Source organism: Corynebacterium casei LMG S-19264 (genome assembly GCF_000550785.1).
GTDB lineage: Bacteria > Actinomycetota > Actinomycetes > Mycobacteriales > Mycobacteriaceae > Corynebacterium > Corynebacterium casei.
This window is the reverse complement of sequence record NZ_CP004350.1, coordinates 1149513-1207183: the sequence shown is the minus strand read 5'-3', so window position 1 is coordinate 1207183 and position 57671 is coordinate 1149513. Positions and strand designations below refer to the sequence as shown.

Annotated in this window: 50 protein-coding genes (1 of these 50 only partly in view); 7 read left to right on the top strand and 43 right to left on the bottom strand. The window is 55.3% G+C overall.

Annotation, left to right across the window (positions count from 1 at the left end; genetic code table 11):
* Together xylB and CCASEI_RS05545 are read right to left on the bottom strand one after the other, a co-directional pair.
* Nucleotides 1-682, bottom strand: the 5' end (the start) of a protein-coding gene (gene xylB, locus CCASEI_RS05550) for a xylulokinase (RefSeq protein ID WP_006823525.1). 689 nt of this gene lie to the left of the window's left edge; 682 of the gene's 1371 nt are visible here — the first part of the coding sequence; it begins with the start codon at nucleotides 680-682; its stop codon lies off the left edge, out of view.
* A 19-nt stretch (nucleotides 683-701) separates the two neighbouring features.
* On the bottom strand, nucleotides 702-1517 hold the full coding sequence (locus CCASEI_RS05545; protein ID WP_006823524.1) for a DeoR/GlpR family DNA-binding transcription regulator: 816 nt from the start codon (nucleotides 1515-1517) through the stop codon (nucleotides 702-704).
* A gap of 141 nt (nucleotides 1518-1658) precedes the next feature.
* Here CCASEI_RS05545 and CCASEI_RS05540 point away from each other — a divergent pair, with 141 nt between their 5' ends.
* On the top strand, nucleotides 1659-2972 hold the full coding sequence (locus tag CCASEI_RS05540; RefSeq protein WP_025387421.1) for an RbtT/DalT/CsbX family MFS transporter: 1314 nt from the start codon (nucleotides 1659-1661) through the stop codon (nucleotides 2970-2972).
* 6 nt (nucleotides 2973-2978) lie between these two features.
* On the top strand, nucleotides 2979-4472 hold the full coding sequence (locus CCASEI_RS05535) for a mannitol dehydrogenase family protein (protein WP_051461194.1): 1494 nt from the start codon (nucleotides 2979-2981) through the stop codon (nucleotides 4470-4472).
* A 95-nt stretch (nucleotides 4473-4567) separates the two neighbouring features.
* Here the strand turns inward: CCASEI_RS05535 and CCASEI_RS05530 are convergent, their stop codons facing one another.
* The 25 genes from CCASEI_RS05530 to CCASEI_RS05405 all read right to left on the bottom strand — a co-directional run bounded on the left by CCASEI_RS05530 (nucleotide 4568) and on the right by CCASEI_RS05405 (nucleotide 33134).
* Nucleotides 4568-5368, bottom strand: a complete 801-nt coding sequence (locus CCASEI_RS05530) for an EamA family transporter (protein WP_025387419.1) — start codon at nucleotides 5366-5368, stop codon at nucleotides 4568-4570.
* Between the two features lie 64 nt (nucleotides 5369-5432).
* Complete coding sequence (locus CCASEI_RS05525) at nucleotides 5433-6452, bottom strand: MerR family transcriptional regulator (protein ID WP_025387418.1); 1020 nt, start codon at nucleotides 6450-6452, stop codon at nucleotides 5433-5435.
* A gap of 4 nt (nucleotides 6453-6456) precedes the next feature.
* Nucleotides 6457-7035 carry a HEAT repeat domain-containing protein gene (locus CCASEI_RS05520; protein ID WP_025387417.1) on the bottom strand — a complete coding sequence of 193 codons (579 nt, stop codon included), beginning with the start codon at nucleotides 7033-7035 and terminating at the stop codon, nucleotides 6457-6459.
* A gap of 39 nt (nucleotides 7036-7074) precedes the next feature.
* The gene (gene ileS / locus CCASEI_RS05515; RefSeq protein ID WP_025387416.1) at nucleotides 7075-10218 is read right to left on the bottom strand and encodes an isoleucine--tRNA ligase; all 3144 of its coding nucleotides are present in this window, start codon (nucleotides 10216-10218) and stop codon (nucleotides 7075-7077) included.
* Between the two features lie 288 nt (nucleotides 10219-10506).
* Nucleotides 10507-10665 (bottom strand): hypothetical protein, encoded by a 159-nt coding sequence (locus tag CCASEI_RS15215; RefSeq protein ID WP_006823517.1) that lies wholly within the window; start codon nucleotides 10663-10665, stop codon nucleotides 10507-10509.
* A gap of 73 nt (nucleotides 10666-10738) precedes the next feature.
* Nucleotides 10739-11848 (bottom strand): DivIVA domain-containing protein, encoded by a 1110-nt coding sequence (locus CCASEI_RS05505; RefSeq protein WP_006823516.1) that lies wholly within the window; start codon nucleotides 11846-11848, stop codon nucleotides 10739-10741.
* A 194-nt stretch (nucleotides 11849-12042) separates the two neighbouring features.
* On the bottom strand, nucleotides 12043-12336 hold the full coding sequence (locus CCASEI_RS05500; RefSeq protein ID WP_006823515.1) for a YggT family protein: 294 nt from the start codon (nucleotides 12334-12336) through the stop codon (nucleotides 12043-12045).
* A gap of 88 nt (nucleotides 12337-12424) precedes the next feature.
* Nucleotides 12425-12871 (bottom strand): cell division protein SepF, encoded by a 447-nt coding sequence (locus tag CCASEI_RS05495; protein WP_006823514.1) that lies wholly within the window; start codon nucleotides 12869-12871, stop codon nucleotides 12425-12427.
* 41 nt (nucleotides 12872-12912) lie between these two features.
* Nucleotides 12913-13641 carry a YggS family pyridoxal phosphate-dependent enzyme gene (locus CCASEI_RS05490; protein ID WP_025387415.1) on the bottom strand — a complete coding sequence of 243 codons (729 nt, stop codon included), beginning with the start codon at nucleotides 13639-13641 and terminating at the stop codon, nucleotides 12913-12915.
* A complete protein-coding gene (gene pgeF, locus CCASEI_RS05485; RefSeq protein ID WP_025387414.1) occupies nucleotides 13642-14370 on the bottom strand; it encodes a peptidoglycan editing factor PgeF in 729 nt (242 codons plus the stop codon). It lies immediately after the preceding gene.
* Nucleotides 14371-14391: 21 nt separating this feature from the next.
* The gene (gene ftsZ / locus CCASEI_RS05480; protein WP_006823512.1) at nucleotides 14392-15654 is read right to left on the bottom strand and encodes a cell division protein FtsZ; all 1263 of its coding nucleotides are present in this window, start codon (nucleotides 15652-15654) and stop codon (nucleotides 14392-14394) included.
* Between the two features lie 185 nt (nucleotides 15655-15839).
* Nucleotides 15840-16499, bottom strand: a complete 660-nt coding sequence (locus tag CCASEI_RS05475; RefSeq protein WP_051461193.1) for a cell division protein FtsQ/DivIB — start codon at nucleotides 16497-16499, stop codon at nucleotides 15840-15842.
* Nucleotides 16500-17900, bottom strand: a complete 1401-nt coding sequence (gene murC, locus CCASEI_RS05470; protein WP_051461245.1) for a UDP-N-acetylmuramate--L-alanine ligase — start codon at nucleotides 17898-17900, stop codon at nucleotides 16500-16502.
* Nucleotides 17901-17933: 33 nt separating this feature from the next.
* Entirely contained in the window at nucleotides 17934-19028 is a 1095-nt protein-coding gene (gene murG, locus CCASEI_RS05465) for an undecaprenyldiphospho-muramoylpentapeptide beta-N-acetylglucosaminyltransferase (RefSeq protein WP_025387411.1), read from the bottom strand.
* A gap of 9 nt (nucleotides 19029-19037) precedes the next feature.
* On the bottom strand, nucleotides 19038-20669 hold the full coding sequence (locus CCASEI_RS05460; protein WP_025387410.1) for an FtsW/RodA/SpoVE family cell cycle protein: 1632 nt from the start codon (nucleotides 20667-20669) through the stop codon (nucleotides 19038-19040).
* Complete coding sequence (murD, locus tag CCASEI_RS05455) at nucleotides 20666-22078, bottom strand: UDP-N-acetylmuramoyl-L-alanine--D-glutamate ligase (RefSeq protein ID WP_025387409.1); 1413 nt, start codon at nucleotides 22076-22078, stop codon at nucleotides 20666-20668. The genes CCASEI_RS05460 and murD overlap by 4 nt, the downstream gene beginning before the upstream one ends.
* A gap of 18 nt (nucleotides 22079-22096) precedes the next feature.
* A complete protein-coding gene (gene mraY / locus CCASEI_RS05450) occupies nucleotides 22097-23206 on the bottom strand; it encodes a phospho-N-acetylmuramoyl-pentapeptide-transferase (protein ID WP_025387408.1) in 1110 nt (369 codons plus the stop codon).
* An 18-nt stretch (nucleotides 23207-23224) separates the two neighbouring features.
* Nucleotides 23225-24760, bottom strand: coding sequence for a UDP-N-acetylmuramoyl-tripeptide--D-alanyl-D-alanine ligase (locus CCASEI_RS05445; RefSeq protein WP_025387407.1), 1536 nt, complete (start codon nucleotides 24758-24760; stop codon nucleotides 23225-23227).
* Nucleotides 24757-26517 carry a Mur ligase family protein gene (locus CCASEI_RS05440; RefSeq protein WP_025387406.1) on the bottom strand — a complete coding sequence of 587 codons (1761 nt, stop codon included), beginning with the start codon at nucleotides 26515-26517 and terminating at the stop codon, nucleotides 24757-24759. Before CCASEI_RS05440 ends, CCASEI_RS05445 begins: the two co-directional genes overlap by 4 nt.
* Before the next feature lie 67 nt (nucleotides 26518-26584).
* On the bottom strand, nucleotides 26585-28453 hold the full coding sequence (locus tag CCASEI_RS05435; protein ID WP_025387405.1) for a peptidoglycan D,D-transpeptidase FtsI family protein: 1869 nt from the start codon (nucleotides 28451-28453) through the stop codon (nucleotides 26585-26587).
* Between the two features lie 516 nt (nucleotides 28454-28969).
* Complete coding sequence (locus CCASEI_RS15450; RefSeq protein ID WP_006823502.1) at nucleotides 28970-29851, bottom strand: hypothetical protein; 882 nt, start codon at nucleotides 29849-29851, stop codon at nucleotides 28970-28972.
* A 4-nt stretch (nucleotides 29852-29855) separates the two neighbouring features.
* Nucleotides 29856-30902 carry a 16S rRNA (cytosine(1402)-N(4))-methyltransferase RsmH gene (gene rsmH / locus CCASEI_RS05420; RefSeq protein WP_025387402.1) on the bottom strand — a complete coding sequence of 349 codons (1047 nt, stop codon included), beginning with the start codon at nucleotides 30900-30902 and terminating at the stop codon, nucleotides 29856-29858.
* A 201-nt stretch (nucleotides 30903-31103) separates the two neighbouring features.
* Nucleotides 31104-31538 carry a division/cell wall cluster transcriptional repressor MraZ gene (gene mraZ / locus CCASEI_RS05415; RefSeq protein WP_025387401.1) on the bottom strand — a complete coding sequence of 145 codons (435 nt, stop codon included), beginning with the start codon at nucleotides 31536-31538 and terminating at the stop codon, nucleotides 31104-31106.
* Nucleotides 31539-32042: 504 nt separating this feature from the next.
* On the bottom strand, nucleotides 32043-32447 hold the full coding sequence (locus CCASEI_RS05410; protein ID WP_025387400.1) for a DUF3040 domain-containing protein: 405 nt from the start codon (nucleotides 32445-32447) through the stop codon (nucleotides 32043-32045).
* A gap of 234 nt (nucleotides 32448-32681) precedes the next feature.
* A complete protein-coding gene (locus tag CCASEI_RS05405; RefSeq protein WP_006823498.1) occupies nucleotides 32682-33134 on the bottom strand; it encodes an SAV_6107 family HEPN domain-containing protein in 453 nt (150 codons plus the stop codon).
* Nucleotides 33135-33396: 262 nt separating this feature from the next.
* Here CCASEI_RS05405 and CCASEI_RS05400 point away from each other — a divergent pair, with 262 nt between their 5' ends.
* The 3 genes from CCASEI_RS05400 to CCASEI_RS05390 are packed head-to-tail and all read left to right on the top strand — an operon-like array spanning nucleotide 33397 to nucleotide 36670.
* Nucleotides 33397-33954 carry a GNAT family N-acetyltransferase gene (locus CCASEI_RS05400; RefSeq protein ID WP_006823497.1) on the top strand — a complete coding sequence of 186 codons (558 nt, stop codon included), beginning with the start codon at nucleotides 33397-33399 and terminating at the stop codon, nucleotides 33952-33954.
* A gap of 31 nt (nucleotides 33955-33985) precedes the next feature.
* Nucleotides 33986-35086, top strand: a complete 1101-nt coding sequence (locus CCASEI_RS05395; protein WP_006823496.1) for a polyprenyl synthetase family protein — start codon at nucleotides 33986-33988, stop codon at nucleotides 35084-35086.
* Nucleotides 35087-35095: 9 nt separating this feature from the next.
* Nucleotides 35096-36670, top strand: a complete 1575-nt coding sequence (locus CCASEI_RS05390) for an alpha-(1->6)-mannopyranosyltransferase A (RefSeq protein ID WP_025387399.1) — start codon at nucleotides 35096-35098, stop codon at nucleotides 36668-36670.
* A 4-nt stretch (nucleotides 36671-36674) separates the two neighbouring features.
* On the opposite strand, the gene CCASEI_RS05385 is transcribed toward CCASEI_RS05390, so the two are convergent.
* Nucleotides 36675-37040, bottom strand: coding sequence for an Rv2175c family DNA-binding protein (locus tag CCASEI_RS05385; protein WP_025387398.1), 366 nt, complete (start codon nucleotides 37038-37040; stop codon nucleotides 36675-36677).
* 90 nt (nucleotides 37041-37130) lie between these two features.
* Between CCASEI_RS05385 and CCASEI_RS05380 the strand changes: the two genes are divergently transcribed.
* Nucleotides 37131-38714, top strand: coding sequence for a protein kinase domain-containing protein (locus CCASEI_RS05380; RefSeq protein ID WP_025387397.1), 1584 nt, complete (start codon nucleotides 37131-37133; stop codon nucleotides 38712-38714).
* Between the two features lie 113 nt (nucleotides 38715-38827).
* Here the strand turns inward: CCASEI_RS05380 and CCASEI_RS05375 are convergent, their stop codons facing one another.
* The 14 genes from CCASEI_RS05375 to ctaC all read right to left on the bottom strand — a co-directional run bounded on the left by CCASEI_RS05375 (nucleotide 38828) and on the right by ctaC (nucleotide 54781).
* Nucleotides 38828-40225 (bottom strand): class II 3-deoxy-7-phosphoheptulonate synthase, encoded by a 1398-nt coding sequence (locus CCASEI_RS05375; RefSeq protein ID WP_025387396.1) that lies wholly within the window; start codon nucleotides 40223-40225, stop codon nucleotides 38828-38830.
* A gap of 129 nt (nucleotides 40226-40354) precedes the next feature.
* Nucleotides 40355-40861, bottom strand: coding sequence for a polyadenylate-specific 3'-exoribonuclease AS (locus tag CCASEI_RS05370; protein ID WP_025387395.1), 507 nt, complete (start codon nucleotides 40859-40861; stop codon nucleotides 40355-40357).
* 11 nt (nucleotides 40862-40872) lie between these two features.
* The gene (locus CCASEI_RS05365; RefSeq protein ID WP_025387394.1) at nucleotides 40873-42006 is read right to left on the bottom strand and encodes an acyltransferase family protein; all 1134 of its coding nucleotides are present in this window, start codon (nucleotides 42004-42006) and stop codon (nucleotides 40873-40875) included.
* Complete coding sequence (locus tag CCASEI_RS05360) at nucleotides 42003-42746, bottom strand: lysophospholipid acyltransferase family protein (RefSeq protein ID WP_006823489.1); 744 nt, start codon at nucleotides 42744-42746, stop codon at nucleotides 42003-42005. Before CCASEI_RS05360 ends, CCASEI_RS05365 begins: the two co-directional genes overlap by 4 nt.
* Nucleotides 42747-42800: 54 nt before the next feature.
* Entirely contained in the window at nucleotides 42801-43739 is a 939-nt protein-coding gene (locus CCASEI_RS05355) for an ROK family protein (RefSeq protein ID WP_025387393.1), read from the bottom strand.
* Nucleotides 43740-43796: 57 nt separating this feature from the next.
* Complete coding sequence (locus CCASEI_RS05350; protein ID WP_025387392.1) at nucleotides 43797-44933, bottom strand: glycosyltransferase family 4 protein; 1137 nt, start codon at nucleotides 44931-44933, stop codon at nucleotides 43797-43799.
* Nucleotides 44934-44954: 21 nt separating this feature from the next.
* Entirely contained in the window at nucleotides 44955-46043 is a 1089-nt protein-coding gene (locus CCASEI_RS05345; RefSeq protein ID WP_006823486.1) for an NlpC/P60 family protein, read from the bottom strand.
* Between the two features lie 309 nt (nucleotides 46044-46352).
* A complete protein-coding gene (locus tag CCASEI_RS05340; protein WP_025387391.1) occupies nucleotides 46353-47003 on the bottom strand; it encodes a C40 family peptidase in 651 nt (216 codons plus the stop codon).
* Between the two features lie 1239 nt (nucleotides 47004-48242).
* Nucleotides 48243-49865, bottom strand: coding sequence for a cytochrome bc1 complex cytochrome b subunit (gene qcrB / locus CCASEI_RS05335; RefSeq protein ID WP_025387390.1), 1623 nt, complete (start codon nucleotides 49863-49865; stop codon nucleotides 48243-48245).
* The gene (gene qcrA, locus CCASEI_RS05330) at nucleotides 49865-51085 is read right to left on the bottom strand and encodes a cytochrome bc1 complex Rieske iron-sulfur subunit (RefSeq protein WP_006823483.1); all 1221 of its coding nucleotides are present in this window, start codon (nucleotides 51083-51085) and stop codon (nucleotides 49865-49867) included. Before qcrA ends, qcrB begins: the two co-directional genes overlap by 1 nt.
* Nucleotides 51082-51981, bottom strand: coding sequence for a cytochrome bc1 complex diheme cytochrome c subunit (gene qcrC / locus CCASEI_RS05325; RefSeq protein ID WP_006823482.1), 900 nt, complete (start codon nucleotides 51979-51981; stop codon nucleotides 51082-51084). The genes qcrA and qcrC overlap by 4 nt, the downstream gene beginning before the upstream one ends.
* A gap of 78 nt (nucleotides 51982-52059) precedes the next feature.
* Nucleotides 52060-52671, bottom strand: a complete 612-nt coding sequence (gene ctaE / locus CCASEI_RS05320; RefSeq protein WP_006823481.1) for an aa3-type cytochrome oxidase subunit III — start codon at nucleotides 52669-52671, stop codon at nucleotides 52060-52062.
* 562 nt (nucleotides 52672-53233) lie between these two features.
* Entirely contained in the window at nucleotides 53234-53665 is a 432-nt protein-coding gene (gene ctaF / locus CCASEI_RS05315; RefSeq protein WP_006823480.1) for an aa3-type cytochrome oxidase subunit IV, read from the bottom strand.
* 21 nt (nucleotides 53666-53686) lie between these two features.
* A complete protein-coding gene (ctaC, locus tag CCASEI_RS05310) occupies nucleotides 53687-54781 on the bottom strand; it encodes an aa3-type cytochrome oxidase subunit II (protein ID WP_006823479.1) in 1095 nt (364 codons plus the stop codon).
* 380 nt (nucleotides 54782-55161) lie between these two features.
* On the opposite strand from ctaC, the gene asnB reads away from it, so the two are divergent.
* Nucleotides 55162-57078 carry an asparagine synthase (glutamine-hydrolyzing) gene (gene asnB / locus CCASEI_RS05305; RefSeq protein WP_025387387.1) on the top strand — a complete coding sequence of 639 codons (1917 nt, stop codon included), beginning with the start codon at nucleotides 55162-55164 and terminating at the stop codon, nucleotides 57076-57078.
* Nucleotides 57079-57174: 96 nt separating this feature from the next.
* On the opposite strand, the gene CCASEI_RS05300 is transcribed toward asnB, so the two are convergent.
* A complete protein-coding gene (locus CCASEI_RS05300; protein ID WP_006823477.1) occupies nucleotides 57175-57519 on the bottom strand; it encodes a HesB/IscA family protein in 345 nt (114 codons plus the stop codon).
* Nucleotides 57520-57671: the final 152 nt, after the last annotated feature.

Here is a 57671-nt window from a genome sequence, read left to right as displayed (position 1 = left end):
CCAACGCCGCCGCCATATTATCGCCAGTACCAGCCGCGATTGCAGCACCCGTTGCAGTGCGGCCAACAATCTCATTGGGCTCGGCAATACGTGGCAGCTGCACGCTATGGCCTAAGAACTGCTCCGCTAGTTCAGGCATGAAGCGGCGCTCACGCGTGGAGTAATAGCCGGTGCCAGAAGCATCACCATGATCAGTGGTGAACTCTTCTCTCCCACCCAAATGCCAGGTGAGATAGTCATGCGGCAGCACTGCTTTAGAAACTCTCTTGGCATTTTCAGACTCATTATCACGCAGCCATCGCAGCTTCGTCGCGGTAAAAGACGCAACTAGCACAGAGCCAGTTAGCTCCACGGTCTTGTGCGCACCGCCAAGTTCTTCAACTAATTCCACCGCGGCATCCGCTGAAGACACGTCATTCCACAACATCGCATCACGCACAGTGTTGTTATCTTCATCCAGCGTCACCATGCCGTGCTGCTGACCAGCGACTGCTACAGCATCTGCTTTCTCCAACAATCCTGCGGTTGCTTCATCCAGCGCCTCAATCCAGCGCGCCGGGTCAACTTGGGTGCCGCCCGGATGGCTAGCGCGAGCTTGATCAACAATCTCCCCCGAGGCGGCATCAACTAACACCGCTTTGCACGACTGCGTGGAGGAATCAATGCCAAGAACATAAGTCATAGTGGAATCTCACTTAAATCTATTTCAAAACGGCCGGCGGTTGCAGGGTCGGTGTCGGCTGGGCAGTGTCAACAAGGTGGAGTCTAGCGCCGGTTTTCTCCAGCAGCTCGCGCTCATCACCATCGAGGTTGTTGTCCATGACTATGTCATCAAACTCGCTCAAACGCGCGACAAAGTGCATTCCGACGTTGTCGAACTTCGAAGAATCAGACACCAAAATCTTGCGGGTACCCAGGCGAACAAAGGCAGACTTGGTGATCGCAGCATCCTCATCAGGGTGATAGATTCCGGCTGCGTTAACACAGGTGGTGGACACAATCGACACCGTGGCATTGAGCCTTTCCACCGCATTGCAGGTGGCTTGGCCCAGGAAGGAATCTGTCTCCACGCAGTAGCGCCCACCCGCACCGGTGAGAGCAACCTCCGGTGCGTGCGCTGAGACCACGTTGAGCACCTTCAATGAATGGGTAATGATTCCAACGGGGCCAGCGGACAACACATCAGGAACGCAGTATTCCACCGTCGTGGAATCATCCAGCGCCACAATGTCACCTGTTGAAACTAACGTCGCAACATAAGAAGCTAACGCCTTTTTAACATCCACGTTGGTCTCACGGCGGGTTTCCACGTTGGTTTCAGAAAATTCTGGCTCGACGAATTTTGCGCCGCCGCGCACACGCTCAATCTGGCCTTCCTCGGCCAGGAAATCTAGATCACGGTGAATGGTCATCACACTGACTTCGAAGCGTTCTGCCAGCTCATCGACCCGGGCATGCCCGGAATGACGGACAGTGCCCAAGATGTCCGCGCGCCGGATTTCTGCTTGGCTCGCCATCAATTCACCTCTACCCTTCTCACGCTTTTGTGAATTTTAACATTAATTCTGCTATTTATAACATCCTTTTGTTAAATCCATGTTAGTTTGGTCTTCATCACAGAATGTGACGGTGACCTTTACTGAAACGGAGTCTATTACATGTCACACGAACCATTGGTAGAAAGACTTGGTATTCCGCGGCCTTTAATCTGGGGCTTCATCGGCCTCGCCATCTTCATGATTGGCGATGGTGTCGAAACCAACATCCTCGAACCCTTCCTTTCCTCTGAGCACGGCTTCACTGTTTCCCGCGCTGGCCTGCTGGTCACGGTCTACGGTGTGGCAGTGGCCATCGCTGCATTCTTCGCCGCAGCCCTTTCTGACCTCTGGGGCCCACGCCGGGTGATGATGCTCGGCGCTGGCATCTGGGTGGTCTTTGAACTCGCATTCTTGTTGTTTGCCTTGACCACCAGCTCCACCACGCTCATCTTCTTAAGCTACGGTTTGCGTGGCTTTGGCTATCCACTCTTTGCGTATGGCTTCCTGGTATGGATTACTGCGGTCTCTCCCGCTGACAAGCTTGGCACTGGAACCGGCTGGTTCTATGTGGCTTTCTCCGCGGGTCTGCCAACCCTGGGTGCGCTAACCGCTACCATTTCCATGGCGTGGTTCGACCTGAACTTCTATGAGACCCTCTGGGTTTCGCTCGTGCTGGTAGTCATCGGCGCAGCCTGTGCGCTCATCGGTGTCAAAGAGCGCATCGGCCGCGCACCACTGGTGGACAATGCCGATGACGTATCCGCCACCTTGGGCGCTTCTTTCAAGCTGCTCATCCAAGACCGCCGCGCACGCTTTGTGGTCTACATCCGCACCATCAACTCCATTCCGACCTATGCCATGGCTGTGTTCTTCCCCGCTTACTTCACTGAGCGTCTGGACTGGCCACTGGCATGGTTCCTCATCCTGACCACTGTTATTTACGCGGTCAACTTGCCGTTCAATCCGTTCTACGGCCGCATTGGTGACAAGTTCGGCTGGTCCAAGACCACCGTGTGGGCTGGCGCTATCGCCTGTGCAGTCACACTCGCCATGGTCTACTTCGTGCCAATGATCTCCGTTGGTATGGGATTGCCAGATGGCGTGGGCTTTGCCCTCACCTTGGCCTGTGGTGCACTCTTTGGTGTCTCCCTCGCGGGCTTTGTTCCGCTCTCCCCCATCGCGGTATCGCTCAAGCCAGAGCGCCCCGGTGCAGCAATGGCTGCTTATAACTTGGGCGTCGGCGGCGCAGTCGCTGCTGGTCCAGCATTGGTGGCAATCTTCTACCCACTGGTTGGCGCGACCGGCCTGATTCTGATTTTCATCGGCCTTTTCATTGCGGCAGCTTTCATGGCGCACAGCCTGCGCGGCACTCAGCCAGGCTTTGATGGCATGCCAGCAGTAAAATCTCTCACCGAAGTTCCTGAAGGAGTCTAAACTTCAATGTCTACAATTCAGACCAAAACCCAGCTTAACCAAGAAACTCTTCCTTCCCTCCCCGTCGAGGGGCCAGCGCATGACCGCGACGCAATCACCGCAGGTATCGTGCACTTCGGTGTCGGTGGTTTCCACCGCGCGCATCAAGCTCTGTACATCGATAAGCTCATGCGAAACGGTGAAGCCATGGACTTTGGCATCATCGGCGTCGGCGTCATGCCCTCCGATGTGCGCATGCGTGATGCCCTCAAGGGCCAGGATTGCTTGTACACCTTGACGGAGAAAACTCCCGATGGCCAGCACTATTCCCGCGTGATTGGCTCCATTGTTGACTATCTCTATGCCCCAGATGATCCGGCGGCCACAGTCGCAGTGCTTGCCGATGCTTCCATCAAGATTGTTTCCCTTACCGTCACCGAGGGAGGCTACAACTTTGACCACGTGCGCGGCGAGTTCAACCTGGACAACCCTCAGGTTGCTGCCGATGTCGCAGATTTGAAGGAAGGCAAGACGGATTCCTTGCGCACCTTCTACGGCCTAATAACTGCCGCACTCATTGCCCGCCGTGATGCCGGCACTGTGCCGTTTACTGTGATGTCTTGTGACAATATCCAGGGCAACGGCGAGATGGCGCACCGCATGTTCTTGTCTTTTGCCAATGCTATCGATACCGAGTTGGCCGCGTGGATTGACCAGGAGGTTCCTTTCCCGAACTCCATGGTGGACCGCATCACCCCGGAAACCACCGATGATGACCGCGCGGAGTTGGACTACGCCGATGCCTGGCCAGTGGTCTGTGAGGACTTCACCCAGTGGGTGCTGGAAGATAAGTTTGCTGCTGGGCGTCCTGCTTATGACAAGGTCGGCGTGGAACTAGTTGATGATGTTGTGCCGTATGAGCTGATGAAGCTACGTCTGCTCAACGCTTCACACCAGGGCTTGTGCTACTTCGGCTACCTGGCCGGGCACCGTCTGGTCCACGATGTCATGGCGGATCAGCGTTTTGCTGATTTCCTGCTGGCGTACATGGAACAAGAAGGCACCCCGTCTCTTCGCCCACTGCCGGGCGTGGACTTGGATGCCTACCGCCACCAGTTGATTGCCCGTTTCGGCAATGCCGCTATTAAGGACACCGTGGCGCGTTTGTGCGCTGAATCTTCTGACCGCATCCCCAAGTGGCTGCTGCCAGTCGTGCGAGAGAACCTGGAATCCGGCAATGCGCCTGTGACCTTGTCTGCTGCCATCGTCGCGTCCTGGGCACGCTATGCCGAGGGCGTTGATGAGCAAGGCCAGGACATCAACATCAATGACCGTATGGCCGACCGCCTGAAGGAAAACGCGTCAAAGAACCGCGAGGACATCCTGGCGTTCATCCGCGACCGCGAAGTCTTCGGCGACCTCGTGGATAACGAGGAGTTCACCACCGCATACGCCGATGCGCTGCGCAGCCTGCATGAGGTTGGCTCTGAAGCCACCTTGGATAAGTTGCTTGCGCGCTAGCACCGCGCAAGCTAAATCTGTGCACAGCTAAAGCCGCGAAGACGTCTACTGCCGGACGCCTTCGCGGCTTCGGTGTTTCTGTATGTCCGTGACGCTTAATTTCGCCGCAGCCCCACCGCGATGATGATAAGCACAATGCCGATGATTTCAGCGGTGGTGAGCCACTGCCCCAGCGCGAGTGCACCAACGATGGCAGCGACTACGGGCAGGATGGCTTGCAGCAAGGCGAAGTAGCTCGAGCCTGCCATGCGCAGCACCACCTGGTCCAAGCTGTACGGGATTGCGGCGGACAACAGTCCCAGCCCGGCAGCCAGCCCCAACACTGTGATGCCGGGAAGACCCGGGTCCTCTGGCCAGATCAAAAGCATGACTGGGAGCGCTAATAGCCCGGCATAGGAAAAGCCGACGGCCATGGATGCACGTGAGTTTTCTTTATCCGCGGCAATGTGGCTGGAAATAAGAATGTAACCAGCCCAGAACAAGCCTGCGGCCAGCGCCCACATAATGCCGACTGCGTTATCGGACCATGTAGCACCAGAAATGACCAGCACGCCGGCAGCAGCGAAGAATAGTGCAATCCAGTCGCATGCCCGGCGCGATCCCCACGCTGCCACAACAACAGGGCCGAGGAATTCAATGGCAACTGCCGTGCCCATCGGAATATGGTTGAGTGACTGGTAGAAGGCCATATTCATAGCCATGGTCATAACGCCATAGATAGCGGCATTGCGCCCGGCCACACCACCAAAAGCGCGCAGCTTCGGGCGGTTGAGAATCAGCAAGATGACCCCGGCGGCTGCGACACGAAACCATGCCACAATCACGGGTGAGAAGTTTTCAAACAAGCCCACCGCAATAGCCGCGCCGGCGTATAAGGAAGCACCTGACACCGCCATTACCGCGGGCGCAGCGAGCCCTTTTGCCGCAGCGCTTGTGTTTATTTGACCATCCGCATTCACATCAGGGCATATTACCCCGTGTGCGCACAATAGCTTTGGCGGTCAGCGCCACCACGGGGGTGGGGTCATCAAGCAGGACCAACAGCAACTCATCAGAGTCTTCGAACTCCGCGAGTGCTTGGACCAGGCGCGCGCGTTGTTCCTGCGTTCTGTCGTCGTTTAACAACGCACCAATCGTGTCCAGTGCTGCTTCGTGCCAGCTCGGAGATTGCGCAAGTACTTCAGAGGCTTGCACGTCATGATCACCGTCCACAATCATCCGAAGCAGTTCATCAAAAGCAACTAGCACACCGCGCTCGCCTAAAGAAAGTGCTGCGACTGCTCGGATATCTGTGTCCTCATCATCCAGCGCACCGCGCAGATGCTCGAAGACTTCCTCACTCCGCTCCGACTGCTTCGTCCCCGCGGTTGTCCTCGCAGCTGCCTCAGCAAGGATTCGCACCGCACGCATGCGAACTTCCTTGTCTGCGGAGGCCAAAGCCCGTGATACTTCTTCAAGGGCTACGTCGCCAGCTTGCAGCATTGACCAGGACAGCGCACCTGCAACATTGAGGTCCTTTTCGGCTATCGCAGAACGCGCCACCATGCGCGGATGGGCTGCAGGTGCCAAACGCAGCGCGGAACCTTGGCGTGCGGCGGGCTCATGGGAACGCAGGTTCTTCAGCAAATTCATGACGTTGAGTGCTGCACGCCAGTCAGTGACATCAGATCCTCTAACCGCCAGCAACTGCTCAAAGAGGCGCTTTTCCTCACGCAACCGGGCCCGCGATTCCGCAATGAGCTCATCAATGACCTCTGCAATGCGGTGGTCGGGGTCATCGAGTGCACTTTTCACCTCGGTCAGACTTAGTCCCAAGCCACGCAATCCTTCAATATGGAAGACTCTTTCCAAGTCCGCATCATCATAGATGCGATAGCCAGCACTTGTGCGGGCACCTGGTTCAATGAGGCCGAGCTTTTCGTAATACCGGAGCATGCGAGCGCTCACGCCCGTTGTCTCAGCCATCTCTCCGATTCGCATGGTCTTAGTCTGCGCTATCAATTCCTAGCGCCGCAACCTTACGCGCAAACTCTAGATGGGTGTGGTCTTCCCCATCTGGATCATCGATAAGCGCCAAAGCGTGCTGGGCGTGATGCGCTACGAGCTGGACGCGATCACGCGCGAGTGGGCCGAAGCTTGCCAGTGCCCGGCTCAGGCTGCGCTGGGTCTCCACCTCCCCCCGACCCAGCTCCCCAACGAATTCAGCGATGAGATCATCGACTTCTGCCTCTGGAACTGAAGCCACCGCCACCCGCCATGCGGTAGTACGCACTGCAGCATCGTCATCATGAAGCAATGCGGGAGTAATAACAGCCCAGGTATCCGGATGCCCAAGCTTGGACAAAGTGTGCAGGGCTTGGGCGCGCGCACGGGGGTTATCCAGTGCACGCACCAAGAGTGGATAAACCTCATCCTGTGGATGCCTGGTTAAAGCCCAGGTCAACATGTCACGGACGAAGAAGTCCGGCTCACTACCCAGCTGCTCAATGAGCTTGGGTAGGTCGCCGGACTGTGGGTTGGTGCCCATTGCCAGGGCACTGCGCAGGCGTGTGGAAGAATTCATTCCTCCATGACACAACCTGACACCGTGTCAAGGTCAAGACTAGTTCTTAGCCACCTGTGCGGTTACGCCGGAAATAACCTCATGGGTCTCACTGTCAAGAGCCTCAGTGGTGACCTGGAAGTCGGTCGCCAGAGTCTCCGTTGCGATGTGATCAACGTGGCGGGTAGCCCACTCATTCTTATCCGCTGGAACAGACAGAACAACGCTGATGCGGTCGGAGACCTCAAAGCCAGAGGCCTTACGTGCATCCTGCAGACCACGGATAACATCCGCTGCCCAACCTTCAGCCTCGAGCTCTTCGGTGACCTCGGTGTTCAAAACAACCAAGCCATCTAGACCATCGATGCGTGCAGTGGACTTTGGATCCGCTGCTTGCAAACGCTCGGTGTACTCTTCTGGGCTCAAAGTGATGTCACCATCGACCACAACGTTTTCACCATCTCGGGTATAGTTGCCAGCCTTCAAGTTCTTGATCGCACGCTGAACATCCTTACCCAGACGAGGACCAGCAACCTTAGCGTTGCAGACAACCTCGAAGGTGCCAACCGAGTCAACATCATCAGTCAGGGAAACTTCCTTGACGTTGACCTCATCGCGGATGATGTCCTTGAACGGATCAAGCTGAGCAGAGTCAGTCACTGCAACGGTCAGACCTGGCAGTGGCAAACGGTTACGCAGCTTGTTGGACTTACGCACAGAGCTTGCAGCGGATGCCACCGCGCGGGTGGTGTCCATTGCTTCTACCAGTGCAGCATCCGCTGGGTAATCCTCAGCCATCGGGAACGCAGTCAGGTGCACCGAACGCTCACCAGTGAGACCACGGTAGATGACCTCAGAGATGTGTGGCAGCAATGGCGCGACCGCACGGGAAACGGTGTGAAGCACGGTGTAGAGGGTGTTGAATGCCTCTGGGTGAGCTTCCTGGCCTTCCCAGAAACGGTCACGGGAACGGCGCACGTACCAGTTGGTCAGCGCATCTGCGAACAGACGGACCTCATTGGTTGCGGTGGAGATATCCGTGTTCGCCAATGCTTCATCCACGTTCTTGACCAAGTCGTGGGTCTTAGCCAGGATGTAGCGGTCCAGCACGTTCTCAGAGCTGGTGTCGAACTTCGCATCTTCTGAGGCGTACAGGTTCAAGAAGGTGTACGCGTTCCAGATTGGCAGCAGCGCCTGGCGCACGCCATCACGGATGCCCTGCTCGGTGACAATCAGGTTGCCGCCGCGCAGGATTGGCGAGGACATCAGGAACCAACGCATAGCATCCGAGCCATCGCGGTCGAAGACCTCGTTGACGTTCGGGTAGTTGCCCTTGGACTTGGACATCTTCAGTCCGTCATCACCGAGCACGATGCCGTGAGCCACAACCTTCTTGAACGCTGGGCGGTCAAAGAGTGCAGTGGACAGGACATGCAGCAGGTAGAACCAACCACGGGTTTGCCCGATGTACTCCACGATGAAGTCGGATGGTGAGTGCGTATCAAACCATTCCTTGTTCTCGAATGGGTAGTGCACCTGCGCGAAAGGCATGGAGCCGGAGTCGAACCACACGTCGAGAACATCTGGCACACGGCGCATCATGGACTTGCCGGTTGGGTCATCTGGGTTTGGACGAACCAGTTCATCAATGTGCGGACGGTGCAAGGACTCTGGACGCACACCGAAGTCGCGCTCTAGTTCATCAAGAGAACCGTAGACATCCATGCGTGGGTACTCATCATTATCCGAGAGCCACACTGGGATTGGGGAACCCCAGTAGCGGGTACGGGAGATGTTCCAGTCGCGTGCGCCCTCGAGCCACTTGCCGAACTGGCCATCACGAACGTGCTCTGGCATCCACTCAATCTCATTGTGGTTGAGCTCAACCATGCGGTCACGGATCTTGGTGACGTCAACGAACCATGCTGGCAAAGCCTTGTAGATCAGTGGCTCGCCGGAGCGCCAGGAGTGTGGGTAGGAGTGCTCGATGGTGACGTGGCGGATAACGCGGTTCTTCGCCTTCAGGTCACGGATGATGTCCTTGTTGGCATCAAAGACCAGCTGGCCTTCGTACTCCGGGGTCTGTGAGGTGAACTTGCCGTCATCATCAACTGGCATAACCAGTTCAATTCCGTACTTTGCGGTGGTCGCCATATCGTCCTCACCAAAAGCAGGAGCCTGGTGAACAACGCCAGTACCGTCTTCAGTGGTGACGTAATCAGCCAGCAGAACCTGGAAGGCGTTTGGCTGATCCTTGAAGTAATCAAAGATTGGCTGGTAGGTGATGCCCTCAAGCTCCGCACCCTTGAAGGTCTTGAGAACCTCATGGTCTTCACCGAATTCCTTTGCGAAGGATGCAACGAGTGCCTCTGCCAGTACAAACTTCTGGCCGGTGAACTCGGTGTCGCCACCAACGCGCACCAGTGCGTAATCAACTTCTGGGTGCACAGCCAATGCCAGGTTAGAAGGCAGAGTCCATGGCGTAGTGGTCCATGCGAGGAACGCCGCATCCGCCAGCTCTTCTGGTGCGTTGCCCGTGATTGGGAACGTCACCGTCAAGGTTGGGTCCTGACGCATCTTGTAAGAATCATCCAGGCGGGTTTCCTGGTTCGACAGTGGGGTGTGCTCAGCCCAAGAGTAAGGAAGCACGCGGAAGCCCTGGTAGATAAGTCCCTTGTCATAAAGGGTCTTGAATGCCCAGATGACGGACTCCATGTAACTTTCATCCATCGTCTTGTAGCCGTTTTTGAAATCTACCCAACGAGCCTGACGGGTGACGTATGCTTCCCACTCATCGGAGTAGCGCAGCACCGACTCAGCACAATAGTCATTGAACTTCTCCAGACCCATGTCTTCGATCTGGGCTTTGTCAGTGATGCCGAGCTGCTTTTCAGCTTCCAGCTCGGCTGGTAGACCGTGGCAGTCCCAACCAAAGACGCGTGGGACGTAGTTGCCCGCCATGGTGCGGTAGCGCGGAACAATGTCCTTGACGTAGCCGGTCAGCAAGTGACCGTAGTGTGGCAGACCGTTTGCGAAGGGAGGGCCATCATAAAAGATGTACTCAGGGTTGCCCTTGCTCTGGTCTAAGGATGCCTGGAAGGTGTCATCATCTGCCCAAAACTCTTGGACTTCGGTTTCCATTTCAGGGAACTTGGATGAAACACCGGTCATATCGACCTTGGGGTAAACGTGTCCTACGTCCATTACTAATTCCTTCACTTGGTCAATGTGTTGAGCTACAGGGACGCACTTTTCGTACGCGGTACCACCCTGCTTGAGCTTCAAAAGCTCCACTTCATTGGTAGTGAAAGATGTTTCGGTCCTACCCGTTCGGTTCTACTGAGCACCACTGCAAACAAGCATTAAACACGTTCGCTGACATCGTGCCGTTCTTCCGAAATACTCCCCGGTGATGGCCGGATCATTGCATACGCTGCTTACTTTACACGCAACGTCAAATTCTGCACATCTTAGCCAAGACGTGCCGCTCCACTATTTCTTCGACTTCTTATACCAGTCAATGGCAAACAGTACTAAGCCTGCGCCGGCAGCAACGAAGACAACAATGAGAGACCATGTTGCGGCGGACAAAATGTAATTAACAAACGCGATAAACGCTACGAGAGCAAGAACTAATGCTGCAACCAGCACACTAATCTCCTATCAATGCAAACACCCCCGTGCTACAGATTAAAACTGCAGCGCGGGGGTGTCATGACGTTTACTAGTTAGCGTCCTTAGAAACATCACCATTAGGTGCTGCAGAACCACGGGACTCGAGCTCATCCAGCTGAGACTGCAACAGAGTCTTCAGGCGGGTGCGGTACTCGCGCTCGTAGGTGCGCAGCTCAGCGATGCGGTTCTCAAGAGCAGTCTGCTGGGTCTTGATGGTGGTCATGACCTCATTGTGCTTCTTGGTAGCCTCTGCCTCGAGAGCAGCAGCCTTGTCCTCTGCCTGACGTACCTGGGCCTCTGCACGGGAGTTAGCCTCGGACTCAGTCTGCTTAGCCTTAGCCTCTGCATCAGCAACCAGCTTCTTGGAGCGAGCATCTGCCTCAGACAGCTGGGTGGTGGAGCGGGACTCAGCGTCAGCCAACTGCTTCTCAGCAGCTTCGCGTGCCTCAGTCAGCATGGAGTCAGACTCAGCGCGTGCCTCGTTGGAGAGACGGTCAGCCATATCCTGAGCAAGGCCCAGGATGCGAGCTGCCTGCATGTGGGTCTCCGGAGTTGCAGGACCAGTTGTACCTGCAGCGGCAGCGCCAGTTGCTGCGGCGCCGGTAGCAGCCGCCGCTGCTGGTGCAGCAGACTTGGAAGACTTCAGGTCGGAGTTTTCCTTCTTAGCAGCGTCAAGTTCCTTCTTCGCTGCCTCGAGCTCCTTGCGGACCTTAGCGGTCTCATCCTCAGCTGCCTTGACCTCAGCGGTGTTGTCCGCTGCCGGTGCAGAAGTAGCAGCTGGCTTAGTTGCAGTCTTAGCCTTGGAAGCTTCTTCCTTAGCCTTGGTAGCTTCAGCCTTGGCCTTAGAAGCCTCGTCCTTAGCCTTGGTGGTCTCCGCCTTAGCGTCGGCCAACTTCTTTTCGTATTCTGCACGAAGTTCGGACTCGACCGACTTGCGGACAGCAGCTTCATCTACAGCAGGTGCAGCGGCAGCAGCCTTGGTCGAACCAGAACCGTCCTCGACCTGCTTCTGCAGTTCGTAGTTCTCATCCTGGAGCTGGGCTAGGGCATCCTCAACGAGATCGAGGAACTGATCGACCTCGTCTTCGTTGTAGCCACGCTTGCCAATCGGCGGCTTGCTGAATGCGACATTGTGTACGTCAGCGGGTGACAGTGGCATGGACTTCTCTTCCCCTTCAAGTCGGTCGAACTCCGGTGACCCGAAGTACTTTCACACTTCTTCACCTTAGTGGACATAGCCACATCGGCGTTGAAGTTTAATAAATGTACGTTTTCTCTAAATCTAAACTACTAGGTTACTTAATTCTAGTTAAAACGTCCGTGTTTCAATGGGTTTCTCTTCGCGGGTTGGCATTAAGTCAGAAAAATGATCTGCACAATGAACTGCAGGACTTGCAAAATGATGAACAAAACAAGCACTGACAAGTCAAGTGCGACCCCACCCATTTGCATCGGTGGAATGATCCTTCGCAACGCATTTACCGGCGGATCTGTGATTACGAACAGTGGTTCAGCAATCACCATGAACCAACGCGGAGGGTTAAATTGGCGCGAAAAGGACTGGATCATCTCAATAATAATGCGGATAATCAGCACTAAGGTGTAAAGCCTTAGCAACGAGAACAAAATGATTCCGAATGCAGTCACGCATTAACCCTATCAGCCGTAGTTAAAACCCACACAACCCCACCTTTGAGGGTGGGGTTGGCATCTCTATCAAGGTCTAAATCTGTGTTTAACGCAGACCCGCTACGTCTTCGAGTTCAGCAGTTGGGATTACTGCATCCTCCGGAACGATAGCGAATACGCGACGGTCGGTGTCCAAGTCGCGGGTCAGGTTAAGCATCTTGCCGCGCAGACCGAAGCACAGGCCCGCTGCGAAGTCGATGAAGCGCTTAGCAACATCGAAGTCAGCGTCAGTTACCTCAAAGACAACTGCGTCGCCGTCACGGAATGGCTCGCCGATCTTCTGCGCCTGGTTGAAGGTCACAACGGTGACAGCAACGATGGTTGGCTCGAATTCAGGCTCAGCAATGGTGCGAGCGTAAGCCGATGGGCGTGGTGCGTAGGCCGCGGAGCCGTGGGTTTCGTAGCGCGGCTCATCAGCGTAGTAAGCGTCGTCTACGCCTGCCTCAGGCTCACCGAGGCCGAAAAATTCTTTGGTCTTTACCAGAAAAGACATTCATTACTCCCTTTGAGATGCCGGGTATTTGTCGTTGGCATTTAACCTAATGGCCGTGCCCCCATTATTCCGGTTCCGACACGCACGATATCCGTTCCCGCCGCAATTGCTTCTTTGAGATCTGCACTCATACCGGCGGACAACTTCATTGGGCGTTTTAGCTGCTCACCTAGTGAATCAGCAAGCTCACGAACCGCAGAGAAAACTTCTTTCGCAACCGTATCAAGCGGTGGTACAACCATCAACCCACGAAGTTCCAAGTTAGGCAAATCTTCAATAATTTTCGCCAGTTCCTCTACCCCATCCAGGGCAACTCCCCCACGCGCAGTGTCGCCGTCGTATGAGACCTGAATGAAGACGGGAAGTGATTCGCGTCCAGCATTGTCTACGCCGCGATTCAAAGCGTTAGCTAGCTTTTCAGTATCCACTGAGTGCACCGAATGTGCCCACCGCGCCACATGGTTAGCCTTTTTGGTTTGAACCTGACCAATCATATGGAAATGCACATCCGGCAGTTCTTCTGCCTTGCCACGGGCTTCCTGTTCCCGATTTTCTGCCACATCTTTAATACCAAGTTCGGCTAGTAGCGCGATATCGGCTGCTGGGTGGAACTTCGTCACCGGCAATAGTTCAGGAACATCCTGACGTCCGAAATCCTTGGCAAGCTGCTCAATGAGCTCGCGTGTTGATGTCAATCCAGCTGCCAGTTCTTCACTGCGGGAATTGCTATGGTCTTCAGCACTGCGGATATCTCCAGAGCTGGCGGTCATTTATTTCTCCTCCTCGAGCCAAATCAGGCCCGCTTGGCGGCCAGTCTTGCCCTGGCGGCGGTATGAAAAGAAGTCAGTGTCTTCAATCGTGCAACGGGGATCAGCTTCGATAGCGGTCACGCCCTTGCTCATGAGCTGGCGGATGAGTCCTGCGCGAACGTCTACTCCCCAGGTGCCTTTGGTAGTTCGCGTCTTCGAACCAGGCAAATGTGCTTCGACATCATTGGCCATGTCTTCCGGTACTTCATAGTTGCGCCCTGCTGCGGCTGGTCCCAAAAGTACTTGGATGTTGGCAGGTGTTGCGCCGAGCTCCACCATCTTGTCAATCGTGTTGGCCACAATTCCGTTGCGTGCACCCATGCGACCGGCATGGGCCGCTGCGATAACGTGCGCCTTGGTATCGGCGAACAGCACTGGCACGCAGTCTGCCACTAACACGCCTAATCCCAAGCGCGGCGTGGTCGTGACGATCGCATCGGTTGCTTCAACTGGTACTTGCGTCGATTTATCAACAACGGTCACTGTGTTGGTGTGCAGCTGTTCCATCCAGATGATGTCATCGACACCTGTGACTTTGGCAAGGCGCTGACGGTTGGCGGCTACGGCTTCGGGGTCATCACCCACGTGGTCACCTAGATTAAAGGAGTCATATGGGGACGCCGAAGCCCCGCCGGCACGGGTGGTAAACACCATGCGGACGGGGCGGAAATTTTCCTCGTTAACTGGCATGCATCCAGACTAGCGCGTTATTTAGCGCATGAAGTCTGGAACATCCAGATCATCGCCACCAGCGCGGCGACGGTCACGCTCAGGCTCGCGCTCACGGCCGTATTCACGGTCACGGTCGCGGTCGCGGTCACGGTCACGGTCGTCTTCGCGGCTGGTGAAGAGACCAGAACCGGATGGACGGGAGTGGCGTGGTTCGTAGCGTGGCTCTTCGCGCACTGGCTCAGGCTGCTGCTCTGGGACATCGCGGTTATCAAATAGGGAACCTGGACGTGATTCCAGCTTTGGCTCTTCCTTTGGTGCAGGTGCTGCCTTCTTGTTGTTTACACCCTGCAGGTTAGCCTCAGCATCAAATCCGGTAGCAATGATGGTCACGCGGACTTCATCACCCAAGTTGTCGTCGATGATGGTACCGAAGATGAGGTTAACGTCCTCGTCAGCCTTCTCCTGGACCATGATTGCTGCCTGATTAACTTCCTGCAGACCCAGGTCGGAGCCACCAGCAACGGAAAGCAGAACGCCCTTGGCGCCTTCCATGCTGGACTCCAGCAGTGGAGAGTTAATTGCTTGCTCTGCAGACTGCATCACGCGGTCTTCACCACGTGCGGAGCCAACGCCCATCAATGCAGAACCAGCGTCGGACATGACGGAGCGAACGTCCGCAAAGTCAACGTTGATCATGCCTGGGATAAGAATCAGGTCAGAGATGCCCTGAACACCGTTATGCAGAACCTCATCGGCTGCGCGGAACGCTTCCATCATGGAAAGGTTCTCATCACCCAGCTGCAGCAGGCGGTCGTTAGGAATAACAATGAGGGTGTCACAGACCTCACGCAGAGCATCGATGCCCTCGAGTGCCTGGCGGGTACGACGGTTACCTTCAAAGCGGAATGGCTTGGTCACAACACCGACGGTCAAAGAGCCCTGCTTCTTGGCGATGGATGCCACGACAGGAGCTGCACCAGTACCGGTGCCGCCACCCTCACCAGCGGTGACGAAGACGAGGTCTGCGCCAGCTAGTGCATCTTCAATTTCGGACTTGTGGTCTTCAGCGGAGGTACGTCCGACCTCCGGGTTAGCACCGGCGCCCAGACCGCGGGTCAATTCGCGGCCGATATCGAGCTTTACGTCAGCATCGGAAAAGAGCAGCGCTTGGGAGTCAGTGTTAATAGCAATGAACTGAACACCTTTGAGGCCCTCTTCAATCATGCGGTTAACGGCGTTTACTCCGCCGCCGCCGACACCGACGACCTTGATGTCCGCGAGATTATTACTTGGAGTGGTCATTAGAGGCGCTAGCACCTTTCGTTCGTGGAATGTCTGGTTCGTCAACGAGGAAATCGACGCGTTGTTTCCATCATTAACGACACCGATGTTATTTTCGGGTTCATTTCGCCGCGTGTCGCTACCCTCAACCTTGGGTTTAGAGTTGTTGACATGCGGTTTTGCTCGTCCCCCAGCATACGGCGAAGTCAGGGTCGGCTGACAAGTGAGGGGTTAGAAATATTCCAATTATCGCCCTCCATCTGCAATACCGCAGACAAAGCGCGAGCCTTGTTCTCATTGTCTTCGTTGGCACCCCAGATGATAGAACGCCCATCTTCCATATGCACACGCATCACATAAGGTTCTTCGACATCGAGGCGCGCAATCTGAGCGCGAAGCTCTTCCGGAATCGAAGCAATGACCTCTACAGGATCAGAGAGATTCTCGGAATCCCATTCACCGGTGATTTCCACTGCTTCTGCTGGTGGTTCATCAATGATGAATTCGCGTCCATTGGTATCAATGAGGTGCGGGCCATCCTCGGCGTTGACGAAGGCAGCTACTTCACGTTCTGTGAGTTCCACAACAAGAGTGTTGGGCAAGCTGCGTCCCACCGTTGCGGTAGCTACCCATGGCAAGCTCGCAACGTTTGCTGCAGTGTCATGAGCATTGATGCGCAACAGATTTGCACCATCAGGAACACCTGCTGCTTCTTCGATCTGTTCATTGCTCATGCGGGAGTTGCCCGTGACCTCAATGGTGGTCACGCGGAAAATGGGGATGAAATACACCGCCAACCCGAGGACCACGGCAACAGCAATGATGATGCCGATTATCTTGGCGATGAGCTTGGAAGAAATCTTCATCTAGCCTTGGATCTCCTCCAGAATTTCTGCAGCCAGCAATGTCACTGAGCCTGCGCCCATGGTCATGACCAAGTCATTGCTGCCAGCAATCTCAGCCACCGTTGTCCTGGCTGCCGAGAAGTCTGGTTCATAGGTGACATCCACGCTGTCATCAATCTCATCTGCGATGATGCGTGAGGAAACGCCTTCAACTGGCTTTTCACGCGCACCGTAGATATCGAGCAGCACCACAGAATCTGCCAAGGACAATGCCTGCGCGAACTCATTAGCAAATTCGATGGTGCGCGAATACAGGTGTGGCTGGAAGCAGACCACAACGCGTCCGCCCTGTCCTTCAGCAGAGACCTTGTCGCGGGCAGCACGTAGCACGGCAGCAACTTCAGTTGGATGGTGCGCGTAGTCGTCATAAACGCGAATGTTGTCACCAGCGGTGCCGCGGTATTCAAAGCGGCGGCGCACGCCCGTGAAATCGCTCAAGCCTTCAGCTAGCAACGCTGGGTCTGCTCCGACAAGCTCACCGGCAATCAACGCTGCCGCCGAGTTGAGCACCATGTGGTGTCCTGGAATCTGCAAGTCATATGAAACCTCACCGGAAGGAAGCTTCACGGTTACTGCGGTGGACTCCTGCCCTACTGCCTCAGTAAGAATTTCCGCGCCGGCTTCAATGCCTGAGTGCTTTGCCAGCGCTTCGGAGGAACCATAGCCGAACACGCGCACGCCATACTGTGCTGCGCGCATACCAAGCTCGGCTGCATTGTCATCTTCAACGCAGACAATCAATGCGCCGCCCGCATTGATGCGGTCAGCGAAGTCATCAAAGACCTTGAAATACGCCTCGTGCGAGCCGAAGTAGTCCAAGTGGTCCGGCTCGATGTTCGTAACAACCGCAATATTGGGCTCGTATCGCAGCAAAGATGCATCGGACTCATCTGCCTCAGCAACAAAGATGTCATCTTTACCGTGATGGGCGTTGGTGCCCGCGCGGTTGAGCTGACCACCAATCGCGAATGATGGGTCCTTGCCTGCTGCTTGCAGTGCAGTAACAACCATCGAGGTTGTCGAAGTCTTGCCATGAGTACCGGCGAGCAACAGCTGCGTGCGGTCCTGCATGAGCTCTGCCAAAAGGTCGGAGCGGCGGATAACAGGAATATCAGCTTCGCCTGCTGCGACTAGCTCTGGGTTATCCTGCGGAATTGCTGCGAAAGAGGTGACCGCCACGGTTGGCTTTTGCCCAAGCTGGTTGAGGTTCTCGCTCTTGTGGCCAATGGCAATCTTGGCGCCCATGGTGCGTAGAACTTCCACGGGAGTGGAGTCTTTGACATCTGAGCCTGAGACTTCCATGCCGCGGGAGAGCAGAATGCGCGCGAGTCCGGACATACCGGAGCCGCCGATGCCAATCATGTGGACGCGTGAAAGGTCGATGGAGTTATTCACTTATTTGGATTCCTTTTCTTCTACTTCTGCAACGTCTGAGGCAATGCGGTCGGCCAAAAGCTTAGCCACATCGCCGGCACCACTGTCTTGTGCGGCAGCAATCATCTGCTGGCGGCCTACTTCATCACGGGCAATCTTCATGACTTCCTCAGTCAGACGCTGCCCTGTCAGTTCAGCATCATCAATGAGTATCGCGCCGCCGGCATCCACCACGTGTTGCGAGTTCAATGCTTGCTCGCCGTTGCCGTGTGGCAGCGGCACGTAGATAGCTGGCAATGATGCCGCCGTGATTTCTGCAACGGTCATAGCACCGGAGCGGCAGACGGTTAGGTCAGCGACTGCTAATGCTGCAGCCATGTCTGAAATATATGGCACCGGCACATAACCGTCTTGTGCTTCTGGTGCCTCATTCTTTGGGCCATAGGCATGGAGTACTTGAACGTGTTCCAGAAGCCCTGGAAGTGACTCAGCAACTGCGGCATTGATAGAGGCTGCGCCCTGGGATCCGCCGGTGACCAGAAGAACTGGCTTGGAATCATCAAAGCCCCAAGTTTCACGACCCCGTGCAGCAGCAGAGCCATCTTCGTCTTTGCCCAATTCAGCGCGAATTGGGATGCCCACTACTTCACCTGGCATGCCTGAATTATGGGTTGCGTTGAATCCTGCCCCGCCGAGCTTTACGCCTAGTTTGTTGGCAATTCCTGCCTTGGCGTTGGACTCCAGAACATAAAACGGCAATCCCATGGACTTTGCGGCCAAATAAGCCGGTGCGGCGACATAGCCGCCAGTGCCCAGCACTGCTTTTGCGTTGACGTCTTTCAATACCGTGCGGGTCTGCCCCACTGCCTTGGCAATACGGAAAGGCAGCTTCACCAAATCCATGCTTGGTTTACGTGGAATGGGCACCGGAATAATCATGCGCAAATCCACCCCGCGGGCAGGAATAATCTCCCCTTCAAGTCCCTTGCGGGTGCCCAATGCGGTAATCCGCGCGCCGTGGTGAGTCTTTAAAGCCTCACCTACAGCCAAGGCGGGTTCAATATGGCCGGCAGTGCCGCCACCTGCAATAACGACCGATAATACATCGTTGCTCATGCGTTTAGCCTACCTTTTCTCACGTGGACGCCGGTTATCAGTTACTGCCTGCCCAAATCGCTTTTCGCGCTCAGCATCGCGCGCGCGGCGAGTTTCGCTGCGACGCGGTTGAGTCCTTTGGATATCTCCACCTGGGGAGGCTGCGCGGCGGTACTCCCCGCGGCCAGCGGCAGCGCTGCGCGCTCCGGCACGACGCTCTGACTCGTGTTCTGCCACGCGGCCATCGCCATATTGATTGGCACGGTCAGCTGTTACCTGAGCGGTGTTGCGGCTAGCAGCACGACGAGATGGTGCCGAGTGACGGCCAGGACGTGCTGAGCCATCAATTGGGTCTGGCTCTGGAATGTTCAAGATACGGTCAAACAGTGGGCGGCCATAGTTCTGCATTGCAGAAATCTGCATCGGTTCGTGTCGTGCCACGTTCGCCAACAAGCCCATGGATGCAATCGTGATAATCGCTGAGGTACCACCCGCAGAAATCATCGGCAGCTGAATACCGGTGACAGGAAGAAGACCCACGACGTATCCAATGTTGAAGAATGCCTGCGCGACAACACCAGCGGTCAAGGTGGCTGCCATCAGCGCTTGGAACTGGTTTTGCGCACGCATCGCGGTGCGCACGCCGAAGAAGCCCAGCAGTGCGAATAGCAGGATGACCAAGGCGCCACCAAATAGACCCAGTTCCTCGCCCACGATGGCGAAGACGAAGTCATTCTTTGCCTCTGGCAGGTAGAACCATTTCGCACGCGACTGGCCAATGCCAACGCCGGTTAATCCGCCATCAGCCAGAGACAAGAAACCCTGGTAAGCCTGGAAACCGGTACCTTGGGTGTCTTCAATATTGCCGGTTAAGGCATCAAAATAGGTGTGGAAACGATTAGAACGGAAGCCACCACCGAGAAACAGTGCAACTGCGGATAGAACCGCCAACACCAGAATCATGGCAATAACCATCCAGTTCACACCGGCGAAGAACAAGGTAAAGATGACTACCGCGGCAAAGGACATACCCATTCCGATATCGCCCTGCGCGATGATGAGTCCGAACATGATGCCCGCAATAATCGAGTACATGGTGAAAGGCTCACGCAGGCCGAAATTGCGGTGTACTTTGTCCGCCAGCGCTGTCGCGCCATAGAGGCCAATGGCCACGCGGGCAAGCTCTGAAGGCTGGATACTCGCAGGTCCCAGAATGATCCAGGACTGCGAGCCCACCTCATCACGGCCCGTACCAATGCCCGGAATCAGAACGGCGATGAGCAAGACAATGGACAGCGCCAGCAACCACGGCACTAGTTTGCGCACAAATGAAGGCCGGATGCGCAATGCCAGCCAGAACATAAACAGGCCGGCGACCACCATCAAGGTTTGGCGAATTGCTTCGGTCCACACGCCGGTGGATTCCACGTAGGAGGTGGCCATCGATGATGAAAACACCATGATGATGCCAATGCCGATGAGCAGGAAGATAATGATGCGAAGCATCAAATAGTCCAAGCCGGCACGCGAATCCATGTACTCTTTGGCGTTGGCTAGCCAGCCCATCTTGGATGTGCGCTGGGGCTTTTCACCAGCCGCCGCGCCATGAGAACGTGCTCCACCTCGGCGTGGATCGCTAGCACGGGACTCAGTCGCCGTCATTGTTTAAGCTCCTCGCCTTGTGTTAGCTTGCGCGCGTTGAGTGCGAATAAGTCGCCGCGCTGGCTCATTCCTGAATACATATCCAACGATGCCGCAGCGGGCGCCAAAAGCACGGTATCTCCCGCCTCGGCGTGTTGAAGTGCCGCCGCCACGGTGCGCTGCATCGCTTCCTCGCCGTCGGTGTCTTCAATAAGAACCACTGGCAGTTCGGGAGCATGTTCTTTGAGCGCGGCAGCAAGAATCTCGCGGTCTTGTCCCAGCAGCACCGCAGCTTTCAGCGCTAAGTGATGTTTTTCCACCAAGTCATCTACTTCTGCGCCTTTGAGCTGACCGCCGGCGATCCAAATAACATCAGATAACCCAGCTAGTGCCGCTTCAACGGCATGCGGGTTAGTGGCTTTGGAGTTATCAATAAACTTGACTCCATCTGCCTCATGCACAACTTCGCCGCGGTGAGCATCCACGCGGTAGGCGGCTAAGCCAGCGCTAATCGATTCCGCGCTCGCACCCGCCGCATACGCCACCGCCGCAGCGGCACAAGCATCCAAGACACCCGCGATCCCCGCGGGCTCAATTCCCTGCGCGCTGGCGAGACGAGTAGGTGGGTTGCCCACCACGATGTCATTATCAATAACACCGACGCCCCCGTCTTGTGGTTCACCGGCGGTAAAGCTGGTGACAATACCGCGGGGACGAATATCAATCGCGGCCTGCACCACGTGTGGGTCATCTTGGCCAATCACGGCGACTTCACCAAGAAAAGCCTTGGCTTTGTCCCGAGCATAAGCATCAAAGCTGCCATGCCAGTCAATATGGTCTTCAGCCAGATTCAGCACCGTGCCCACCCGGGGGCGCAGGGTGCTGGACCAATGCAGCTGGAAAGAAGAGAGCTCCACGCACAGCACATCCACCCGCGGGGTCGCCGCGAGTGCAGTAAACAACGACACCCCTATATTACCCGCTGCACTAGCGCGCAATCCGGTTTCTGCTTCATTGGCCTGCATCATTGCAGCCAACATGCCGGTTGTGGTGGTCTTGCCGTTGGTTCCTGTCACCACCAACCAGGTGCGATTGGGTCCGAAGACCTCTGCACGGTCAAGGCGCCAGGCTAGTTCCACATCACCAATGACCTCCAGCCGTGCTGCTGAAGCAGCCGCCAGCAGTGGTGAATTCGGGCGCCAACCTGGTGAGGTCACCACCAAGTCATAGGAGGACGCCGCGAAATCCACGTCTTCCGGTGCAATGGCGGCTACCCCGAGGTCATCGGCAAGCTGCTTGCGTGTTGTGGCGTTTCCGTCCGCAACGGTGACGTCGGTGCCAAGCTCTGCCAGGATTGCTGCGCATCCTCGGCCTGATACCCCGCCACCGGCGACCAGAACTTTTCGTGGAAGCTTCAGCGTGGAATCCATAATCTTGTATGACCTTTCTTAAAGGATGCCTGCGCCGGTAGCTAATAGCCATTCGCCGTAGAAAATGCCCACGCCGGTAATCGCTGCCATGCCGGCAAGCAACCAAAAGCGGATAACAACTGCGGTTTCAGGCCAGCCGCCATTTTCAAAGTGGTGGTGAATTGGTGCCATGCGGAAGAAGCGTTTGCCGGTGGTCTTAAACACCAGAATCTGAATAACAACAGACGCGGCCTCCACCACGAAGAGTGCACCGACGATGATCATCAACAGCTCAGTACGGGTGGTTACGGACAGACCCGCGACGAGGCCGCCAAGGGCCAAGGAGCCGGTGTCGCCCATGAAGATTTTTGCCGGCGCAGCATTCCACCACAAAAAGCCGAGTGTGCCGCCCAAGCCCGCCGATGCCAAAACGGCCAAATCCAGTGGGTCACGCACCTGGTAACAACCAGCGACGTAGCCGACCTCGCAGGAGTTACGGAACTGCCAGAAGGTGATGATGGAGTATGCGCCCATGACAAAGGCCGTGGAACCGGCCGCGAGACCATCCAGGCCATCGGTGAGGTTGACCGCATTCGACCACGCCGCAATAAGGATGTACATAAACACCAAAAAAATGATGATGCCAATGATGGTTGGCCCAATCGCGATATTAAAGGTTGGGATATCGCGCACAAAGGACAAATGCGTGGTCGCAGGTGTTAAGCCATTGCTATCTGGGAACTGGAGAACCAATAGACCAAATGCCAGCGCGAGCGCTAGCTGACCTACCAGCTTTGCGGTCTTGTTCAGCCCGAGGTTGCGAGACTTGAACAGCTTGATGAAGTCATCTGCAAAACCCAGCGCGCCCAGGCCCAAAGTCAAGCCTAGAACCAGGATTCCGGAGACGGTAAACCCGCCGGTGCCGGTTAGGGAACCGTAAGTGTTCACGGCAATATAGGCGATGGTGATACCCGCCAGGATGGCCAAACCACCCATGGTTGGCGTGCCACGCTTGCGCAAGTGCGACTTGGGGCCGTCCTCACGAATCTCTTGGCCTTTGCCGGCGTTAGAGAAGTAACGAATAAGCCATGGGGTAAAGAAGATCGCCACAAGGAAGCTGATGACGCCGGAGGCCATAATCTGAGTCATTGTTTCATCACTATCCTTTTAATCTTCGCCGTTGAGCAGGCGTTCAGAGACCAACCAGAGCCTCTGCGCATTTGAAGCTTTGACCAGGACCACATCTTTCAACTCGCGTTGCGACCAGTCTTCTACCCCAGCCGGTGGGGTGTTGAGGACGTCCTCGATGCGCCAAATAGCGTCATCGATATCCTGGCTAACCATAGTATTTATACCGCGTCCGTGCGCAGCGTCTGCCATCGCCTCACAGTTCTTGGAATCACCAACAACAATCAAGGTGTCAACATGGAATTTCGCTAGTTCTGCGCCCAGGGCATAGTGCGCATCAATTGCCTGCTCACCCAGCTCGCCCATCTCACCCAGCACAGCAATGGAGCGGGCATCTGGACGGCCTGACGTGGTGTAACCCAATGCTGCAATAGCGGCACGCATGGAATCAGGGTTTGCGTTATAGGAGTCATTAATAATGGTGACTCCATCACCGCGGGTGTGCACATCCATGCGGTGTGCGGATGCATTGCGATGCCCGCTGAGGGAATCAGCCACAGCTTCCACCGAGAGTCCTGCCTCGATGGCAGCGGCGGCCGCCGCCAAAGAGTTGGATACTTGGTGCACACCGAAGACCTGCAAAGTCACCGATACTGGCTGTGCACCTGGTGCGTGCAGCGTAAAGGATGGACGCGCCACATTGTCCAAAGAGATATCAGTCGCGTAATAGTCCGCGCCAGCAGCCGGTGGATTCGCCGAAGAATAGGACACCACCTTCGCTGCGGTGCGCTTAGCCATCGCGATGACAAAAGGATCATCAGCGTTTAAAACAGCCACTCCGCCATCGCCTACCGATGGCAATGCCTCAACCAGCTCACCCTTTGCTTTCGCAATGTTTTCGCGGGAACCAAACTCGCCCAGGTGCGCGCTGCCAACGTTGAGCACCACGCCGATGCGTGGAGTCGCAATGTCAGTCAGGTGCTTGATATGGCCAATTCCGCGCGCAGAAAGCTCTGCCACCAAGTATTTGGTGTCCACATCACTGCGCAGCGCAGTGTAAGGATGCCCAATCTCATTGTTGAAAGAACCGGGCGGTGCCACCGTCTCACCATCGTGGCGCAAAATCGTTGCGATCAAGTCTTTCGTCGAGGTCTTGCCAGCAGAACCAGTAACACCAATGATAGTCAATTCGTGATCCTCTGCCAGCTTCTTCGTCACATAGTGTGCCAAATCCGAGAGTGCACGAACCACAGCGGCGGCAGAACCATCTGAATCATTGGCATAGATATCCGCATTCGCGCCATCTCCTTCAACGCGGCCGGTTGGGGCAACCACAATGGCTGGAACGCCTACAGGGCGGGCTGCTAATACCGCGACCGCGCCTTGCTCAATGGCCTTTTCTGCATAGTCATGGCCATCTACTTTGGCGCCTGGAAAGCACAGAAACAGCCCGCCTGGTGTGACCTTGCGGGAATCGAATTCCACAAAGCCGGTCACGCGCGCATCAGGGTTATCGACGCTGTCGAGTGAACCGCCGACGATATTTGCGATTTCTTTCAGTGTCAGGTCAATCATTTTTGCCTCCCATTGGAGTCTTCAGCAGCGTTGAGACGAGCGGCCCGCTTTGATTGTAATGCGCGGGAGACTTCTTCACGGTCATCAAAGTGGTGCATGGTCTCCCCGACCAGCTGCCCCACTTCGTGGCCTTTACCCACGACGATGACGGCGTCACCAGTTTGTGCCCAGTTGACCACGGCATCGATGGCTTCAGCGCGCGATGCAACTTCAATAATCTCTACCTCACGCCCGGAATCTTGCGCGCCTTCACGTGCGCCAGCAATCACTGCCGCACGAATCGGTGCTGGGTCTTCAGTGCGTGGGTTGTCATCAGTAACGACCACGAAGTCCGCCCGCTTGGCTGCAGCAGCACCCATCAGCCCGCGCTTCGAGGAATCACGGTCACCACCTGCACCGACGACTACGCCGATACGTCCGGCAGCAGCTTCGTCTCCCGCCGCAACTCCGCTGGAGGCGGCCGATGCTGCCTCCAGCTGGGAGCGCAGAGTATCTAAAACAGCCTCAATGGCTGCTGGCTTGTGTGCGTAATCAACAACGGCCACGAAATCCTGACCTTCATCGATACGCTGCATGCGGCCAGGGACCGCAACCTTGGTCAACGCGGAAATGAAAATGTCCAAGTCAATGCCCGCGGCACTCGCCATGCCCACGGCCAAGGCCGCGTTGGCGATGTTGAACTCTCCTGGCAATGGCAGGCGGAAATCAAACGAACGAGCGAGCTCAGCCTGAATCACTTCGGTATCACGCGAAGGGTTAATCTCCAGCGCAACGTGTTGCTCACCGGTGGTCTCAACGCTGTGTTGCCACGCCACTACCGTTCCTGGAACCAACAGCTCACGGGTGCGCTCACGCAGCATCACATCTGCTTCTACTGCTGCGGCTTTTTCTCCTGCGTGCGAAATCGCACCAGTGGTAGACACCGCAGTCAAGGGACCACCGGCAGCATCAACCATGTCAGCGAGGCGCTCGCCCCACGCATCATTAATGCAGACTACCGAGTGGCGTGCGGCACCGTCACCGATAAACAGAGCTGACTTCGCCGCGAAGTATTCTTCCATCGTCGGGTGGAAATCCAAGTGGTCTTGGGACAGGTTAGTAAACCCACCAACCGCAAAGTCCACACCATTGACTCGGCCCAGTTCCAGTGCGTGGGAGGAAACCTCCATGACCACGTGGCTAACGCCTTCTTCCACCATGCGGGAAAAAAGCTCCTGCAGGGTCGGTGCTTCAGGCGTGGTCAGCTTGGTCTCTATTGGCTCTCGATTAATGCGAGTACCCGTGGTGCCAATTAGACCAGTGGAATATCCCGCGGCTAACAGACCAGTCTCTAGCAAGTATGTAGTTGTTGTTTTGCCCGAAGTGCCCGTGACACCAATGACAGTTAGTTGCTTGGTTGGGTGCCCATAGATTTCTGCTGAAACATCACCCAGCACCGCGCGAATATCATCAACCACAATGATCGGACGATCAAAGGCCTTCACCTGGGCACCCTCTACGCCTTCTGTGCCCTCCGCGCCAGCTTCCGCTGAGGAGGCGGTGAGGATTTCCACGCCGCGGGCATCGGTAAGCACTGCCTTTGCGGAAGTCTGGGCGGCAAACTCTGCACCATGTGCGCGGGTGCCCGGAACAGCAGCAAACAGGTGCTCCGACTCCACTGCGCGCGAATCTAAGGTGATTGCATCAACCGTAACCGAAGCATCTCCAATAACCTCACCGCCTGCGATCTCCGCTAGCTTTTTAAGCGTTGTAGTCATATCAGCTGCGTCCTTATCCTTATGGGTTTGATTGTCGTGGGGAATATAGAAATTGTGAGTGTCTTCATCAGTATTGCGTCATTACCCAACGCTTGCCCTCCGGCGAGGTTGGAATGTTGTCACGGTTGAGCAACCAGGAAGCGATATCACTGAACAGCGGTGCTGCGGACTGCCCGCCGGAACCGTCATCATTGGTACCGGACTGTGGCTCATCCAGCATGATGGCAACCACAAAGCGTGGGTCATCAGCCGGCGCAATGCCCGCGAAGGTAATCCAGTACGCACTTTCAGAATAAGCACCGGTTTCCGGGTTGACCTTCTGTGCGGTACCCGTCTTGCCGGAAAGCTGATAGCCCTCAATATCATTGCCCATAGCCGTACCGTTTTGGACATACGCTGGGTCTTCCTGGAACGTCGAACGGAACATGTCCGTCACCGTCTTCGCTGTCTCCGGGGAAACAACCTGCGTGGTGCCTGGCTCATCTTGTGGAATATCCTTGCCATCGGCATCCGTAATCGAGTCAATAATGCGTGGTTCAACCCGCTCACCCTCATTGGCCATAGCCTGGTACACGCTAGCCATCTGCAAGGTTGTCCAGGACATGCCCTGGCCAATAGGCAGGTTAGCGAAGGTACCGCCGGACCACTGCTCTAACGCCGGCAACAAGCCCGAAGACTCATTAGGCAGCTCAATACCGGTGGTCTTGCCCAAGCCGAACTTCTCTAAGTACTCAGCGAATTTCTCTTCGCCCAGGCGCTCTGCAATCTGCAGCGTACCGACGTTGGAAGATTTACCGAAGATACCCGTGGTGGTGTACGGCTCCACGCCGTGCTGCCACGCATCCGCAACGGTCACGCCAGCAACATCAATGGAACCTGGCACCTGGTGGACTTCTTCCGGTGTGGTCAGTCCTTCCTCAATGGCCGCTGCCGCGGTCACGACCTTGGCCACCGAACCTGGCTCATAAGGGTGTGAGATGGAACGGTTTTCAAAGTCCTTGCCATCCGCCAACTGCGCCTCGATGTCCTTATTTGGATCGATGGTGCCCGTATTAGCCATGGACAGCACCTCACCGGTGACAGCATCCAAGACCACGGCCTCACCCATCTTGGCACCAGAATTATCTACAGCCTGCTCCAGCTTCTGCTGCACATAGGTCTGCAAATCCAAGTCCAAAGTCAGCTGGACATTGGAGCCATCAATGGCCTCAACCTCATCGCGGACCGTACCCGGAATCAACTGGCCATCGGTGGAAACGTCCTCGGTGGAACGGCCATCAATACCTGTAAGCAATGAGTCTCCGGATGCCTCAAAGCCAAACTGACCTTGGCCATCCATGGACACCTTGCCGATGATGTTTTCAGCAATCGCGCCATTCGGGTACTGGCGGATATCTTGATGGTCCGCAGCCACACCATGGTAGGTGTTAGCAATCTCGACCGCGATATCAGGATCAACATTGCGCACCAGCACCTCATACTGAGTATCCGCGCGCAGCTTATCCATGATCTGCTCAGAATCCACATTGGTGGTTGACGCACCGGATTCTTCAATGACATCAGGGATACCCTCTGCCATTTCTTCCAGGCGCTGTGTCAGGCGCTCGTCGAGAAACTCATTCTGCTCTTCCTCGCTCATGCCAGACAGTTCGCCCTCATTGCTGGCTTCGATCTCTTCTTGCTCACGCAACTCATCACGCAAACGCGTTGGTGACACGGTCAAAGAACGCGCTGCCATGGTGTAAGCAATGCGCTGGCCGTCACGGTCTACTACTTCACCGCGACGTGCCGGCTCCACGTACACCCGGGTGCGCTGCGCTTCCGCGCGCGCTGCCAAGTCTGGGCCCCACACAACTTGGACCCATGCCAAACGTCCCACCAACACGACGGTGATGATCAGCAAGATGCTGATGATCAAGTTCAGACGCTTCGCCATCATCGGCTGCTGCGCAAGAACCTTCTTCACTGCTTTCTTCGCGCCCTGCGGAGCAGCCGCCGGACGTGCTGCTTCCGCACGCTTGGCTGCTGCCTGCTGTTGCGCCGCACGTTGTGATGTTGTGCGCTGCGAAGCTGCGCGCCCCGCTCCTACACGGCGATCACCAGCGCGCATCTTTTCCCGATCGGATGGGGTCCTGGAACGGGAGGAACCTGCGCGGTACTGGTCAGCATCATTGGTGGACCAGTCTCTCGACGCATGGGAAGAGGGCCGGCGACCCCGGCCACTGCGACTTTCTTGGCGCCCCTCATTATGTCGAGGGGTTTCTCCGTCCTCGTTTCGGCGCCGGCGACGCGGGTCACCCGAATGTGGTGGAGTCACAGTGGTGTGTCACCTGCCTTCATAATGATCGAGAGTTAAGGAATAACCCAGGGCTTTGAAAGATTGTCCCTTCAGAAGTTGAATGCTTTTATGACTGTAGCCGGATCAATCCCCAAGGTGTGGGAGGCTTATCCCTTAGTCACCAGACTGATATGGAGTATCCAGGTTTTCTCCAACAGGCAGCGGAGTATCAGAAGCTTCTTCTTCAGTTGTTGGACGGCTTTCAACCGCATCATCAGCGTTTACGTCACCGATGCGCTGCTGCTGCCCTTGAGGAACTGCGTTGAGTTCATCAGACACGCCCTCAGTATCACTTGGATCACTAGTTGCCTGGCCGGTACGCACTGGTTCACCGTTGACATCAATGATGGCTTCGGTGCCCTGGGTTGCGGGTCGACGCTCTTCTACTGAGCCGTCTTCTTGAACCTCAACGATTCCGGGCTGGGTTGGGATACCCATGCGGGCATCAGCACCACGACGGGCAACGTCAGCTGAAGAACGAACCTGCTCCAAATCGCGGTTGAGGGTTTCCAGCTGGTTTTCCAGCTGTGACTCCTGGTAAGTCAATTGCTGAATGCGGAAAGTCTGTGAGGTAGACACACCAGAAAGCCACACGGCCAAGATGACGCCACCAACCAACAAGGCGATTGCCACAGCAGACAGGCGCGAAAAGAGAGTGACCTTCTTGATCGGCGCAACGCGACGACCGCGCTCAGTGACAACCTGACGCGAACCAAGACGGGACTTACGTGCCGGGGTAATCTGCGGGATTTCGCGACGCGTCGTGCGCGTTGGCGACACCGTACGTGTTGCCGTGCGCTGCTCACCACGAGTGGTGGTGCGCGTCTTGCGCGGCGTACGCGTTGGTGTTGCAGTACCGGTTGCCGAAGGAGCCGCGGTGTAGTTTCCGCGAGTCCTTACAGGGCGGTCAATCACATCGGTGGATGAACCCTGTGCGCGCTTGGTGCGTGTTCCCATGGTGGTTCTCTCTGTCCTGGTAGTGGTTGAATCTGCCATTTGATTAATCCCCTATCCCAGTTCCAGGTGGAATAAATGAATGTTCGCCTGCTAGTCGTTCAAACGCACGCACCCGCACGGATGCGGCACGTGAGTTTTCTGCAATCTCGTCTTCCGTCGCCTTTTCAGAACCACGTGTGATGGCCTTGAACTCAGCCGCGGTGCCAGGAAGATCAATTGGCAAACCGGCCGGCGTAGAAGAGGTAGTGAGGTTTTTAAACGCGGACTTCACCAGCTTGTCTTCCAATGACTGGTAGCTCATGAAGACCACGCGTCCACCAACAGCCAACGCAGTGCTAATGACAGGAATAACCTGTTCAATAGCTTCGAGTTCACCGTTGACTTCAATGCGCAGTGCTTGGAAAGTGCGCTTTGCAGGGTGGCCACCAGTGCGACGAGTAGCCGCAGGGATGGTGTTGTACAACAGCTCAACCAGACGGGCTGAGGTATCAAATGGTTGCTTATCGCGCTCTTTTAAAACCGCGGAAGCAATCTTGCCGGCGAAGCGTTCGTCGCCGTAGAACTTCAAAATATGCGCAAGTTCACCATGGGAATAGGTATTGAGGACATCCGCGGCAGTAATACCAGCGGATGGATCCATGCGCATGTCGAGCGGGGCATCAACTCTATAAGCAAAACCACGGTCAGCCTGGTCCAATTGCATGGAAGAAACGCCCAGATCAAACAGCGCGCCGGCAATGCCGTGCTCCCGTGCAATCTGGAAAATTTCTCCCTCGCCATCTGCAATAGCGGAACCGACTTCATCAAAGCGCTCATTGACGCCCACGAAGCGGTCAGCAAAAGGGGCAAGACGCTTGGTTGCATCAGCTAACGATGCCGCGTCACGGTCAACGCCGATAACGCGTGCTTGCGGAAATGTGTTGAGAAAGTACTCGGTGTGTCCGCCAGCACCCAAGGTGCCATCAATGATGACGGCGTTGCTGCCTGCTGCCTCAACAGCCAGCGCAATCAGCTCAGCCATGCGGGCTCGCATGACGGGGACATGCCCGTGGTTGTCTTCGATATCGAAGTTAACATCTGCATTACTCACGTGCTTGTCCCCCTTTCTGCTGGCTATTGGGATACTGTCCGCACATTTTCACATTTCGACAATGTGTTCTTACTTGGGTGCTGAGATGACTCGAGTGCGTATAGGGCCCTGTCCGAGGGACGTTCTGATATCGGGGAAGTACACCAGAAAATCAACCTCGGACAGAGTCCTTACACGCACTCTTTCCAGTTCTCATTCGCCTTACAACAAGCCACCGAGGACGTCATCCGCGTCGGCTGCCGAGTAGGCGTCTTCAGTTTGTGACTGGTATTCAGCCCAAGCGGCCGCGTCCCAAATCTCAAGGAAATCAACTGAACCGATAACCACGCACTCTTTAGAAAGACTGGCGTATTCACGGTGTGCCGCTGACAGTGTGATTCGACCGCTTCCATCAGGCCTTTGCTCATCCGCGCTGGCCGCCAGGTTACGAATAAACGCACGCGCTTCCGGATTCGTTCTAGACACGGCCGCTGCTTTGCGTGCTCTTTCCGCGAATTCCTCACGGGGATACACAGCCAAGGAGTGGTCTTGCCCTTTTGTCACCATCAGCCCTCCAGCAAGCTCATCACGGAACTTCGCTGGAAGTGTCAGTCGACCTTTGTCGTCAAGTTTCGGAGTGTAGGTTCCGAGAAACATCCCGGTTCCACCTTCCCTGCTTAACAACACCGGTTTCCTCTTTACGAATGTGAAGCCGTGTGAATGCTAGATTCTCACCACTTCTCACCCGCTGCGCCCCACTCTACCCCACTTTCACCCACCTATAACAGTTTTAGCCGCGTGTCACTTCAATAAAGCCAGCATATTCGCAGCTCAACGCACAGAAAATCAGTGGGGGAAATTCCCCAAAACCACCTTGACAGCCATCCCCCTGCACCCCTACAGCAACACCCACCACTGCAGCACCATTAACAAATTGGCTTGCTTAAGCACACACCGACCCCGCGACTCACTTGCGAACAGGCATTTTGACACCCAAAAGGATATCGGCAGCACCAGACCAACTTGCGAGGCGACTGGTGGGGCAAAGTGGGGACTGCGGGTGGGCGAAAGTGGGGACTTGCCTCCAGAGTCCAAAACGCCAACAGCCCGGCCCCGCTAAACGCGGACCGGGCTGTTGGTTAGTTAAAGAGCTGTAACTATTTAGCGCTCTTCGAATCGGCGGCGGAAGTTTTCCTCAAGCTTGCCGGCAGCACCATTGCTGTCAGCAGCGCCAGAACGACCTGACTTTGATTTCTTGCCCTTCTTGGAAGAACCAAGGGAGCCGGTACCTGAGCCGCGAAGCATCCAGATACCTGAACCAAACATAACCAGGAAGCCGGCAATGGATAGTAGTACGAACCATAGGCTGCTCTGCGCGAGGGCAACGCCGCCCACGAGCATGACCAAACCTACAACGACGAGCGCGATGCCGCGCAAAGTGATTGCGCCGCCGGAGCCAACAAATGAAGAGTCACTGGACACGGAGGCGCCAAACTTGGGATCCTCAGCAAGCAGCGACTTCTCGATTTCGCGAAGTGCGCGCTGCTCTTGCTCTGAAAGAGACACTGTTCCTCCAATTAGTCCGGGCTAATAATTTACGTTTTAGCTAAGTCAACAAACCGTCACCGTGTATTTCCTTCAAGTATAACCGAGGCGCTTACGCACCCGATTATCGATTCGGTGACATTATTTCTTGTTCTATCTACTACAACGCCCACACTAAGCGGTTAGTTCCCGGTTCTGCAGTTTCCTGCATCACCTTTTACAACAGTTACCCTCACTGGATTACCCCTGCCCGGCTTAAGCAGCCTGTCCGCCTATTCCATCAAAGTCATGAGTTCCGGATTCGGAGACTTCCAAGAAGCGGGCGGCCAAATCCATCAGGCCAAAGACTACGGAGTCTGCGACTTCCCGGTCCATTCCGGACGCCAGGCGAGAGCGCGTGCGGGAATAGGCACGAAACTTCTCTGCCCACTCTTTTTCAGCCACACCAACCAGGGACAAACGGTCCCACGCGGAGGTGGGAAGGCGTCGACGCTTAGACACCGTCGCAGAGCCAGCAACACAGGCACCAGCGGTTCGCAGTGCCGCCTGGTAAGCCTTTTCCAAAGCCTGATCCATACGGCCCTTCGCGGCATCTGACTTGGCATCAGCAAGAAGAAGCGCGGCCTGAGTCAGAAAACGCTGACGCTTAGCTCCTTGCCCACCCTGTCGTTGAACTCGTCGTGCTGTAGCGGAAATTACCTGTGCCATTGCCTTGCCTCCTTCTTCTTTCTGATTGCCGTTGGAGCAGTGTTCGTTTACGTGCCTCTTATATTAAAAGTGCGTTCGTACATTCATTCGCCAGTATAGTTCACATGTTCGAAAAGGTAAAGGTTTTTGCAGCACATAGACTTTCACGTTTTCGAAAATCCACGATCGGCTCACCGAAATTGGCACTGGAAAGAAGAACTAATTCGGGACTATCAGGGGCAATCTCCCCCACTGAAGGCAAAAGTTTTGTTAGATGGAGGATGTGTCATTAACAATCCGCCGTCTTTCACCACAAGAATTCGCGCTCAACGCCGGACCTTTGGTGGATATCTATATCAGCGCCATGGGCTATGACCCTGCGATCCGTGATGGACGGGTTTACTCATGGCAGCGAGAGATCATTCGGCCTGGATTTACCGCACTTATTGCCGAGGATGCTTCCGGAGTGTTGGCCGTTGCCTACGGTTTCATTGGCACACCGGATTCCTGGTGGGACCGCCAACTGCGCCTAGCACTGCAGAAACGAGGCGGGGCAACCGAAGTAGAACAGGAGATTCTTCGCAGCTACTTCGAAGTCGCAGAGATTCATGTTCTCCCCCGCATGCAAGGCCACGGACTTGGCCGGGAGTTGCTCAAACAGCTGTTATGGAACGCGCCCGGCAAGTGGGCACTATTATCCACACCTGAGGTTCCGGGCGAATCCAACCGTGCATTTAGCCTCTACCGTTCTATGGGTTTTACAGACTTAGTCCGTCATCATCAGTACCCCGGTGACGAACGTCCTTTTGCAATCTTGAAGACGCAGCTACCGCTTTCCTAAAGTCAGGATAGCTAAAGGTAGGCTAAAAGCCATGACTAATTCTGAGGATTTCCACCAACTTCCTTTAGCCGACGTTCCTAAGCACGTTCGTGCTGAACTCGCCGACTTTTTGAAGGACCGCGAACCTCAGATCGCCAAAATCGGTAAGCCAGTCACCGAAGCCATTGAACACCTTGAGCGCTTCATCCTCGATGGCGGCAAACGCATCCGCCCGCTCTATGCGTGGGCGGGCTTCGTCGCTGCGGATGGCTTGCTGGGTGATGAAGACCCACAGGCTGTGCTTCGCGCGGCTTCTTCTTTGGAGTTCATCCAGTCCTGCGCACTCATCCACGATGACATTGTGGATGCTTCCGATACACGCCGCGGCAACCCAACCGTGCACCGTGCAGTCGAGGCAAAGCACCGCGAACTGGGATGGACGGGTAACTCCGAAGACTTCGGCCGCGCCGCTGCCATTTTGATTGGTGATATGTCGCTGGTGTGGGCAGAAGACATGTTCTTGGATTCAGGCATTTCTCAAGCAGCGATCCAGCGTGCCCGTGAGCCGTGGCGGGAGATGCGCACCGAGGTTATCGGCGGCCAGCTGCTTGATGTCTCTTTGGAAGCTGCTGCCATTGAATCAGTCGAGTTGTCTGATTCTGTCAACCGTTTCAAGACTGCTGCTTACACCATTGAGCGCCCGCTTCACCTTGGTGCGGCTATCGCTGGTGCACCGCAATCACTCGTTGAGGCATTCCGTGGATACGGCCGCGATATTGGTATCGCGTTCCAGCTGCGTGATGACCAGCTTGGCGTCTTTGGTGATCCAAAGATTACGGGCAAGCCTTCCGGCGATGATCTTCGTGAAGGCAAGCGCACGGTTTTGATGGCCATCGCACTGCAGCGCGCGGATGAACAGGATCCTGCCGCCGCACAGTTCTTGCGGGAGAATCTTGGTACCACCGCTGACCCCGTAGTGCTGTCAAAGATGGCACAGATGATTGAGGATTCCGGTGCGCCGGCCGAAATCGAAAAGCGCATCGATGACCTCACCCAATCTGGATTAGCGCACCTGGCTAAGGCAAACGTTAATTCTGATGTCACTGAACTTCTGCGTTCTTTGGCCATTAAGTCCACGGCACGAGCAAAATAGGGACTTCACATGGTGAAGCAAGCAAAGACAATCAAGCTTCCTAGCGCCCTCGCCGTAGGCGTCGTGGGCGCCATCGTGCTCACCCTCGCTTCCTATTCGGGCGGCGCTACGCGTAACCGCGGCGGAATCTTAGAAGCACTCAACATCAGCTTCTTCTCAGCTGGGCACGGCCGAAACATTGGCATGACGCTGTTTTGGGTCGGCATGTTCCTTCTTATTGCCGCATGGATTTTGGCGGGCAAGTTCATTGTCTCCGCGAGCGTTCGACGCAACACGCGAGGAGTAGAAGAGCCTCCGGCAACTCATCGTTTTGCCCTTGCCGCGCGTCCCGTGCCGCCGGCGGAGGTCGATGAATCCGCGTTCGCCACCATGAAAAAGACCATGTGGGCGTGGATCCTGCCACTTCTTCTGGCAGCTCCTCTGTCCTCCCGGGACGTGTATTCCTACCTCATGCAGGGCGCGATGGTCCGCGACGGATTCGATCCTTACACCGAGGGCCCTGCGGTGAACCCCGGCCCCTTCTTGTTGGAAGTCTCCCAGGACTGGCGCAACACCACCACGCCTTATGGCCCGCTGCACTTGTGGATTGGTGATGGGGTTACTCGCCTAGTCGGCGACAACGTCACCATTGGTGTGTTTGTGTACAAGCTCATTTCAGTATTGAGCTTCGCCGCCATCGCGTGGTCTATCCCGGTTATTGCCCGCAAACTCGGCGGCGACCCAACGCTCGCGTTGTGGTTGGGTGTCGCAAACCCGGTGATGATTTTGCACCTCATCGGTGGCATGCACAATGAATCCACCATGGTCGCACTTGTCACGGTGGGGCTTCTAACCTGTCTGCATCACCGCTACCTCGCCGGTATCGCGTTGATTGCGGTGGCGGTGTCGCTCAAGGCCACTGCCTTTATTGCTGTTCCATTCGTGGTGTGGTTGATGATGCACCACTTTGGGCAACGCTTCAATAAGATCGCCGCTTTCATCGTCTCCGGTGCGGTCGCTGTAATTGAGACCGTCGCCGTTGTAGCTCTCGTAACCTGGGCTTCGGGCACGTCTTCAGGTTGGTTGTCTGAGATTACCGGCAATTCCAAGGTGATTAATCCCCTCGCCGGTCCGACGGTGGCAACCGATACTTTGGCGCCATTGATTACCACGCTCAATGAGGACATCACCTATAACCAGATACTGGATGTCATGCGCACCATTGCAACGGTATTTATGCTGCTGGGTCTTGTGCTGATGTGGTGGCTGTTTAGAGCCAATAGGCGCGCGGCCATGCTGGGCATTCCTGCGGCCTATCAGGTGGCATTTATGTTTAACTCGGTTACGCTTCCATGGTACTTCGCCTCAGTTGTAACTCTGCTGGGCGTCGCACGTCCACCGCTGTGGACGATTCAACTCTCCGCCGGCGCGTCCGTGTTTGTCGCGCTCGCCTTCTCTGGCGACGGCAACCACCAGCTCTACACCTGGTGGTGGGTACTCGGCTCGCTGCTACTGGCGTGCTGGGCAGTGCACTGGATGTTTAACACCACTGCCACTCCCCACGCACGTGTAGAAACGACGCAAGCCGAGACAGCTGTAAATTAGCTGGCTACAGGCCCATTGCCTGTGCACGGCGAATAACTTCGCGCGCAAGGTGGCCTTGCAAGCCGTCGATGGGGCGGCCTGGCAGAGACTCGTCTTCGGTGAAGAAGTACTCAAGGATTTCTGCGTTGCTAAAGCCGCCATCGGAAAGCACGGTGATAGCGCCCGAAACGTACTTATTGATTGCTCCCTTGTCATTGATAAACAATGCCGGGACGTATTTCACGCCATCACGGGTGTGCGCGATGAGCTTCTTGTCATGCAGCAGGTCATGCACGCGGGTGACCGCAATGCCTAGTTCATCTGCAACCTCAGGCAGGGTGAGCAGTTCGTCCTTGCTCAACAGGGTGTCTAAGTCTTTGTTTTGTTCCATCACGCCCCCTACTTTAGATCACTGTCACTGATCTGAGGTCACGCCCCGTTGGTTCGCAAATTAGTTGATTTATCGTACATACTAGATGCCATGGCACAGTTGGAAGTTGGAGATGTCCTTGAGCACCGGTATCGCATTGACCGGCCGATTGCTCGCGGCGGCATGTCTACTGTCTATCGCTGTGTAGATTTGCGCCTTGGCCGCGCGTTGGCCGCAAAGGTCATGCATGACCAGTACAGCCAGGATGATGTGTTCATCCACCGTTTCCGCCGCGAGGCACGTGCGATGGCGCAGCTAACCCACCCAAATCTGGTCAATGTTTATGACTTCTCGGCTGAGGGTGACCCGGTATTTCTCATTATGGAGCTTATTACCGGTGGTACTTTGCGTGAGCTCACCGCTGAGCGCGGTCCAATGCCACCGCACGCGGCGTTGGCGGTGATGCGTTCGGTGTTGGCGGGTCTGATTGCTGTCCACGATAAGGGCTTGGTGCACCGCGATATCAAGCCGGATAATGTGCTGATTAATGGTGACCACACGGTCAAGCTCGCTGACTTTGGCCTCGTGCGCGCCACCAGTTCGCAGACGGTGACCTCGAATCAGATTGTGGGCACGGTTTCTTATCTCTCCCCGGAGCAAGTCACCGGTGCGAATATTACTGCCGCATCTGACGTGTATTCGGCGGGCATCGTGTTGTTTGAGCTTCTCACCGGCACGGTCCCGTTTTCCGGTGATACTCCGCTGGGGCATGCGATGAATAGGTTGGATAATGATGTGCCCAGCCCGTCTTCACGGATTGCTGGGGTGCCTCCGCTTGTCGATGCCTTAGTGGCCAGCGCCACCTCATTCGATGTCAGCGAACGCTTCGCTGATGCCCGCGAGTTCCTCGCGGCTCTTGATGATGTCGCAGCAGAGCTCAACCTTCCTACCTATCTGGTGCCTATCCCCCACAATTCGGCGGCTGCGCGAACAGCTGCTGAGCCAACCAACATGGATGGCATTGATTCCGGCAGTGTCTTTGAACCCACCGGTTTTATTGACACCTCTGAACCAGCAACCGAGGTCTTCGGCGACTCCATCGCAGATGATGCAACTACCGTGGAGCCCCGTTATGACCAACCCCGCGAGCGCCCAGATGAACGCCCTGCGCGCGAGCCGTTGAGCTTTGAAACCCGCTTCGATGGTCCTCCGCCGGTCGCCCCTCCTGTCAAAGACCATGCACGCAATGACCAGCACAACATTCCTGGAATGCCCAATACAATCCCCGGCACAGCTGCTGCCGGTGCTGGCGCGGCCGGTGCAGGTGCTTCTGGTCTAGGCTTTGCAGGTGGTGCCGGTACAGCGAATGCAGCTGGTGCAGCAGGAGCTGCAGCTGCCGGCCAGAATCCTCATTACCCTGAGACGCGACTGACACCGCGCCAGATTCAGGGCCAGGGCCAGGTTCAACCCGCTCCTGGACAACAGGGGCAACCGGGTCAGGTCCAGCAGCAGGCTCATGCGCAGGCGCCGGCGACAGCGGAGAACGAGCCGATCTTAAAGCCTTTGTCGAATCGATCGCCTCTGGGATTCATCGCGTGGCTCGTGGTCGTCGGCATTGTCGTAGCTGGCGTAGGACTAGCCGGCTGGTGGTTTGGCTCCGGCTACTACGGTTCCACCCCGTGGCTGATTCGCTAAGAAGGCCTGAAAGCTAAAAGTCGGAAAACTTGGAAAACCTCAAGGGAGCAGCCACCACGTTGAATTCTGTGGTGGCTACTCCCTTGAGGTTGTGTAGCGCTTAGCCCGCGAGTTTAGCGGTTTTGGTTACGCAGCATCTCTGCAACCAAGAAGGACAGCTCCAGGGACTGACGGGTGTTCAGACGTGGGTCGCACGCTGACTCGTAGCGGCCTGGCAAGTCAATGTCCGTGATGTCATCAGCGCCACCGAGGCACTCAGTAACGTCTTCACCGGTGAACTCCAGGTGAATGCCGCCTGGGTGGGTGCCCAGTTCGCGGTGTACTTCGAAGAAGCCCTGAACCTCATCAACGACCTTGTCGAAGTGGCGGGTCTTGTAGCCATTCGAGGAGGTGAAGGTGTTGCCGTGCATTGGGTCAGACTGCCAAACCACCTTGTGGCCGGAGTTTTCCACCGCGCGCACAATGTCCGGCAGGACGGTGCGGATACGGTCATGGCCCATGCGGGTAACCATGGTCAAACGGCCAGGCTCACGGTCTGGGTCCAGCTTCTCGGTATAAGCTACTGCCTCATCAGGGGTCACACCTGGGCCAATCTTCAAACCAATTGGGTTGCCAATCAGGGATGCGAAGTTGACGTGGAAATCTTCCATTCCACGGGTGCGCTCACCAATCCATACCTGGTGCGCGGATAGATCATAGAGCTTGGTCTCGCCGCGGCTGTCCTTAGCCAGACGTAGCATGGAACGCTCGTAGTCTTTCAGGAGTGCTTCATGCGAGCAGTAAATGGTTGCTGCGCGCAGGGTCTCATCAGAGACGCCGCAAGCATTCATGAAGTTCAGACCATTTTCAATTTCACTAGCCAGCGCTTCATAGCGAGCGCCAGCACGAGAGGTCTGCACGAATTCGCGGTTCCACTCATGGAGGCGGTACAGGTCGGCCGTGCCCGAGTTGGTCAGTGCACGAACCAAGTTCATTGCGGCAGAAGAGTTCGCGTAGGCACGAACCATACGTGCCGGATCATGGCGGCGTGCTTCATCGGTTGGCTCCACACCGTTGACGATATCGCCGCGGTAGTTCAGTAGACCGTTGCCATCCAGATCGGAAGAACGTGGCTTTGCATACTGGCCAGCAATGCGCGCCAGCTTGACCACAGGCGTGGAAGCGCCGTAGGTCAATACCACTGCCATTTGCAGCAAGGTCTTGACGTTGCCGCGGATGTGCGGCTCGGTGTTGGACTCAAAAGTCTCAGCGCAGTCGCCGCCTTGGAGCAAGAAAGCCTTGCCGTTGGCAACATCAGCCAGCTTGCTCTTTAGCTCCTCAACTTCCGGCGCCACCACGATTGGTGGAACCGACTCAAGGATCTTGCGAACATTGTCAGCCTGGGCTTGATCCCAGTTGGGCTGCTGCTTGGCGTCTCGCTTGATGGCATCCTGAAACTTCTCCTCAATGCCTTCTGGCAATGGAGGAAGGTCAGGGAGTACGTCTTTAGGGATATCTACTGTCCAGCTCACACAAGTATTTAATCATGGATGCTGGCCGAATATGACATCTTAGAGCCTGACAATCCCCAATCGGGGCCATTCCCACCAGGCGAGACGGTGCGGAGATCGCACAGAATTCGGAGAATTAAAACACTTCAACTAGGTTGCGCGGTTGCCGGCAGATAGCGGGAGCGCCTGCGCACAGGTCTTGAACTTAGCCAGGTTATGGCGGGCATCCACCAAAGCATCATGATTGCCATCAGGAATGGCTGGCAACTGCGGGCGGCCGGCAAACTCCCAATATTGGCGCAGCTCGCGCGTGTAGCGCGGGATGCTGCGCGGCAGCCCAGCCATATCGCCCCACAATTGTGCTAGGACGACATGGTCATATGCACCAACCCAGGCCCACAGCTGCATGGGTGCCTTATCTTTAGTAAGAAACGCTAGGACCTCTTCGCGGATGGTGTCCTTGGACTTCCATACCGGATCGCGCGGGCTAGGCAGTTTGTCCAAGACGTTCTCCCTCACCCACGCATTGGCGCGAGCAGGGTCGAAGTCTGTGGACACCGCGTAATATTCACGGCCATCTTCTGCGACAATACCGATTGAGACGAGCTCAATGGTTCGGCCGTCTTCAATGAACTCAGTGTCGTAGAAATAGCGCACGATGATAAAGCTTAGTCCCTGCAAGGTTCAGACCTGAGCACAGGGGGCCGCATAACCATCTCTTGAAGCTGACGCAGGCTTGGCGGGTAGACGGTCCAACCAATGCCCGGCACTTTAGAAATTGACCACAGCATGAGTCCACCGGCACCAGAAAGAATGATGCACACAAAGGTCCAGAACCAGGTGGTGTTGACCAATCTTTCACCGTCCATGGAAATCTCCCACTGACCGACGATTTGGACGTAGTGATATCCCACAGTCAGCGCGATTGGGTGGCCCAGATAGACCGGCAAAGTATTGCGGCCAATAAAAGCAAAGAAACTAGAAACGTAAGGAATACGCGCGATTGCGACGGCCATGACCAAAGCCATCGGCAGCTGGAAGGTTTGCTCCACAAAGCGCACCAACAGCAGCACTTCCTGCGAGCCCATGTAGTCCATGCCCGGCAGATACCACGGCAGCACTACTTCCCCAGTGAACTGGTTCCATAGGTCGCGGGAGAAAAAGCCCACCGCATAAGTAATCACAGCGAACATCAACGCCGGCACGTTAAGGCGGCACACGGCATCGACAAAGGCAGTGATTGCCTGGCGGAAATACACCCCGGCAAAGAACAACGGCAGGTACATCAAAGCCTTGCCGATGAAGAAGATGTGCTCATTGAGCGGCAACAGCAGTATTGGAGTGAAACTGAGCAGCATCGCGAGCGCTGGATGCAGCTTACGCACGGCTACTAGCGCGAGGTTGAACATGATCAACGCATGCAGGAACCAGCCCATGTTGTGTCCCAAGACCAGGTTGAGCCCTAATTCGCGCCAGGTAAGCGGCTCATTGCCAAATACCCACTGCCACTCCAGGTTCTTGGTCCACAGCTCAATGCTGACCCAGATGATATAAGGCACGAGGAAGAACCAGACGCGCTTGACCAGCACGTCGCGCAGAGTGAACTGCAGGACCTTGGTGGAGAAATAGCCAGAGACTACAAAAAACAGAGGCATGCGCAGCGGATCAAGCCACGTGTTGAGCTGATACAGCCAGGTGGATTCACCTTCCGGCACGCCAATGCCGATATGCAGCAAGACAACACCAAGGATGGAGATACCCTTGGCGACGTCTGGCCAAACTAGACGTTTCTGTGCACTCACTTGCTTGGTTCAGCACCCTTCGGATAGCCGTGGCCCTTGTGCAGAGATTCTTTGACCTCTGAGGCGTACACATCAACGTACGGTTGCTCAGCCAGTTCAGCAAGCTTCAGCATGAAAAAATCAGTAAATGCGCGCACAGTGTCGTGGTCTTTCGGGTCCAGACCGTTCTCCTGCGCCCACTGATGTGGATTGATGGGGCTACCCACGCGCGTGCCAACACGAACAGGACGTGGAACCCACGTGCCAATGGGATTGGCCTTGCGTGAGTTAAACATCGCAACAGGAATCACGTCCACGCCGGTGTCCATGGCAACGCGCGCCATGCCGGTACGTCCCCGGTAGATTCGTCCATCCGGTGAGCGGGTTCCCTCTGGATAAATACCAAAGATGTCGCCTTGATTGAGGATCTCGCGCGCGGAGTTCATCATGCCTTCAGACGCAGACGCAGCCTTGCGGTCAATGGGAACCTGGCCAACAGAGGAGAAAAACCACTTTTGCAGGCGACCCACCACACCAGGAGAATTAAAGTACTCTGCCTTAGCAATGAACTTAATCTGGCGTGGGCACATCAACGGAAAGTAAAAGGAATCCATTACGGACTGGTGGTTGGATGCCACAATGACTGCACCTGATTCAGGAATGTTATCCATTCCCTCTACCCAAGGACGGTTCCACACGCGCAGGACAGGACCAAAAAGGATGTGCTGAAACGTCCAGTACCAACGGTTCTTCTTAGCCATGGAAGTGTCCTTCGCTTTATCCGGATGTGTGTGATTGCCAGAGACTTTTAATCTTTAGGATACGCAAGCGCCAGCGCGCGCCAAATCAGCCGCGCCAATCATTCCGGCTTGAGAACCCAAAACAGCAACTTTCACATCAGCTACTTCGCGGTAGCCAGCGCCGACAATATTGTCTTTCATGGTCTGTCGCGAATGCGGCAAGAACAGGTCTGCTTCGTGCGAGACTCCCCCGCCTAAAACAATCAGCTCAGGGTCAAGAACATCAGACACCATGGCTAAACCCTTGCCCAGCCACATGCCGAAGTCCTCCATGACTGCTACAGCCAATGGGTCGCCCAGGCGGGCAGCAGCCACAATCTCCTCGCCCGTCGGTACTTCCGGCAGTGCGGTTTCATAGTCCGCGCGCAGCTCCACCGCAGTATCAGGCAAGGCGGTGCCGGAGGCATAACGCTCCAAACAGCCATTCTTGCCGCAAGAACACGCACGGCCATTGGGCACGACGCACAGGTGGCCAAATTCTGGAGCGGTACCGAAAGCACCGCGGTAGATTTCCCCACCGCTCATCAGCGTGGCACCAATGCCGGTACCGACGGCGAAAAACACCCAGTCCTTGGCGTCGCGGCCGGCACCAAAGCGTGCCTCGCCCCACGCGGCCGAGTTCGCGTCATGTTCAAGACGCACCGGCATGCCCAAACGGTCCTCGATGTTGTTGCGCACTGGCGCATTGCGCCAAGGCAAGTGCGGGGCAAAAAGCACAGTGGTGCAGGTGGGATCAATAAAGCCAGCTACGGCGAGACCAACAGCTTTAATGTCGTGGTCAGCGCGCAGTTCAAGCACTAGCTTTTCGATGCTATCTTCCAAATCAGCCGCATTTTTTGCCGTTGCAACTGCTCGGGTGTCAATCACCTGACCGTCAGCGTTGACCACGCCGGCGCGTACATTGGTGCCCCCGATATCAAAACCAATCGCAAGCTGCTGGGAAGCATTATTCATGGGTAATAGGATATACGTCAGCGTCTAATTGAGATAATCGAAACCCCAACGCGCGGGTTAGTTTTCTAGCTGCAGCGCCTTGCGCAGCCGCTCCCCCATGATCTCCCAGGTCCAGTTTTGCTCCACGTGGACACGACCAGCCTTTCCCATCGCGGCAGATTGCTGCGGATTAAGCAGCATCTCCACGAGGGCATCGGCAAGCTCGTGCACATTGTTGCCGTTGATGACCACACCGGTCTCCTTGGTTATGGTCTCTGGTGCTCCCCCGGAGTTTCCGGCGATGACCGGCAGACTTGCCGCTTGGGCCTCCAGGTACACAATCCCAAGGCCCTCCACATCAAGCCCTTTGCCGCGGGTGCGCACGGGCATGGCGAAAATATCACCTGCTTGAAACGCCAAGGAAAGCTCGTTGCTATCTTTCGCTTCCTGAATTACGGCCGAGGGATCATAAATCTTGGCCAGCTCCTTTAGCGTGACACGGTAGCGACCCCGGCCAATAATAAGAAGCTGCGCGTCAGGACAGTGCTGGCGCACCAAGGGCATCGCGCGCAGGAGCTGGTCTTGGCCCTTGCGCGGAACCAAGCGGGAAACACACAAAATTACCGGCGCAGTGGGTGAATCAACTAGGCCGAAGTGTTCTTTGGCTTCTGCCTTCGACGCCTCTGGCTGCCCGAACTGTTCTGCTGATACCGCCGACGGCAAATGAACCCACTGTGGGTGCGGGCCAAAGGCCTTGCTAAATCGCCGCAGCGTGTAATCCGAAATATAGGTGATGGTATCGGCGCTGTTGCCGATCATTCGCAGGGCTTGGCGTGCGCCTGGAAGCATTGACCACCCCACCTCATGGCCATGCGTGGTGGCCACAACCTTGCGCGCACCAGCTTGCTTGGCGGCTTTGCCCATCAACGCCAACGGCGCTGCCGCACCAAACCACACGGTGTCAATGCTGTGCTCAGAAATGAGCTCCTGCATACGCCGAATGGTTGCCGGGGTGGGCAACATAACCTTGCGTGGCCAGCGAACAACCTGGAAATCCGCCTGGGCATCAAACTCCCGCGCGGCCTTCTCATCCTGCGTGGAAGCAAAGACCACCACATCGAGCGGGTCCAAGCAGTCTAAAAAATCACGCAGGTAAGACTGAATTCCGCCAATTGTGGGCGGGAAATCATTGGTAACTAGAAGCGTGCGCGGCATAACCACACAATAGCGCGCGTGTTAGTAGCGCGAAGCACCGGTGATAGGCATCGAATCAACCGGCACCACCTGAACTGGGACGCCATAGGTAGAAGCGTGCACAATCTGACCGTTTCCGATGTACATACCCACGTGCGTGACACCTGGGTAGTAGCCAACGATGTCTCCCGGCTGCAGATCGCTGATGGACACTGTCTGACCACCGGCAATCTGCGCCTGGGAAGTGCGCGGAATGGACTTGCCCTGCTGTTGATATGCCCACGCCATCAAACCGGAGCAGTCAAATGCGCTTGGGCCTGTAGCACCCCAAGAATATGGCGAGCCCTGCTTGGACAATGCTGCTGCAACCGCACCAGTAGCATTGGCGCCCAAATCAGCCAGATCGATATCGGAGATAGGACTATTCTGGTTCTCCCACGCCGCACGCAGGTCAGGGCTCAAAGAATCAACGCGCTCTTCAATCTGCCACTGACGCTGCTCCAGATCCGCACGCTCTGCAATGACCGCGTCTTTTTCTTTCTCCAGCTCAGATTTAATCTTCTTAGCTTGCGCCACAGCGCCATCTGCCTGGGCTCGGGATTCTTCCGCTGCGTCTGAAATCTCTGCGATGGAGTTCAAGGAACGCTGCGCATCTCGCGAAATGGCGCCGAGATATCCCAAACGCTCTACTGCGCTGGTGGGGTTGCCGGAGTTCAACGTCGCAATGAAGGGATCCAAGGTGTCACCGCGGTAGCGTGACTGCGCGATACCATCGACGTTGGATTGCTGTGCCTGCAGCAACTTCTCCGCTTCATCGGCAGCAGCCTGCGCATCCTGCGCCTGCGCCTCAAGGTTTACGAGTTCTTCTTCCTTGGCCTGAAGCTCATCCTCGAGTTCTTTGACTTCCTCATTCTTCGCGGAAACCTCGCGGGCAACCTTGCTTACTTCCTCAATGAGGCCAGCAACATCGTCGGGCAAAGCGGCGTCTGCCGTTAACTCTTGCGCCTGCTCTGTTTCTTGGGATACCGCTGGTGGACCGAATGCCGCCTGAGCGCCAAGTGCTGCGCACAGGGAAAATGTGGAAACGGTGACCGCTAAGCGGACACGGGAGGAGCCAAACACAACTGCCACGATGAGTCTTTCTTGCTGTTAAATTTTTTAAATACTCAAGTCACTATAATGTCGGCGAATGAATATTTCCACCACATGAGTAACAACTTAGACTTAGGCCACACATTTGCTTCAACCTGCCAAAACGCTGATGTTGCTACACAGAATTTAACCTATATACTTTTTGGCGAAATTTAATGCACTTATCCTGTTAATGGCTCACGCCCAACCCAAAAGCAAAAGGCGCAGACACGACAAAGCCCCAGCTACTTCCTACTTTGTGGAAGCAACTGGGGCTCGAATGCCAGTCAGTGGCGCTGCTGCTCGATTTTAGAAGCGAACTGCGGAGTGGATTGGCATGTAGTTCAAAGAACGCTCTGCAACGGTGGAACCGGAGTTCAAAGAGTCAACAATCTTGCCGTTACCGACGTAGATGCCAACGTGGGATGCGCCGCCGTAGTAAGCAACGATGTCGCCTGGCTGCAGGTCAGAGATAGCCACTGGGGTGCCCTGGGAAGATTGTGCCTGGGAGGTGCGTGGGATGGCCTTGCCAGCCTGAGCGTATGCCCAAGAGGTCAGGCCAGAGCAGTCGAATGCGCTAGGACCTACTGAGCCCCAACCGTATGGGGAGCCAATCTTAGAGTAGACTGCCTCGACTACCTTCTGGCCAGCGCTGGTAGCAGCTGGCTTTGCAGCCTTTTCGGTTGCGTAGTTGTTGGTCGGTTCGTTCTGAACCGAAGCCTGCAACGAAGTCTTGTTCTGAGCAGACAAGGAAGGTACGTACTTGTCAATGTTTGGTACCTGGTTGATGTTAGGGACGTTTTCCAGACCCTGAACGTTGAAGGAGTAGTTGGTGTTAGGAACTACAAGCTCGGCTGCGTTTGCTGCTGCTGGGCCCGCGAGGGTTGCTACAGCTGCGACTGCGGTGGTGCCTGCGATACGACGAACGGTTTTAACGTTCTGACGACGGTGCTTTGCCACGAAATAAACTCCAAATCATTCTGCGCGCCTACTGCGAACAACGAGCAGTGAGTTATTCTGAAACTTCACAGCATCCCAGCCGTGTTTGGAATTAAACTCAGCATTGATTGTTCGTAGCTCTGGCCCCTGGGGTCGGGCCTAACGTTCTTCGGAAGACTTCATCTCCAAGTCCACCTCCGCTCGGCCCCCTCATCATTCAGACGGGACCAGATACGACGCTTTAAGTTGTTGTTATTCAAATTGGCTACCCGGTTGGTAACGCAATGTCTCGAATAGATTACGAAACTGTCACAAACTTTGTCGAGTTTTAGAGTTCGTGTCCCCTTGTTACTGTCCTGTTATCTTTCCGATATCTGAAATTTCCCAAACTTAGCTTCACGGAACAACTACGGTATAAAAGTCGGCTCTTCAATCAAAAACCACCCACTCACTGGCACGAACCAAACGCAATTTAGGTTCCAGCCCCAAATGGTTCGTATATCAAAACAGGCTCACGGGCCATAAAACCCAGCCACTGTGGCGTTGCTCACTAAGTGGTATCAACCGTCACAATCGGACCAAAAATCCCATACGTTTCTGACGAGATCGCGCCCAGATCCGCGAAATCGCACCCCAAAAACTTCTAGTTCCGCCACAGCGATTCAATCGCACGCAGTTACACGCCCGCGGAACCCACTTCACTCCGATAGCAAGCCGACAACACTGCCCGTTTTAACTACACCTATATATAAGGATGAGTGGATCTTTTCCCTTATGTCCTTCGGCGCGGGAATGAGACGGCTCCAAAGGGTACTCCCAATACCGGAAGCGGAAAGCAACAGAGTTAGCCGCGTGAGATTGCCGCCTAAGGCGTTGAATCCTTCGTATACGGCGGGGAAGCCTAATGGAAGGCTCTCAAGCCCACACAAAGCCGGTTACGGACGTTGAGGCATCACGAGCAATTCCGACTGAAACGAGAATTACGCGTCCTTTATATATAGGAATGCAACCAGAAAGCCGGAATTAGACCGGAACCACACAACTCGCCGTCTTTGACTGGGAAACGACGCTTAACTTGTAACGGTCACTCCCCCGAGACGCCCTGGAAACACCACCTCAAAAATCAGGCGTTTCCACAACCACTAGACCTACCCTCCAGACATTAAGAAGCACCTAGCAATAGCGAAACCCGCTGGGCTACTTCTTTGAAAGTAACACAGCGGGCTGTGAGCGCTAATTTAAGTTTCTAACCGGTAGCGGCTAGATGTGGCCGTTCTCTTCGTCTGCGCGGCGGTTAGACTCGTTCAGACGACGCAGCATCTCGGTCTCTTCAGCTGCATTGTCAGCATGGTGCTCGTGAACACGACGCATCAGGTCAGCATCATCTGGAGCGAAGGTGCCCTGTACCTCGGAGTCAGCAACACCAAGCTGGTTGAGCTGCTTCGGTACGTAGGAGCCTGCGTACTCGAGTGGTACAGCGTGGCCGTGCTCATCAACAGGGCCCAGTGGCTGGTGAACCTCGATGAATGCACCGTTAGGCAGCTGCTTGATAACGCCGGTTTCAATACCGTGCTCAAGAACCTCGCGGTCGGAGCGCTGCAGACCAACACAAACGGAGTAGGTAATCCAGTATGCGAGTGGAGGCAGAACCAACAGACCGATACGGCCAACCCAGGTCATCGCGTTAAGCGAAATCTGGAAGAAGTGAGCAACGTGGTCGTTACCACCGGACATGGTAATCAGCAGGAAGAAGGTGATTGCCATTGCGCCGATACCGGAACGAACTGGAACGTCGCGTGGACGCTGCAGCAGGTTGTGGTGAGCGTCGTCGCCGGTGAGCTTCTTCTCAATGAATGGGTACGCCATCAAAAGTACAACCAGGAGACCACAAAGCAGTGCTACCCAGAATGCAGATGGAATGGTGTAGTTGCCCAGGTAGAGCTCCCACGCAGGAAGAATACGAGCCATACCGTCAGTCCACAGCATGTAGATATCCGGCTGGGAACCAGCAGAAACCTGTGAAGGGTTGTATGGTCCAAGGCTCCAGATTGCGTTAATGGTCAGCAGACCAGACATCAGAGCCAGAACACCAGCGGTCATCATGCCCATACCAATTGCCTTCGTTGCGAAGATTGGCAGGATTCGGACACCAACAACGTTGTTCTCTGCGCGACCAGGTCCAGGGAACTGGGTGTGCTTCTGGAACCAAACGAGCAGAACGTGAGCTGCAATCAGGCCAAGAATGATGCCTGGCAAAATCAGTACGTGCAGGATGTAGAAACGGTCCAGCATGAGGTCGGATGGGAAGTCGCCACCGAAGATGCCCCAGTGCAACCAAGTACCGATGATTGGCAGACCCAAGATAATTGCGGATGCAATACGGAGGCCAACGCCAGACAGCAGGTCATCTGGAAGGGAGTAGCCGAGGAAGCCCTCGACCATGCCCAGCAGAATCAGGGAACAACCGATAATCCAGTTAGCTTCGCGTGGGCGACGGAATGCGCCAGTGAAGAAGATACGACCCATGTGCGCAACCATGGCGAGCATGAACATCAATGCAGCCCAGTGGTGCATCTGACGAACGAACAGGCCACCGCGAACCTCAAAGGAAATATCCAAAGCGGTTGCGTATGCGCGGGACATCTCAACGCCATTCAACGGAGTGTAAGCGCCGTCGTAGATGACCTTGGTAATGGATGGATCAAAGAACAGTGCGAGGTATACACCAGTCAGTAAGAGGATAAGGAAGCTGTAAAGAGCTACCTCACCAAGCATGAAGGACCAGTGAGTTGGGAATACCTTATTAATCTGGGTACGAACAACACCAGCTACTGGGAGCCTGGAGTCGACGTTGTTACCCATGTTTCCAAGTTTATTGCTCATTATGACTTACGCTCCCAGAATGCCGGGCCGATTGGCTCGATGAAGTTGCCCTGTGCAACGAGGTAACCCTCTTCGTCCACGGTGATAGGCAGCTGTGGCAATGCACGAGCAGCTGGTCCGAAGACTGGCTTACCGTAGTGCAATGCGTCGAACTGCGACTGGTGGCATGGGCACAGGATTCGGTTGGTCTGCGCCTCGTACAGAGAGGTAGGGCAACCGATGTGAGTACAAATCTTAGAGTAAGCGTAGTAGTCGCCGTGGTGAAAGTCTTCCTGACCTTCGCGCTCAATCGCCTTCTGTGCGTCCTCATGACGCAGACGAATCAGCATGACAGCGTTACGGTTACCGTGAATGGAGTGCATGTGGTTCTCGTATACGTCCTTCTGTGGATCGTATAGGTCTCCGTCGTTGACATCAGACTCTGCCAATGGGAAGACAGTCTCCATGCCGCCAGCAGCAAGGTCTTCAGCCTTAACGCGGACCAGGCGGGATACGCCCTGGGTGGTGTAGTGATTGCCGGACTCGCCCTCATGGAACTCAGCGATGGTACCGGTGTCGCGTGCCAGGTACAGCTTGACGCCGTTCTCCTGCAGGGTCCAACCAGAAGTCCACAGGGTGCCGTCGCCCATGTAGTTGAGCTCATGGCGTTTACGCCATGGATCCTGAATCATGCCACCAAGTGGTGCAACAACTACGAGGCCGAACAGCACTGCTGCACCACCAAGTAGGCCCTGCATGGTCTTACGACGACCAAGAGTGGAAGTCTTCCAGGAGTCATTCAGCAAAGCGGTCAGGGTACGACGGTCAACCTCTTCAGATGGACCATCGTGACGACGCTGTACCGAAATCTCTTCCGGCATGATGTGCTTAACAAACTGAATAATTGCAACGCCGAGGGCGATAATTGCAATACCTGCAGTCAGGCCAAGCAACGGGGTGTAAAGAGTGTGCCAGATAAGGCCCTCTTCGCCGAGAACCTTGAATTCCCATGGCCAGAAAATATAAACGCCAAGGAATGCAAGTGCGAAGAGAACGGAAACAATCAACCAGATGTTGACGCCTCGAGCGGCACGCTTTTCAGCAGGGTCACCAGCAATTGGGTAACGCTCCTTGCGGAACGCAACGGTGACATCATCAAGTTCAGTCCCCAGGGCTGCAAGCTCTTCATTGCTCATGCCCTTGAGTTCATCATCGGTGTACTTCTTATTTACATTGCTCATGAACGCGATCCCATCCACATTGCAGCAGCACACAGTGCGGTGATGCCGATAATCCACATAGCCAGACCTTCAGCTACTGGGCCGAGGCCGCCAAGGTCCCAACCTGCTGGAGAAGGAGTCTCGCCTGCGGACTTGACGTAGGCGATGATGTCCTTCTTCTCATCAGCGGTCAGCTGACGGTCGGAGAACTTAGGCATGTTCTGTGGGCCAGTAAGCATTGCCTGGTAAATTTCCTGCTCGTTGGCAGGGTCAAGTGGTGGTGCGTACTTACCAGAGGACAGTGCGCCGCCCTGGCCGGTGAAGTTGTGGCAAGATGCGCAGTTCATGCGGAAGAGCTCAGAGCCCTTCGCAACATCTTCTGGCTGAATCTGTCCGTTGTAGTTAGCACCACGAAGCTCTTCCATCGCGATGGAGCCATCTTCGTTGTAAACGATGTCAGGGCCGCCGCCATTGGCCGCTACATATGCTGCGAGTGCCAACGTCTGCTGCTCGGTGTAGCGAGGAGTCTTACGCTCGGCCTGAGCATCATTCGACATCATCGGCATACGACCAGAGTGAACCTGGAAGTAAACTGCACCAGCACCGATACCTACGAGGGAAGGACCGCGGTCCTGGACACCCTGAAGGTTTGCGCCGTGGCAAGTAATACAAGCAACATCGTAGATGTCATTGCCCTCTTGGATGAGAGCCTGATCATCACGCTGTGCGGTTGCAACCTGAGCGTCTGGGGTCAACGCTGTTGCAAGAACGCCTGCGCCAGTAAGACCTACGGTCAGTGCGAAGGCACCAGCGAGGGTTCGCTTGACCTTGCGGTTGCGCCGCGTCTTCTTTGCCTCTGCAGCCTTCGGCTCTACGCCTGGCTGCTCGGGAACTGGAGTGGAATTGGTATCCATCATTTTCCTTATTTATGTTCGTTCGCGGAAAGTGAATGGCTTGTGGCCGTCACTTAAGTTTGAAGCTCGTTGTCTAACGGCTTACTGAACTAGGTAGATAACGACAAACACGCCAATCCAAACAACGTCCACGAAGTGCCAGTAGTAAGACACTGCCATTGCAGCAGTTGCCTGTGCTGGCGTGAACTTGGATTTTGCGGTGCGGAGCAAGATGACCACGAAGGCCAGGATGCCCGCGGACACGTGGATTGCGTGGAAGCCAGTCAAAATGTAGAAGACTGAGCCAAATACGCTGGCCTGGATGGTCACACCGTGGTGGATCATCTCGTACCATTCGTAGCCAACAATGCCGATGAAGATAACACCCAACAAGATGGTTACTGCGTACCAAACGCGAAGCTTATAAACGTCACCCCTTTCAGCTGCGAAGACGCCGAACTGAGAAGTAACGGAAGAGAGGATCAGGATCGCGGTGATCAAGATTCCCATCGGCACATTGAGGTGAGCAGTTTGCTCAGCCCAGTCGCCGCTCTGGCCGTTAGCACGCGAAGTGAACCACATCGCGAACAGTCCGGCGAAGAACATCAATTCCTGAGACAGGAACACAATGGTGCCTACGCTGACCATATTGGGTCGGTTCAACGTAGCAACACGTGGTGCTGCCATACCTTGGTTTGAAACTGCGCTCGTCACGCATATAAGTATGGCTGGTTTCGATCGCTAAGTCATCTCAATCCCCCCCGCTTCACTTAATTCGTTTTGAAGCACTTTTCAGACTTCACACAGGTTTTAGCCGAACCTCACAACTTGGGCCGATTTCAAACTCTGAACCCCTTGAAATTTTCCCGCGTTGCCGCAGGTCAATGATTTGATCCAGCAATCCTGCAACTATTGCCAGAATCGCCCACCTCGTGCTACTCAAAGCCCACTACGTTTTGCAACCAGTTTCGATCCGCGAGTCGTGTTAAAAACATCACACCGGACTCCATCGGGAAGTCCCAAGACTGCAACTTTCGGATTACCCCCGCATTAAAATGCCGATTAACGTGCGCGTTTGTAGTTTCTTTTCATCCGATGGGTTGGGGATCGGCCCCGCCGCCCCTCCGCCCTAAGGCCCAATTTCTGGGATTTGAAACTTTTTTGGAAATTCTCTGGAACTAAATTGAATTTCTTCCGACGCACACCAAAGCCCCCACCTACAAGGAGTAGATGGGGGCTTGAGAAGTTTGGCGGGATTTATATCCTTAGCAACTAATTAGTGCTTTTCCTTTGGCAAACCGTACTGCAGAGACAGCATGGTTGCGGACCAGAACAGAAGAACCAGGCCGAGAGCAATCATCCACAGGTAGAAGAATGCAACACCGTAGCCAAGGACTGCGATGGCACCGGTCATGGCGAATGGCCAGATGGAGCTTGGAGAGAAGAAGCCGTAGATGCCAGCAGCATCCTCAACTTCTGCCTCTTCCCAGTCTTCTGGGAGAACGTCTGTACCGCGCTCAGTGATGTGGAAGTATCCACCAAGCATCATCGAGAACAGGAATGCCAAGACGAGAGCAACGATACCTACTGGCTCAGCACCCATGAGGGACGCATCATTGTCCATGTAGGCGGTGCCGAAGACGTATGCAACCAACGAAACGAGAAGGTAGGCAGCGATACCGTAGAAGGTTTTTGCACTAGCTTTCATGTCTACTTACTCCTTATTCCCTTATGCCTTAGCGTTGGCGTCAACAACGTTGTCGCCTTCGCGGGTGCCCAAACGGGAGCTGTTGAATGGCTGAGTGCTGGTTGCGTATGGCTCTTCGCCAATGGAAGCCAGTGCCTCAGAGTTAGGAGCATCTGGGTTGTCCATGCGGAACTGCATGTACTCTTCGAATGCTTCTGGGCTAACGGTGCGAACTTCAAAGTTCATCATCGAGTGGTAGGTACCGCACATCTCAGCACAGCGGCCAACGAATGCGCCCTCTTCCAAGATTTCAGAAATCTGGAAGCTACGCTCCTGCTGGTTCGCTTCTGGGTGAGCGTAAGTATCGCGCTTGAACAAGAACTCTGGAACCCAGAAGGAGTGGGATACGTCGCCGGAAGCCAAACGGAACTCAATTGCGGTCTCGGTCGGCAGAACCAGAACTGGTACCTCTTCGGTGGTACCCAGGGTCTCAATCTCATTGAAGTTCAAGTAAGAAAGGTCACCCATGGACATACCGTGGATTGGGTTTCCGTTCTTCATATCCTCTGGGTCAACGGAGGACTCTTCTGCTGCCGCGTGGCGAGCGTCATCGCGACCCTCGTACTCGGAACCAGTCGGAGAAATCTCAGAACCCAGGTTTGCGTAGCCGAACTTCCAGTTCCACTGGAATGCGGTGACGTCAACAGTTACCTGAGGGTCCTTATCCAGGGCCACAACTTTTTGCTGTGCCTGAACGTTGAAGAAGAACAGAGCCATAATAATGATGACTGGAATAACCGTCAGAGTAATTTCCAACGGAACGTTGTACTGCAGAGCCTTAGGGAACTCGCCGAGCCCCTTCTTCTTAGCGCGCTTTGCAGACCAACGGAAGATCGCCACGAGGAAGAGACCCCACATGATGATGCCGATGACCCATGCAACTACCCAGACCCAGATCCAGTAGTTGTGCATGGCGTGTGCTTCAGGAGTAATTCCGTCTGGCCAGCCGAAGCCGAGAATGTTGCTCATTGCCTGTGGTGGAGCAACCTCACAACCTGCCAAAGCAGCGCCGCCAAGCGCCAAAGCGCCAGCTAGCCCAGCCTTGCGGGTAATGGTGCGCTCTTTACGCTGTCCCACGTGTGTTCTACCTTTCTGTCCACACAAACTTCCCAAATACTCTTGTTTTACAAAGAGCATTCCTATCCATTGAGGATAGTGCATTCAGGCGGGTTCTTATGCTTTCTCACATACAATTGCGGAAGCATTAGAACTGCCTGAGAGTGGCATTCAAAAAGCATGTTACCGCCCCACCTGCAGAATGGCTCATCAGCACCCCCACCTGCTTAACCATTCTTGTAATTCAATTCACAAGCATTAGTTTGAGGCCTCAATCGAAAGTTTGCACCTTTAAGGGTAAAACTATCGGACACGCGCCCTGTTGAGTGTTTTCTAGCTAATGGCCGTAAAGTTATTGACCAAGTAATAGACCGCAAACTATTAAGGAGTACTAGTCACCTATGTGTGGACTCTTGAGCATGCTCACCGCAAAGGGCACCGCTGCAGATTACGTAAACGCAGTTGAGGGAAGCCTGGAATGCATGTACCACCGCGGGCCTGATGCCGCCGGCACGTGGAACGATAATGATGCGGTCTTCGGCTTTAACCGCCTGTCCATCATCGACTTGGAGCATTCCCACCAGCCACTGCGTTGGGGACCAGAAGATAACCCAGAGCGCTACGCCATGACCTTCAACGGGGAAATCTACAACTACCTCGAGCTACGCGAAGAGCTCAATGGCTATGGCTATACCTTTAATACTGAGGGCGATGGCGAACCAATCGTTGTTGGCTACCACCACTGGGGCAAGGACGTTGTTAATCACCTGCGGGGCATGTTCGGCATTGTCATTTGGGATACCGAGAACAAGGTCATGTTCGCCGCACGCGACCAGTTCGGTATCAAACCGCTGTACTACGCAACCACGGATGCAGGCACCGTCTTCGCTTCGGAGATGAAGTCCATTCTTGAGATGGCCGATGCCCTAAATCTAGACCTGGGACTAGACAAGCGCGCTATCGAGCATTACATCGACTTGCAATATGTTCCGGAGCCAGAGTCTTTGCACGCCAATATCCGCCGTGTGGAGTCCGGCTGCACCGTGACCCTGTCCCCTGGTGGGACGGTTGTTTCAGACCGCTACTTCAAGCCTGAATTCCGTACGGACAAGGTTGAAGATGAGCAGAAGCTCTATGACCGTATCGCAGAGGCTCTCGAAGACAGCGTGGCGAAGCACATGCGTGCAGACGTTACCGTCGGCTCTTTCCTCTCCGGTGGTATCGACTCCACCGCTATCGCAGCTCTGGCCAAGCGCCACAACCCTGATTTGTTGACGTTCACCACTGGCTTCGAGCGTGAGGGCTACTCAGAAGTTGATGTCGCTGCCGAATCTGCTGCTGCAATCGGCGCAGAGCACATCGTCAAAGTTGTCTCCCCGGAGGAATACGCGGACGCAATTCCAAAAATCATGTGGTACCTCGACAATCCAGTTGCCGATCCATCACTGGTTCCTTTGTACTTCGTGGCAGCCGAGGCACGTAAGCACGTTAAGGTCGTGCTTTCTGGTGAGGGCGCTGATGAGTTGTTCGGCGGCTACACCATCTATAAGGAACCACTGTCTCTGGCGCCCTTTGAGAAGATTCCTTCTCCCCTACGCCAAGGTCTGGGTAAGCTTTCGCGCGTCTTGCCTGACGGTATGAAGGGCAAGTCCTTGCTTGAGCGTGGCTCGATGACTATGGAGCAGCGTTACTACGGCAACGCCCGTTCCTTTAACTATGAACAGCTCAAGCGCGTAATCCCATGGGCACGTCCTGAGTGGAACCATGAGGAAGTCACCGCTCCGATTTACGCCGAGTCAGAGCACATGGATTCAGTTGCGCGAATGCAGCACTTGGACCTGTTCACGTGGATGCGCGGAGACATTTTGGTCAAGGCTGACAAGATGAATATGGCTAACTCTCTGGAGCTTCGCGTCCCATTCTTGGACAAGGAAGTGTTCAAGGTGGCTGAGACCATCCCGCATGAATACAAGATTGCGCACGGCACCACCAAGTACGCGCTGCGTAAGGCACTTGAGCAGATTGTTCCTCCACACGTTCTGCACCGTAAGAAACTGGGCTTCCCAGTTCCAATGCGCCACTGGCTCGCGGGCGATGAGCTCTTCGGTTGGGCACAAGACACCATCAACGAATCTCAGACGGATGACATCTTCGATCGCGCAGCGGTACTGGAGATGCTCAAGGAGCACCGCGATGGCATCTCCGATCATTCACGTCGTTTGTGGACCGTTTTGTCGTTTATGATTTGGCACGGAATCTTCATCGAGAACCGTATCGATCCAAACATCGAGCGTCGTGACTACCCAGTCAAGCTCTAGTCAGTAGCTAGCAAACAGGTAGTGCCCCACATCCAAAGGATGTGGGGCACTACCTGTTTAGTTTTTGCTTCGAAGACTTCGAAAGCGCGTGGTGTCTTAGTTGAAGGAGTCACCACATGCGCAGGAGCCGCCAGCGTTAGGGTTGTCGATGGTGAAACCCTGCTGCTCGATGGTGTCAGCGAAGTCAATCTTTGCGCCCATCAGGTAAGGAACGCTCATCTTGTCAACAACCAAGCTAACTCCGCCGATGGAGTCAACCTTGTCACCGTCAAGGGTGCGGTCATCGAAGTAGAGCTGGTAACGCAGACCAGCACAGCCTCCTGGCTGTACGGCGATGCGCAAGGAGAGGTCATCGCGACCTTCCTGGTCGAGCAAAGACTTTGCCTTGGAAGCAGCAGCGTCAGTCAAAATTACGCCAGTTGCAGATGCTGGAGCAGTCATGTTTTTCTCCCCTAACTTGAATGAGAGTGTGTCGAAAGAGTGATAAGTCGTTATTGACCATCATAGTGCGAACAGCGTGCGCGTCCTTACTACTAAGTCTTATGTGCCTCCACCCTACTCCGAATTAATTTTTCACAAAAGGCTGACATGCA

Coding starts and splice junctions, on each gene's coding strand:
- CCASEI_RS05545 (WP_006823524.1), bottom strand. CDS start 1,517: ATGGCGAGCCAAGCAGAAATCCGGCGCGCGGACATCTTGGGCACTGTC.
- CCASEI_RS05540 (WP_025387421.1), top strand. CDS start 1,659: ATGTCACACGAACCATTGGTAGAAAGACTTGGTATTCCGCGGCCTTTA.
- CCASEI_RS05535 (WP_051461194.1), top strand. CDS start 2,979: ATGTCTACAATTCAGACCAAAACCCAGCTTAACCAAGAAACTCTTCCT.
- CCASEI_RS05530 (WP_025387419.1), bottom strand. CDS start 5,368: ATGGCGGTGTCAGGTGCTTCCTTATACGCCGGCGCGGCTATTGCGGTG.
- CCASEI_RS05525 (WP_025387418.1), bottom strand. CDS start 6,452: ATGCGAATCGGAGAGATGGCTGAGACAACGGGCGTGAGCGCTCGCATG.
- CCASEI_RS05520 (WP_025387417.1), bottom strand. CDS start 7,035: ATGAATTCTTCCACACGCCTGCGCAGTGCCCTGGCAATGGGCACCAAC.
- ileS (WP_025387416.1), bottom strand. CDS start 10,218: ATGGACGTAGGACACGTTTACCCCAAGGTCGATATGACCGGTGTTTCA.
- CCASEI_RS05505 (WP_006823516.1), bottom strand. CDS start 11,848: ATGCCACTGTCACCCGCTGACGTACACAATGTCGCATTCAGCAAGCCG.
- CCASEI_RS05495 (WP_006823514.1), bottom strand. CDS start 12,871: ATGTCTTTTCTGGTAAAGACCAAAGAATTTTTCGGCCTCGGTGAGCCT.
- CCASEI_RS05490 (WP_025387415.1), bottom strand. CDS start 13,641: ATGACCGCCAGCTCTGGAGATATCCGCAGTGCTGAAGACCATAGCAAT.
- pgeF (WP_025387414.1), bottom strand. CDS start 14,370: ATGCCAGTTAACGAGGAAAATTTCCGCCCCGTCCGCATGGTGTTTACC.
- ftsZ (WP_006823512.1), bottom strand. CDS start 15,654: ATGACCACTCCAAGTAATAATCTCGCGGACATCAAGGTCGTCGGTGTC.
- CCASEI_RS05475 (WP_051461193.1), bottom strand. CDS start 16,499: ATGAAGATTTCTTCCAAGCTCATCGCCAAGATAATCGGCATCATCATT.
- murC (WP_051461245.1), bottom strand. CDS start 17,900: ATGATTGGCATCGGCGGCTCCGGTATGTCCGGACTCGCGCGCATTCTG.
- murG (WP_025387411.1), bottom strand. CDS start 19,028: ATGAGCAACGATGTATTATCGGTCGTTATTGCAGGTGGCGGCACTGCC.
- CCASEI_RS05460 (WP_025387410.1), bottom strand. CDS start 20,669: ATGACGGCGACTGAGTCCCGTGCTAGCGATCCACGCCGAGGTGGAGCA.
- murD (WP_025387409.1), bottom strand. CDS start 22,078: ATGGATTCCACGCTGAAGCTTCCACGAAAAGTTCTGGTCGCCGGTGGC.
- mraY (WP_025387408.1), bottom strand. CDS start 23,206: ATGACTCAGATTATGGCCTCCGGCGTCATCAGCTTCCTTGTGGCGATC.
- CCASEI_RS05445 (WP_025387407.1), bottom strand. CDS start 24,760: ATGATTGACCTGACACTGAAAGAAATCGCAAATATCGTCGGCGGTTCA.
- CCASEI_RS05440 (WP_025387406.1), bottom strand. CDS start 26,517: ATGACTACAACGCTTAAAAAGCTAGCGGAGATCGCAGGCGGTGAGGTT.
- CCASEI_RS05435 (WP_025387405.1), bottom strand. CDS start 28,453: ATGGCGAAGCGTCTGAACTTGATCATCAGCATCTTGCTGATCATCACC.
- CCASEI_RS15450 (WP_006823502.1), bottom strand. CDS start 29,851: ATGGCAGATTCAACCACTACCAGGACAGAGAGAACCACCATGGGAACA.
- mraZ (WP_025387401.1), bottom strand. CDS start 31,538: ATGTTTCTCGGAACCTACACTCCGAAACTTGACGACAAAGGTCGACTG.
- CCASEI_RS05405 (WP_006823498.1), bottom strand. CDS start 33,134: ATGGCACAGGTAATTTCCGCTACAGCACGACGAGTTCAACGACAGGGT.
- CCASEI_RS05395 (WP_006823496.1), top strand. CDS start 33,986: ATGACTAATTCTGAGGATTTCCACCAACTTCCTTTAGCCGACGTTCCT.
- CCASEI_RS05390 (WP_025387399.1), top strand. CDS start 35,096: ATGGTGAAGCAAGCAAAGACAATCAAGCTTCCTAGCGCCCTCGCCGTA.
- CCASEI_RS05385 (WP_025387398.1), bottom strand. CDS start 37,040: ATGGAACAAAACAAAGACTTAGACACCCTGTTGAGCAAGGACGAACTG.
- CCASEI_RS05380 (WP_025387397.1), top strand. CDS start 37,131: ATGGCACAGTTGGAAGTTGGAGATGTCCTTGAGCACCGGTATCGCATT.
- CCASEI_RS05360 (WP_006823489.1), bottom strand. CDS start 42,746: ATGGCTAAGAAGAACCGTTGGTACTGGACGTTTCAGCACATCCTTTTT.
- CCASEI_RS05355 (WP_025387393.1), bottom strand. CDS start 43,739: ATGAATAATGCTTCCCAGCAGCTTGCGATTGGTTTTGATATCGGGGGC.
- CCASEI_RS05350 (WP_025387392.1), bottom strand. CDS start 44,933: ATGCCGCGCACGCTTCTAGTTACCAATGATTTCCCGCCCACAATTGGC.
- qcrB (WP_025387390.1), bottom strand. CDS start 49,865: ATGAGCAATAAACTTGGAAACATGGGTAACAACGTCGACTCCAGGCTC.
- qcrA (WP_006823483.1), bottom strand. CDS start 51,085: ATGAGCAATGTAAATAAGAAGTACACCGATGATGAACTCAAGGGCATG.
- qcrC (WP_006823482.1), bottom strand. CDS start 51,981: ATGATGGATACCAATTCCACTCCAGTTCCCGAGCAGCCAGGCGTAGAG.
- ctaF (WP_006823480.1), bottom strand. CDS start 53,665: ATGAAAGCTAGTGCAAAAACCTTCTACGGTATCGCTGCCTACCTTCTC.
- asnB (WP_025387387.1), top strand. CDS start 55,162: ATGTGTGGACTCTTGAGCATGCTCACCGCAAAGGGCACCGCTGCAGAT.
- CCASEI_RS05300 (WP_006823477.1), bottom strand. CDS start 57,519: ATGACTGCTCCAGCATCTGCAACTGGCGTAATTTTGACTGACGCTGCT.